61 protein-coding genes, 1 tRNA gene and 1 other RNA gene (2 of these 63 cut by a window edge) are annotated in these 54,734 nt (G+C 60.9%); 32 read left to right on the forward strand and 31 right to left on the reverse strand.

The window, feature by feature from the left end; all coding sequences use genetic code 11:
* On the reverse strand, positions 1-292 hold the start of the coding sequence (locus FHT76_RS22900) for a D-glycerate dehydrogenase (protein WP_114710473.1). 710 nt of this gene lie to the left of the window's left edge; 292 of the gene's 1,002 nt are visible here — the first part of the coding sequence; its start codon is at positions 290-292; the stop codon falls past the left edge of the window.
* A 181-nt stretch (positions 293-473) separates the two neighbouring features.
* On the opposite strand from FHT76_RS22900, the gene FHT76_RS22905 reads away from it, so the two are divergent.
* On the forward strand, positions 474-1,013 hold the full coding sequence (locus tag FHT76_RS22905; RefSeq protein WP_016552194.1) for an SH3 domain-containing protein: 540 nt from the start codon (positions 474-476) through the stop codon (positions 1,011-1,013).
* On the opposite strand, the gene FHT76_RS22910 is transcribed toward FHT76_RS22905, so the two are convergent.
* The 4 genes from FHT76_RS22910 to FHT76_RS22925 all read right to left on the reverse strand — a co-directional run bounded on the left by FHT76_RS22910 (position 1,006) and on the right by FHT76_RS22925 (position 3,629).
* Positions 1,006-1,998 carry an adenosine kinase gene (locus FHT76_RS22910; protein WP_183863206.1) on the reverse strand — a complete coding sequence of 331 codons (993 nt, stop codon included), beginning with the start codon at positions 1,996-1,998 and terminating at the stop codon, positions 1,006-1,008. The two genes, FHT76_RS22905 and FHT76_RS22910, sit on opposite strands and share 8 nt — an antisense overlap.
* Before the next feature lie 168 nt (positions 1,999-2,166).
* Positions 2,167-2,406, reverse strand: a complete 240-nt coding sequence (locus tag FHT76_RS22915) for a hypothetical protein (protein ID WP_183863208.1) — start codon at positions 2,404-2,406, stop codon at positions 2,167-2,169.
* 423 nt (positions 2,407-2,829) lie between these two features.
* Positions 2,830-3,369, reverse strand: coding sequence for a hypothetical protein (locus tag FHT76_RS22920; RefSeq protein ID WP_183863210.1), 540 nt, complete (start codon positions 3,367-3,369; stop codon positions 2,830-2,832).
* 50 nt (positions 3,370-3,419) lie between these two features.
* On the reverse strand, positions 3,420-3,629 hold the full coding sequence (locus FHT76_RS22925; protein WP_016552198.1) for a cold-shock protein: 210 nt from the start codon (positions 3,627-3,629) through the stop codon (positions 3,420-3,422).
* Between the two features lie 295 nt (positions 3,630-3,924).
* On the opposite strand from FHT76_RS22925, the gene FHT76_RS22930 reads away from it, so the two are divergent.
* Together FHT76_RS22930 and FHT76_RS22935 are read left to right on the forward strand one after the other, a co-directional pair.
* Positions 3,925-4,215 (forward strand): hypothetical protein, encoded by a 291-nt coding sequence (locus FHT76_RS22930; protein ID WP_183863212.1) that lies wholly within the window; start codon positions 3,925-3,927, stop codon positions 4,213-4,215.
* A complete protein-coding gene (locus FHT76_RS22935; RefSeq protein ID WP_183863214.1) occupies positions 4,118-5,065 on the forward strand; it encodes an AEC family transporter in 948 nt (315 codons plus the stop codon). The genes FHT76_RS22930 and FHT76_RS22935 overlap by 98 nt, the downstream gene beginning before the upstream one ends.
* 64 nt (positions 5,066-5,129) lie before the next feature.
* Here the strand turns inward: FHT76_RS22935 and FHT76_RS22940 are convergent, their stop codons facing one another.
* The gene (locus tag FHT76_RS22940) at positions 5,130-5,705 is read right to left on the reverse strand and encodes a cytochrome c family protein (protein ID WP_016552200.1); all 576 of its coding nucleotides are present in this window, start codon (positions 5,703-5,705) and stop codon (positions 5,130-5,132) included.
* Between the two features lie 154 nt (positions 5,706-5,859).
* On the opposite strand from FHT76_RS22940, the gene FHT76_RS22945 reads away from it, so the two are divergent.
* Positions 5,860-6,615: a 3-deoxy-manno-octulosonate cytidylyltransferase gene (locus FHT76_RS22945; protein WP_183863216.1), complete on the forward strand. Its 756-nt coding sequence runs from the start codon at positions 5,860-5,862 to the stop codon at positions 6,613-6,615.
* Between the two features lie 10 nt (positions 6,616-6,625).
* Positions 6,626-7,486, forward strand: coding sequence for a prephenate dehydratase (locus tag FHT76_RS22950; RefSeq protein ID WP_016552202.1), 861 nt, complete (start codon positions 6,626-6,628; stop codon positions 7,484-7,486).
* A 36-nt stretch (positions 7,487-7,522) separates the two neighbouring features.
* Here the strand turns inward: FHT76_RS22950 and FHT76_RS22955 are convergent, their stop codons facing one another.
* From FHT76_RS22955 to FHT76_RS22975, 5 genes are all read right to left on the reverse strand, one after another.
* Entirely contained in the window at positions 7,523-7,891 is a 369-nt protein-coding gene (locus FHT76_RS22955) for a VOC family protein (RefSeq protein ID WP_183863218.1), read from the reverse strand.
* 101 nt (positions 7,892-7,992) lie between these two features.
* Positions 7,993-8,220 carry a hypothetical protein gene (locus FHT76_RS22960; RefSeq protein ID WP_183753788.1) on the reverse strand — a complete coding sequence of 76 codons (228 nt, stop codon included), beginning with the start codon at positions 8,218-8,220 and terminating at the stop codon, positions 7,993-7,995.
* A gap of 69 nt (positions 8,221-8,289) precedes the next feature.
* Positions 8,290-8,973 (reverse strand): YafY family protein, encoded by a 684-nt coding sequence (locus FHT76_RS22965; protein ID WP_183863220.1) that lies wholly within the window; start codon positions 8,971-8,973, stop codon positions 8,290-8,292.
* A 24-nt stretch (positions 8,974-8,997) separates the two neighbouring features.
* Positions 8,998-9,960 carry an NAD(+) diphosphatase gene (gene nudC / locus FHT76_RS22970; protein WP_183863222.1) on the reverse strand — a complete coding sequence of 321 codons (963 nt, stop codon included), beginning with the start codon at positions 9,958-9,960 and terminating at the stop codon, positions 8,998-9,000.
* A complete protein-coding gene (locus FHT76_RS22975; protein ID WP_183753784.1) occupies positions 9,957-10,367 on the reverse strand; it encodes an HIT domain-containing protein in 411 nt (136 codons plus the stop codon). The genes nudC and FHT76_RS22975 overlap by 4 nt, the downstream gene beginning before the upstream one ends.
* 88 nt (positions 10,368-10,455) lie before the next feature.
* Between FHT76_RS22975 and ffs the strand changes: the two genes are divergently transcribed.
* The 4 genes from ffs to FHT76_RS22995 all read left to right on the forward strand — a co-directional run bounded on the left by ffs (position 10,456) and on the right by FHT76_RS22995 (position 13,499).
* An RNA gene (gene ffs / locus FHT76_RS22980) (signal recognition particle sRNA small type) lies at positions 10,456-10,552 on the forward strand.
* Between the two features lie 46 nt (positions 10,553-10,598).
* Positions 10,599-12,467, forward strand: a complete 1,869-nt coding sequence (locus FHT76_RS22985) for a DNA polymerase III subunit gamma/tau (protein ID WP_259185897.1) — start codon at positions 10,599-10,601, stop codon at positions 12,465-12,467.
* Positions 12,468-12,489: 22 nt separating this feature from the next.
* Complete coding sequence (locus tag FHT76_RS22990) at positions 12,490-12,813, forward strand: YbaB/EbfC family nucleoid-associated protein (RefSeq protein ID WP_007799011.1); 324 nt, start codon at positions 12,490-12,492, stop codon at positions 12,811-12,813.
* Positions 12,814-12,887: 74 nt separating this feature from the next.
* Positions 12,888-13,499 carry a LysE family translocator gene (locus FHT76_RS22995; RefSeq protein ID WP_183863226.1) on the forward strand — a complete coding sequence of 204 codons (612 nt, stop codon included), beginning with the start codon at positions 12,888-12,890 and terminating at the stop codon, positions 13,497-13,499.
* A gap of 1 nt (position 13,500) precedes the next feature.
* Here the strand turns inward: FHT76_RS22995 and FHT76_RS23000 are convergent, their stop codons facing one another.
* Positions 13,501-14,028 (reverse strand): DUF992 domain-containing protein, encoded by a 528-nt coding sequence (locus FHT76_RS23000; protein ID WP_016552210.1) that lies wholly within the window; start codon positions 14,026-14,028, stop codon positions 13,501-13,503.
* 84 nt (positions 14,029-14,112) lie between these two features.
* Entirely contained in the window at positions 14,113-14,595 is a 483-nt protein-coding gene (locus tag FHT76_RS23005; protein WP_259185898.1) for an Lrp/AsnC family transcriptional regulator, read from the reverse strand.
* A 110-nt stretch (positions 14,596-14,705) separates the two neighbouring features.
* Here FHT76_RS23005 and FHT76_RS23010 point away from each other — a divergent pair, with 110 nt between their 5' ends.
* Complete coding sequence (locus FHT76_RS23010) at positions 14,706-15,242, forward strand: alpha/beta hydrolase (RefSeq protein ID WP_259185900.1); 537 nt, start codon at positions 14,706-14,708, stop codon at positions 15,240-15,242.
* Here the strand turns inward: FHT76_RS23010 and FHT76_RS23015 are convergent.
* Complete coding sequence (locus FHT76_RS23015; RefSeq protein WP_259185902.1) at positions 15,239-15,862, reverse strand: MOSC domain-containing protein; 624 nt, start codon at positions 15,860-15,862, stop codon at positions 15,239-15,241. The genes FHT76_RS23010 and FHT76_RS23015 overlap by 4 nt on opposite strands.
* A gap of 57 nt (positions 15,863-15,919) precedes the next feature.
* Between FHT76_RS23015 and recR the strand changes: the two genes are divergently transcribed.
* Positions 15,920-16,525 carry a recombination mediator RecR gene (gene recR, locus FHT76_RS23020; RefSeq protein WP_016552214.1) on the forward strand — a complete coding sequence of 202 codons (606 nt, stop codon included), beginning with the start codon at positions 15,920-15,922 and terminating at the stop codon, positions 16,523-16,525.
* 8 nt (positions 16,526-16,533) lie between these two features.
* The gene (locus tag FHT76_RS23025) at positions 16,534-17,787 is read left to right on the forward strand and encodes a lytic murein transglycosylase (protein WP_259185903.1); all 1,254 of its coding nucleotides are present in this window, start codon (positions 16,534-16,536) and stop codon (positions 17,785-17,787) included.
* Between the two features lie 2 nt (positions 17,788-17,789).
* On the opposite strand, the gene FHT76_RS23030 is transcribed toward FHT76_RS23025, so the two are convergent.
* Both FHT76_RS23030 and FHT76_RS23035 read right to left on the reverse strand, forming a co-directional pair.
* A complete protein-coding gene (locus FHT76_RS23030; RefSeq protein ID WP_259185904.1) occupies positions 17,790-18,245 on the reverse strand; it encodes a GNAT family N-acetyltransferase in 456 nt (151 codons plus the stop codon).
* Between the two features lie 8 nt (positions 18,246-18,253).
* Entirely contained in the window at positions 18,254-19,885 is a 1,632-nt protein-coding gene (locus FHT76_RS23035; protein WP_259185905.1) for an MFS transporter, read from the reverse strand.
* Between the two features lie 227 nt (positions 19,886-20,112).
* Here FHT76_RS23035 and rimP point away from each other — a divergent pair, with 227 nt between their 5' ends.
* The 11 genes from rimP to FHT76_RS23090 all read left to right on the forward strand — a co-directional run bounded on the left by rimP (position 20,113) and on the right by FHT76_RS23090 (position 32,808).
* Positions 20,113-20,718 carry a ribosome maturation factor RimP gene (rimP, locus tag FHT76_RS23040; protein ID WP_037131128.1) on the forward strand — a complete coding sequence of 202 codons (606 nt, stop codon included), beginning with the start codon at positions 20,113-20,115 and terminating at the stop codon, positions 20,716-20,718.
* Between the two features lie 62 nt (positions 20,719-20,780).
* Entirely contained in the window at positions 20,781-22,385 is a 1,605-nt protein-coding gene (gene nusA, locus FHT76_RS23045; protein ID WP_114710517.1) for a transcription termination factor NusA, read from the forward strand.
* A complete protein-coding gene (locus FHT76_RS23050) occupies positions 22,385-23,074 on the forward strand; it encodes an RNA-binding protein (protein WP_183753773.1) in 690 nt (229 codons plus the stop codon). Before nusA ends, FHT76_RS23050 begins: the two co-directional genes overlap by 1 nt.
* 100 nt (positions 23,075-23,174) lie before the next feature.
* The gene (infB, locus tag FHT76_RS23055) at positions 23,175-25,931 is read left to right on the forward strand and encodes a translation initiation factor IF-2 (RefSeq protein WP_183863240.1); all 2,757 of its coding nucleotides are present in this window, start codon (positions 23,175-23,177) and stop codon (positions 25,929-25,931) included.
* A 75-nt stretch (positions 25,932-26,006) separates the two neighbouring features.
* On the forward strand, positions 26,007-26,417 hold the full coding sequence (gene rbfA, locus FHT76_RS23060; RefSeq protein WP_183863242.1) for a 30S ribosome-binding factor RbfA: 411 nt from the start codon (positions 26,007-26,009) through the stop codon (positions 26,415-26,417).
* A gap of 12 nt (positions 26,418-26,429) precedes the next feature.
* Complete coding sequence (gene truB / locus FHT76_RS23065) at positions 26,430-27,362, forward strand: tRNA pseudouridine(55) synthase TruB (RefSeq protein WP_259185906.1); 933 nt, start codon at positions 26,430-26,432, stop codon at positions 27,360-27,362.
* Between the two features lie 130 nt (positions 27,363-27,492).
* A complete protein-coding gene (locus FHT76_RS23070) occupies positions 27,493-28,344 on the forward strand; it encodes an alpha/beta fold hydrolase (RefSeq protein WP_183863247.1) in 852 nt (283 codons plus the stop codon).
* A gap of 157 nt (positions 28,345-28,501) precedes the next feature.
* A complete protein-coding gene (rpsO, locus tag FHT76_RS23075; protein WP_016552226.1) occupies positions 28,502-28,771 on the forward strand; it encodes a 30S ribosomal protein S15 in 270 nt (89 codons plus the stop codon).
* Positions 28,772-29,088: 317 nt separating this feature from the next.
* Complete coding sequence (gene pnp, locus FHT76_RS23080) at positions 29,089-31,239, forward strand: polyribonucleotide nucleotidyltransferase (RefSeq protein WP_183863249.1); 2,151 nt, start codon at positions 29,089-29,091, stop codon at positions 31,237-31,239.
* 72 nt (positions 31,240-31,311) lie between these two features.
* Positions 31,312-32,328: a class I SAM-dependent methyltransferase gene (locus FHT76_RS23085; protein ID WP_183753766.1), complete on the forward strand. Its 1,017-nt coding sequence runs from the start codon at positions 31,312-31,314 to the stop codon at positions 32,326-32,328.
* A gap of 72 nt (positions 32,329-32,400) precedes the next feature.
* The gene (locus FHT76_RS23090; RefSeq protein ID WP_183863251.1) at positions 32,401-32,808 is read left to right on the forward strand and encodes an ester cyclase; all 408 of its coding nucleotides are present in this window, start codon (positions 32,401-32,403) and stop codon (positions 32,806-32,808) included.
* Positions 32,809-32,854: 46 nt separating this feature from the next.
* Here the strand turns inward: FHT76_RS23090 and fabI are convergent, their stop codons facing one another.
* The 3 genes from fabI to fabA are packed head-to-tail and all read right to left on the reverse strand — an operon-like array spanning position 32,855 to position 35,463.
* The gene (gene fabI, locus FHT76_RS23095) at positions 32,855-33,661 is read right to left on the reverse strand and encodes an enoyl-ACP reductase FabI (RefSeq protein WP_183753764.1); all 807 of its coding nucleotides are present in this window, start codon (positions 33,659-33,661) and stop codon (positions 32,855-32,857) included.
* Positions 33,662-33,665: 4 nt separating this feature from the next.
* The gene (gene fabB, locus FHT76_RS23100; protein ID WP_183863253.1) at positions 33,666-34,889 is read right to left on the reverse strand and encodes a beta-ketoacyl-ACP synthase I; all 1,224 of its coding nucleotides are present in this window, start codon (positions 34,887-34,889) and stop codon (positions 33,666-33,668) included.
* A gap of 58 nt (positions 34,890-34,947) precedes the next feature.
* Positions 34,948-35,463, reverse strand: coding sequence for a 3-hydroxyacyl-[acyl-carrier-protein] dehydratase FabA (gene fabA / locus FHT76_RS23105; protein WP_016552232.1), 516 nt, complete (start codon positions 35,461-35,463; stop codon positions 34,948-34,950).
* Positions 35,464-35,766: 303 nt separating this feature from the next.
* On the opposite strand from fabA, the gene irrA reads away from it, so the two are divergent.
* Positions 35,767-36,186 (forward strand): iron response transcriptional regulator IrrA, encoded by a 420-nt coding sequence (irrA, locus tag FHT76_RS23110; protein WP_016552233.1) that lies wholly within the window; start codon positions 35,767-35,769, stop codon positions 36,184-36,186.
* Between the two features lie 2 nt (positions 36,187-36,188).
* On the opposite strand, the gene FHT76_RS23115 is transcribed toward irrA, so the two are convergent.
* On the reverse strand, positions 36,189-36,824 hold the full coding sequence (locus FHT76_RS23115; protein WP_259185907.1) for a trimeric intracellular cation channel family protein: 636 nt from the start codon (positions 36,822-36,824) through the stop codon (positions 36,189-36,191).
* 123 nt (positions 36,825-36,947) lie between these two features.
* Between FHT76_RS23115 and FHT76_RS23120 the strand changes: the two genes are divergently transcribed.
* Positions 36,948-37,430 carry a hypothetical protein gene (locus FHT76_RS23120; protein ID WP_183863255.1) on the forward strand — a complete coding sequence of 161 codons (483 nt, stop codon included), beginning with the start codon at positions 36,948-36,950 and terminating at the stop codon, positions 37,428-37,430.
* Positions 37,431-37,435: 5 nt separating this feature from the next.
* Here FHT76_RS23120 and FHT76_RS23125 read toward each other — a convergent pair whose 3' ends face one another.
* The 5 genes from FHT76_RS23125 to FHT76_RS23145 form a co-directional block, all read right to left on the reverse strand.
* Complete coding sequence (locus FHT76_RS23125) at positions 37,436-38,221, reverse strand: YdcF family protein (protein ID WP_183863257.1); 786 nt, start codon at positions 38,219-38,221, stop codon at positions 37,436-37,438.
* 53 nt (positions 38,222-38,274) lie between these two features.
* Positions 38,275-38,997 carry a YoaK family protein gene (locus FHT76_RS23130; protein ID WP_183753761.1) on the reverse strand — a complete coding sequence of 241 codons (723 nt, stop codon included), beginning with the start codon at positions 38,995-38,997 and terminating at the stop codon, positions 38,275-38,277.
* Positions 38,998-39,100: 103 nt separating this feature from the next.
* Positions 39,101-39,394, reverse strand: coding sequence for a hypothetical protein (locus FHT76_RS23135; protein WP_183863259.1), 294 nt, complete (start codon positions 39,392-39,394; stop codon positions 39,101-39,103).
* 261 nt (positions 39,395-39,655) lie between these two features.
* Positions 39,656-39,731: transfer RNA gene (locus tag FHT76_RS23140), tRNA-Ala, on the reverse strand.
* Positions 39,732-39,880: 149 nt separating this feature from the next.
* Entirely contained in the window at positions 39,881-40,267 is a 387-nt protein-coding gene (locus tag FHT76_RS23145; RefSeq protein ID WP_007798949.1) for a TIGR02300 family protein, read from the reverse strand.
* A gap of 238 nt (positions 40,268-40,505) precedes the next feature.
* Here FHT76_RS23145 and FHT76_RS23150 point away from each other — a divergent pair, with 238 nt between their 5' ends.
* From FHT76_RS23150 to rpsA, 3 genes are all read left to right on the forward strand, one after another.
* Positions 40,506-41,147 (forward strand): FMN-binding negative transcriptional regulator, encoded by a 642-nt coding sequence (locus FHT76_RS23150; protein WP_183863261.1) that lies wholly within the window; start codon positions 40,506-40,508, stop codon positions 41,145-41,147.
* Positions 41,148-41,155: 8 nt separating this feature from the next.
* Complete coding sequence (gene cmk, locus FHT76_RS23155; RefSeq protein WP_183863263.1) at positions 41,156-41,803, forward strand: (d)CMP kinase; 648 nt, start codon at positions 41,156-41,158, stop codon at positions 41,801-41,803.
* Positions 41,804-41,970: 167 nt separating this feature from the next.
* Positions 41,971-43,674, forward strand: coding sequence for a 30S ribosomal protein S1 (gene rpsA / locus FHT76_RS23160; protein ID WP_114710594.1), 1,704 nt, complete (start codon positions 41,971-41,973; stop codon positions 43,672-43,674).
* Positions 43,675-43,763: 89 nt separating this feature from the next.
* On the opposite strand, the gene FHT76_RS23165 is transcribed toward rpsA, so the two are convergent.
* The 3 genes from FHT76_RS23165 to FHT76_RS23175 form a co-directional block, all read right to left on the reverse strand.
* On the reverse strand, positions 43,764-45,248 hold the full coding sequence (locus FHT76_RS23165) for a hypothetical protein (protein ID WP_259126345.1): 1,485 nt from the start codon (positions 45,246-45,248) through the stop codon (positions 43,764-43,766).
* Between the two features lie 294 nt (positions 45,249-45,542).
* On the reverse strand, positions 45,543-46,169 hold the full coding sequence (locus tag FHT76_RS23170; RefSeq protein ID WP_183863267.1) for a ribonuclease D: 627 nt from the start codon (positions 46,167-46,169) through the stop codon (positions 45,543-45,545).
* Between the two features lie 74 nt (positions 46,170-46,243).
* On the reverse strand, positions 46,244-47,050 hold the full coding sequence (locus FHT76_RS23175) for a MerR family transcriptional regulator (protein WP_183753750.1): 807 nt from the start codon (positions 47,048-47,050) through the stop codon (positions 46,244-46,246).
* 204 nt (positions 47,051-47,254) lie between these two features.
* On the opposite strand from FHT76_RS23175, the gene FHT76_RS23180 reads away from it, so the two are divergent.
* Both FHT76_RS23180 and FHT76_RS23185 read left to right on the forward strand, forming a co-directional pair.
* The gene (locus FHT76_RS23180) at positions 47,255-48,532 is read left to right on the forward strand and encodes a 4-aminobutyrate--2-oxoglutarate transaminase (RefSeq protein WP_183863269.1); all 1,278 of its coding nucleotides are present in this window, start codon (positions 47,255-47,257) and stop codon (positions 48,530-48,532) included.
* Positions 48,533-48,564: 32 nt separating this feature from the next.
* A complete protein-coding gene (locus tag FHT76_RS23185; RefSeq protein WP_259126347.1) occupies positions 48,565-50,046 on the forward strand; it encodes an NAD-dependent succinate-semialdehyde dehydrogenase in 1,482 nt (493 codons plus the stop codon).
* Between the two features lie 81 nt (positions 50,047-50,127).
* On the opposite strand, the gene FHT76_RS23190 is transcribed toward FHT76_RS23185, so the two are convergent.
* Entirely contained in the window at positions 50,128-50,565 is a 438-nt protein-coding gene (locus tag FHT76_RS23190) for a PACE efflux transporter (RefSeq protein WP_259126348.1), read from the reverse strand.
* Between the two features lie 118 nt (positions 50,566-50,683).
* Entirely contained in the window at positions 50,684-50,893 is a 210-nt protein-coding gene (locus FHT76_RS23195) for a SlyX family protein (RefSeq protein WP_183753742.1), read from the reverse strand.
* A gap of 181 nt (positions 50,894-51,074) precedes the next feature.
* Here FHT76_RS23195 and uxaC point away from each other — a divergent pair, with 181 nt between their 5' ends.
* Both uxaC and FHT76_RS23205 read left to right on the forward strand, forming a co-directional pair.
* Positions 51,075-52,490, forward strand: a complete 1,416-nt coding sequence (gene uxaC, locus FHT76_RS23200; protein WP_259126349.1) for a glucuronate isomerase — start codon at positions 51,075-51,077, stop codon at positions 52,488-52,490.
* A complete protein-coding gene (locus tag FHT76_RS23205; RefSeq protein ID WP_259126350.1) occupies positions 52,487-53,941 on the forward strand; it encodes a mannitol dehydrogenase family protein in 1,455 nt (484 codons plus the stop codon). Before uxaC ends, FHT76_RS23205 begins: the two co-directional genes overlap by 4 nt.
* Before the next feature lie 253 nt (positions 53,942-54,194).
* Here the strand turns inward: FHT76_RS23205 and FHT76_RS23210 are convergent, their stop codons facing one another.
* On the reverse strand, positions 54,195-54,734 hold the end of the coding sequence (locus tag FHT76_RS23210; protein ID WP_259126351.1) for an FAD-dependent oxidoreductase. The gene runs 1,911 nt beyond the window's last position; only the last 540 of its 2,451 coding nucleotides appear in the window; its start codon lies off the right edge, out of view; the stop codon is at positions 54,195-54,197.

The raw sequence follows: 54,734 nt of genomic DNA on the forward strand, positions 1-54,734 counted from the left end.
CGGTGATGCCCTTGCGGGCCGCCGCCTCGACGTCGATGTGGTCCGTGCCGTTCGAGAAGCTGGCGATCAACTTCAACTGCGGTCCGGCTTCCTCGATCACCGTAGCGTCGATTCGGTCAGTCACGGTTGGAACCAGCACGTCGGCGCTCTGGACTGCGGCGATCAGCTCGGCTTTGGAGCGCGGCGCATCGTCGATATTGAGTTCCGCGTCGAAGAGTTCGCGCATGCGCGTTTCGACCGCATCGGGCAGCTTCCGCGTGATGTAGACCTTCGGTTTTTTCTTCGTCGTCATGTGCGCCGGCGCTAACTTGTAAAGAGGTCCTTAACCAAGACGCGGGATAATTTTCCCGTTCCGGGCAATTTCTACCAGACCCGCACGCGAAGACAAACAAAACTCGCTGAGCGTGCGCAGGAATGTCGAATTCCCGGAATCAGGCAGCAGTCCTGCCCTCCTCTGAGCAAACGGAAATCCCATGCATAGCAAAGTCCTGAAATCTTGCCTCGCCCTTGCGATCGGTTTCGTGCTTTCGGCGGGAACGGCTGAAATGGCCTCCGCACAGGCGGCAAAGGGACCGAGCGGCCTGCCGCTGCCGCGCTTCGTCACGCTCAAGTCCAAGCGCGTCAACCTGCGCATCGGCCCCGGCACGGATTATGCAGCTTCCTGGATGTACCTGAAGGCCGGCCTGCCGGTCGAGATCATTCAGGAATACGACAACTGGCGCCAGATCCGCGATGCCGACGGCACCGAAGGCTGGGTCAACCAATCGTTGCTGTCGGGTTCACGGGCGGCGATTGCCGCTCCATGGATGAAGGGCAAGGGCAAGTCTGTCTATGTCAACATGCGCCGCGACGCCCTGTCGTCGGCAACCGTCGTCGCCAAGCTCGAACCCGGCGTCATGATGAACATCGGCGAATGCAATGGCGACTGGTGCTTTGCCAAGATCGACGGCGCCGAAGGCTGGGTGGCGCAGTCGGAGATCTGGGGCGCTTATCCCGGCGAAGCCTTTAAATAAGGCTCGCCTGCTTGCCCGCTTCGGCCAGCGACTTCATCGGCCGCGGACCGATCTGCTGGATCACGATGCCGGCGGCGAGGCAGCCGAGCTTGCCGCAATCTTCCAGCGTCCGGCCCTGCGTGTAGCCGTAGAGGAAGCCGGATGCGAAGAGATCGCCAGCGCCCGTCGTATCGACCAGTTCCCTGATCTTGATCGCATCGACATAGAAGCGCTCGCTACCCTTGAGGATGACGGCGCCATCCTCGCTCATCGTCACCGCCGCGATCTTGCAGTCCTTGGCGATGCTGTTCAGTGCTTCCTCAAAGTCGTCGGTTTCATAGAGCGCGAGGGCTTCCTGGCGATTGGCGAAGACGATGTCGACGGTGCCGGAGCGCATCAGGTCGAGGAATTCGCCACGGTAGCGGTCGACGCAGAAGCTGTCGGAAAGCGTCATCGACATCTCGCGGCCGTTCTCGTGGGCGATACGGGCGCATTCGCGGATCGCCTCCTTGGCGCGCGGCGGATCCCAGAGGTAACCCTCGAAGTAGGTCACCTTGGACTGGGCAACCACTTCGGATTCGACGTCCTCAGGCCCAAGTTCGACGCAGGCGCCAAGGTAGGTGTTCATCGAACGCTCGCCGTCGTCAGTCACAAAGATCATCGAGCGTGCGGTCGGCGGGAACGTACCCTTCGGCTGCGTCTGGTAGTGAACGCCCTGCGCGCGAATGTCGTGGGCGAAGATCTCGCCAAGTTGGTCTTCTGCGACCTTGCCGAAATAGGCGGCCTTGCCGCCAAAGCTTGCGACTCCCGCCGCCGTGTTGCCGGCGCTGCCGCCGGAGGCTTCCACCGCTGGTCCCATGCGCGCATAGAGAAGCTCGGCGCGCTCGGCATCGATCAGGTTCATCGCTGCCTTGGTGATCTTGTTGTCAATGAGGAACTGGTCGTCGCAACGCGCGATGATATCGACGATGGCATTGCCGACAGTCAGAACATCGAATTTGGTCATGAAAGGGTAAGGTCCCGGTGTTTGGTGATAGCCGGTGATCGGTCTTAGCGAATTTTAGCCGCATGGGAAGCGGAAATGCCGTGAGAACCTATCGATGCCTTCGTAAAAGTTCGCCGTTGGGGATCAAACACCACGAGCCGGTCGCCGTGAAGTCCCACAGGTCGCGGTTCAAGCAACGGCCGCATAGATCAGGTCGGGTGCGACCGGCCACTCATTCCTCCGCAGCGCGGATACATCGAGCCGGCCACGCGGGTCGCGGCGGGCGAGGCCCACGAAGCGATAGCGGCTGCCTCGCGTGTCGATGATGCGTGCAGGAATGGGGCGGCCGTCGATGTGGCCGATAACCGGTCCGTCGGATTGCGAACCATTGAGGAAGAAATATTCGTGAGGGAGGTGTCTGCTCACCATCCTATTGCCTTTCGTCGTTCGGTGCGGCGCTCGCAGCAGACCCGCTACGGAGATGCCTTTCGTGTTCGGAACTGGCCTTCTCCAAAGGAACATTGCTTTTTGATGGCACTCTTGAAGAACGACGGCGTGTTCTCTTGATCTCCACGACGAATGGCTTCTTTTGGGGACGCATGCGGATTCCTGATTATGGATGAGGTGGCCAGCTGAACGAGCCGAAGTCGACCACCATGCGTTGCCCAGCGGCGATATGAAGAGCGGTCGAGCAAGAGCCAGTTATGTTGAAGTCACTCGGGTAGCCGTCGGCTCACGGCGCTTCATCACTAAGATGGGGGAAGTGGCCGTATGCTTTCCATTCGGCCGCGAGGCTTCCTGTATTAAAATCTCATAGTGAAGTGGAGGATCACCGTCGCGGGTAAGTCGATCTCAGTGTTCGATCTGCTGCTCTGCGACCGTACTGGCGATGATTTGATCGGAGCCTTTTGCATAGAGCGGAAGCGTCAGGGTGATTGCTTCGCTGCGTCCGTTGATGGTGGCTGTATATCGCTTGTAGATGCGGTCCTGCCCTTGTTCCTCGCCTGCCGAAACGGCGTTTGCCTTCTCGACCAAGGCGCTCTCGAAGACAGTTGCGTCGACGTCGCTCAATGCCACCGTGCAGCCTTCGACAATCTTGCCGCCAACGTCCGCGCGGGAGACCACCAGTGCACGAAAGCTCTCGCTCTCGCCGCCGCTGACAATCCATCCCTGGAGCGCTTCCGGGTTTTCCATCGGCGTGAAGGTGAGCGCCAGGTCCTGTGCCATCGAAGGCCATGCATCGACTTTCGCGCGCTCGGACGTACGCTCGAAGTCGGGACCTGAGGAAACGCAACTGTCGTAGAAGAACGCGAGCTTGGCGGTGGCGTCGTCGGCGAGGGACGGTCCGGTGGCGAGAAGCATGAAGAGGCAGACAGCAAAGCGACGCTTCATTTTGTCTCCGAGCATCAAGTCGGTGCGGCCTTTCAGCCGCACCGATCATTTCAAACCTGTCGGACGTTGTCGGCAGACGTTCTGCCGGTTCGACGGTCCTGTGCGACTTCGAACGCGACGCCCATGCCTTCCTTCACATTGTCGATTCCGCCCCGTTGAGCGGCCGTGACATGCAAAAAGATATCGGTGCCTCCGTCATCCGGCGTGATGAACCCAAAGCCCTTGTCCTGGTTGAACCACTTGACTTTACCTGTTGGCAAAATTTACCCCCATGTTGGTCTCCCCAGCCAAAATGGGACATCGCACGATTTTGCCGGAGGGCACAAGTCCCGTTTTGACCGGATGGAGCAATGGCGCTGGCAGTACGAACGCCGATCGGCGGTCTAGACCTTCGCGCCGGGGGCGTCGACACAGTACAATCTATCGTCGCGGTTTGCCTCAATGTTTCGCAAAAATGCCACCCTGACGTCATCCCTCTGTCATTTGCCGCCTCTATAAGTCCCCTTAACGAGATTGGCATGAGCATCCGAAAGGCTGCAGCCATTCGAGAAGGGAATGATGCCCTTCGACGTTACCGGAGCGACGCTGACCACGGATGAACTGGCAGCATGGCAGACCGGCTATCCGGCAGGACCGGATGCGGAAAAGCGGGCAGAGCCCGCTTTTTTTGCTTTTGTGCTCCGCGCGTTTGTCATTGCGGTCATTTTGCTGCTAGGCATGCTTATCCCTCGCAAGGCAGCCGTACTCAATGTCAGCCATCATCTTCGACGTCCTTCCCATCTTCATCATGATCCTGATTGGCTGGCTGACGGTGAAGCTGCGGTTGATGAAAGCGGAGATCGGTGATGCGCTGAGCGAGTTCGTCTTCAAGATCGCCGTTCCGCTACTGTTGTTCCGGACGATCGCCAAGGCCGATTTTCATGGTGCTTCGCCGTTCCGTCTCTGGATCGCCTACTTTTCCGGCGTTGCTGTGACTTGGATCGCGGCGCATATCGCCGCGACGCGCTTCTTCGGCCGCGATGACCGCATTGGCGTGCTTGCCGGTGTTTCGTCAGCCTTCGCCAACACCATCTTCATCGGCTTGCCGCTCGTCCAGCGCACGGTCGGGGACAAGGGGCTCGTGCCACTCTCCATTCTGATCGCGGTCCATCTGCCTGTGATGATGATCATAGGGACCATCATGATGGAGCGCGCCGAGCACAAGATCGCCGGCAAGAAGGAGCGCAGCATCGCCAAGGTCGTGCGCCAGATCGCCCAAAATCTCATTAAGAACCCGCTGGTGATCGGCTTGGCCGGCGGCGCTGCCATGCATCTCTTAGGGCTCACCATGCCCGGGCCGGTGGGCGCCATCGTCGATCAGATTGCCGGTGTGGCCGGGCCGGTTGCGCTGATCTCACTCGGCATGGCGCTCGAGAAGTACGGAATTTCGGGCAACGCCGGCATCGCCAGCGTCACCTCCGCCTTCAAGCTCCTGCTGTTGCCCGCCTGCGTCTGGGCGGCGAGCCATCTGGTCGGGCTTGCCAGCGATTGGACGGCTGCCCTTGTGCTGATTTCGTCCGTCCCAACAGGCGTCAACGCCTGGCTGATCGCCAATCGCTTCGGTGTCGGCCACAGCCTCGCAGCGTCGACGATCACGCTGACGACGGCGCTTGGGGCCATCTCCGTTTCGTTCTGGGCCTTTCTGCTCGGGGGCTAATGCAAAAAAGAAAAAGCCCGGCGTCAGGCCGGGCTTAGGTTTTCTTATGGAATCGAGCAGCGTCTTACTGCGTGGCGCTATCCGGCGCGTTCGGATCGGGAAGCGCAACCGGCGAATCGGCCAGCGTGTGCAGGTAAAGAATGACGTTGGCGCGATCCGTATCCTTCGGGAGACCGGCAAAGCCCATCGCCGTACCGGCAACGTACTTCTTCGGCGCTGCCAGGAAGTGGTTCAGATGGTCGAAGGTCCACTTCTCGCTGCCACCTTTGGAGAAATCCTTCATCGCCGACGAGTAGGCAAACGCCTCGTGCGTGCCGATCGGACGATCGACGAGACCATAGAGGTTCGGACCGACTTTGTTCGGCCCCCCCTTAGTCGCGTCATGACAGGCCTGACACTTCTTGAACACGGCTTCGCCAGCCTTGGCGTCCGCCTTTGCAAGCAGCTGTGCGATCGGAACGGCTGCAGCCGGTGCGGCCTCGCCGCCACCGGAGGCGGGTGCCTCATCAGCGACGATCGCGAAACCTTCCTTCTCCGGCGCTTCCGAATGAAAGATCCCCTCCGACGCGATGGAGACGGACATCAGAACGAAAACCGTCCCGAGCAGCGCCCCCACAGCCGTATTCACGTATGAATTCATCTGCAATGCTCCCCTTGCAGCCGGCAGACATAAAACCGGACCATCTTGAAATCGCGCGGAACCTATGTCTTTTGGCTATCCGTTGCAACAGTCTAAATGGGCTGCTGCGTGAGACTTTTTGACACCTTTCCGCCCGGATTAGAAGGCCCGAACAATGACCAGTCCAAATTTAGATGACGTGCTTGTGCTGATCCCGGCGCGCATGGCATCGACCCGTCTTCCGGGCAAGCCGCTTGCCGATATTTGCGGACTGCCGATGATTGTCCAAGTGGCATTGCGGGCGAAGGAAGCCGAGATTGGCCGTGTCGTCGTCGCTGTCGATGACCAGCAGGTCTATGACGTCGTTGCTGAGGCGGGCTTCGAAGTCGTCATGACCAGCAAGGATCATCAATCCGGTTCGGACCGCATTTACGAAGCGCTGGGGAAGGTTGACCCGGAGGCCCGCGCCAAGGTCATTGTCAATGTGCAGGGCGACCTGCCGACGATCGAGCCGGAAACCGTCCGCGCCGCGTTGCGCCCGCTGGAGGACCCCAACGTCGATATCGCGACGCTGACGATCGCGATCGATAACGAGGCAGACAAGACGGCGCCCCATGTTGTCAAGGTGGTCGGCGCGCCACTGTCCGCAAGCCGACTGAAAGCGCTTTATTTCACGCGGGCCACTGCGCCTTATGGCGAAGGGCCGCTCTATCATCACATCGGCCTCTATGCTTATCGCCGGTCCGCCTTGGAGCGTTTCGTGACGCTTGGGCCATCGGTCCTGGAAAGGCGCGAGTCGCTGGAGCAGCTGCGCGCGCTGGAAGCCGGCATGCGCATCGACGTCGAGCTCGTTGACACGGTTCCGCTCGGTGTTGATACTCCTGCCGACCTTGAAAAGGCGCGGCGCATTCTCTCCGCAAGAACGAAGTGACGGATTTTCCATGAACATCAAAACCAACAGGATCGCCTTCCAGGGCGAGTTCGGTGCGAACTCCGATATGGCGTGCCGCGACATGTTTCCGACCATGGAGCCGTTGCCGTGCCAGACGTTCGAGGATGCCTTTGTGGCCGTCGAGAACGGCGATGCCGATATCGGAATGATCCCGATCGAAAACACGATCGCCGGTCGCGTCGCCGATATTCATCACCTGTTGCCGGAGTCCCGCCTGCACATCATCGGCGAGTATTTCATGCCGATCCGCTTTCAGCTGATGGTGCTTCCCGGCGTCACCAAGGATGAGATCCGCACGGTTCACAGCCATATCCACGCGCTCGGGCAGTGCCGCAAGATCGTCCGCTCACATGGCTGGAAGCCGGTGATCGCCGGCGATACCGCAGGTGCTGCAAAACTCGTCCAGGAGACCGGAGATCGGTCGATGGCCGCACTTGCCCCGCGCCTTGCTGCGGAGCTCTATGGCCTCGACATCGTGGCCGAGAACGTCGAGGACACTGAGGACAACGTCACCCGCTTTGTTGTCCTTGCTCGCGACGAAGAATGGGCGCATCGCAGCTCGGCCGAGGAAAAGCTCGTCACGACGTTCGTCTTCAACGTCCGAAACATCCCCGCCGCGCTCTACAAGGCGCTCGGCGGCTTTGCGACGAATACCATCAACATGACCAAGCTTGAGAGCTATCAGCTCGGCGGCAAGTTTGTCGCCACGCAGTTCTACGCCGACATCGAAGGTCACCCGAACGATCCTAATGTCCGGCGCGCGCTGGAGGAATTGCGCTTCTTTTCCGAGAAGGTGCGTATTCTCGGGGTCTACAAGGGCCACCCAATGCGGGGCCAGCTGCAGAAATAAAAAGGGCGCCTCGGGGGCGCCCTTTCTTTTTGCGACTCACTTGTCCGGCTCGCACACACGCAAGCGATGGCCGTCCGGATCAAGAACGACGAAGGTCGGCCCGAAATCCATGTCCGTGAGGTCCTGCGCGATGGGGAGTTGGCGCTTGCGCCAGTCCTCATAGAGCGTCGAGACGCCGTTCTCCCCGGGCACCATGAAGGCGATTTCGGCGCGGCTGCCGGTCGCTGACGGCTGCGGCGTTACCTTGCTGAGCCGCCAGAGGCCGAGTGTGAAGCCGCCGTCGAGCGCGAAGGCAACGAAGTTCGGGGCTTCGGCCACCGGCTCGCGGCCGAGCAACGACCGGTAGAAACCGGCGCTCGTGGATGGGTCCTTGACGTATAAGATGATGAGGTTCGGGCTGTTCATCGGGTTGTCCTCGTTGTGGCAGGGTGGCAGGCGAAGAAACGCCGCTGCACTCATTGGCAGCGGCGGCGGTCGGTCAGTGCGTCTTGGGAGTTGCTTTGCGTCTAACCTTCTTGGCAGGGGCAGCCCCAGTCCACCAAGCCGAGATCACGTTTCATCGGCTCGGGCATGGTCTCCAGATCGAGGCGCGAATACCTCCTCAGCACCATCTGGCGCGAAGCGTTCAACATCATGCGCAGAAGTGTGGATTGCGGATATCCTGCATCGCAAGGGGTCTCGTCGACCGGATGGTTGCCACGCGTCGATCGGGTAAGGTTCAAGCTCGTCATCATCGGTCCTCCTGTTGGATTGGTACCGATAATAGCGCTGACCACTGTCAGTTTATGGCAGTAGCGTCGCGCTCAATGAGCAATATCCTGCTGGTCCCGCCACTCCTTGAGAAGCACGGCGCGCCGGCGCGGATAACGTCCGTCCTGCGGGATCATTTCGACGATCCGGTCGGTGCGGAAATGACGATAATCTTTACGCAATTCACACCAGGCGACGATGACGCGAACCTGCTCGAAGTAACTCAACGCGAAGGGCCAGATATTGCGGACGGAGACGGTTCCACCCTCATCAGAATAGGTCAGCTTGAGGATCCGCTCCGTACGAATCGCCTTGCGAATGGCGCCGAGGTCCGCCTTGTCGGCAACGGGCGGCTTTAGGTGGACGAGCAGCGTCGACGTCTCGATCTCGTCGCGCATGTCCTGCGGCAGCACGTCGGCGATCTTGGCGAGCGCGTCGGCGCCGGCGGCGGCGAGCCGCGGATCGGCCGCCCGCGCGACCCAACGCGAGCCGAGAACGAGCGCCTCGATTTCGTCCTGCGAAAACATCATCGGTGGCAGCATAAAGCCCGGTTTCAGTACGTAACCCAGTCCGGGCTCGCCTTCAATCAAGGCCCCTTGCGCCTGCAGGCTCGAAATGTCGCGGTAAAGCGTGCGGATGCTGACGCCGGTCTCGGTCGCCAGCACGGAACCGCTGACCGGCCGGCGATAGCGCCGCAGGGTCTGCAGCAGAGTCAGAAGGCGTTCGGAGCGTGCCATCTTAGGGGCCTCGTTCTACAGGCCTTATTGCTTTTTCCATTCCACCCAGTCGCGCATCAGCCGATGGGCGATGGCTCCCTTGGGCGGCGGCGCCTTGCCAGTAAGTCCGGGCCGCTCGAGCATCTCGAGCGTTTCCTCGCGCGTGAACCAGCGGCAGTCTTCCAGTTCCTGGCTGTCGAATTTGACGGTTTCGGATTTGGCCTCCGCATAGCAGCCGATCATCAGCGAATGCGGCATCGGCCATGGTTGCGAGGCGTGATAGCGGATCCGTCCCGTATGGATTCCGGATTCCTCCAGCGTCTCGCGGCGCACGGCGTTCTCGATCGTCTCACCCGGTTCAACGAAACCGGCAAGACAGGAATACATGCCCGGAGCGAAGTGCGGGCTGCGCCCAAGAAGGCAATGATCGCGTTCCTCGTCGATCGTTAGCATGATGACGACGGGGTCGGTGCGTGGGAAGATCGTGTGCTCGCACGCGGTGCAGACACGCTTATAGCCACCGATATGGATGCTCATCGTCGATCCGCAGCGGCCACAGAACTTGTTGTCACCGTTCCAGCGGATAAGGCTGGCGCCCTGGGCAAATTCGCCAAGCAGAACCTCGTCGAGCAGCATCTCGCGAAACAGCGACCGTCCGTCTGCGGGTTTGTACTGGCTGGCAAGCTCGTCCTCGGACACGCCGACCGGAACCGCCAGTCGCGGCTCGCCGGTCTTGCGGTAGCCGAGCAGCACCGTCTCGTCCCAGTTTGGCTGCAGGTCCTTCAGTTCGTAGCGGGCAAACAGCGGGTCAAGCACTTGGCCGTCATGCTTCAGAACCAGCTTGTCGCCGGCGAAAGCGAAGATATGGGTTCCTTCCTTGGCCAATGCCTTGTCGACCGACGTCTCGTCGCGATGTTCGGAATCGCGGATCAGGTCATTGGCGGCGAAGGCAGTCAGGCTGCTGGGTTCCGGATGCGGAACATCCGAATCGAAAAGCGAACGGCTCATGATGAAAGGGCTTCCCGCAACTTCTCTATAAGGTCATTTCTCTTTTCCGCAGCGTAAGGCTCTGCCTTGCCGAAACCCCAAACCGGATTTGGCCAATTGGCATCGCCTTCGAAGCGGGCAATGACATGAACATGAAGCTGACGGACGATGTTGCCAAGGGCCCCGATGTTGATTTTTGTGGCGCCGGTTGTCTTCTTCAGCGCAGCGGCGACCATCTCGGTCTCGAATGTCAGCATCACCTGATCGAGAGGTGTCAGCTCGAAGACTTCGCTGATATCCGTCCTGCGCGGTATGAGGATCAGCCACGGCCAACGGGCGTCCTTCGACAACCGCAGATCACACAGCCCCGTCTGCATGACACTGTCGCTATCGCTTTCCAGCCGACGGTCGAGCTTGAATTCGTCCAACAGGCATTCCTCCATGTTTTCCTGAGGCTAGCAGTTTTTTTTGAGCTTGGCTTGCTTTTGATGGCGATATTGCCGATATGTGCATCCGGGAGGTTGGTGGTGGACGAGCCACTCGCCAACCGGGTCAGGTCCGGAAGGAAGCAGCCCTAACGAGCCCGGCACGGGTCATCGTGCCAGCCTCCCACCTTTCTCTCCATTCTTGCTCGGGCAGTCCGGGTGATAAGCAGGGCGATGAGCGACACCGAGCGACAGTCAAAAGATGCCGCCTCGACGGGCACCGGATACCGGGTGCTGGCACGCAAATACCGCCCCAAGGATTTCACAGATCTGATGGTCGGCCAGGAGCCGATGGTCCAGACCCTGACCAACGCCTTCGAGACCGGTCGTATCGCGCAGGCCTATATGCTGACCGGCGTTCGCGGTGTCGGCAAGACGACGACCGCCCGCATCCTCGCCCGTGCGCTGAACTACAAGACGGCAGAGATCGACAAGCCGACGATCGATCTGCGGATCCCCGGTGAGCATTGCCAGGCGATCATGGAAGGCCGGCATGTCGACGTCATCGAGATGGACGCCGCCTCCCACACGGGTATCGACGACATCAGAGAGATCATCGAGCAGGTACGCTACCGCCCGGTCTCGGCGCGCTACAAGGTCTACATCATCGACGAAGTGCACATGCTCTCGACGCAGGCCTTCAACGGTCTGCTGAAGACGCTCGAAGAGCCGCCGGAGCATGTGAAGTTCATCTTCGCGACGACCGAAATCCGCAAGGTCCCGATCACGGTCCTGTCGCGCTGCCAGCGCTTCGACCTGCGCCGCATCAGCGCGTCTGATCTTGTCGGCCTTTTCACCACGATTGCATCGAAGGAAGGCATCGAGGCCGAACCCGATGCGCTGGCGATGATTGCGCGTGCCGCCGAAGGCTCCGCACGCGATGGTCTTTCGCTGCTTGACCAGGCGATCGCCCATGGCGGCGGCGCGGTTCTGGCTGAAATGGTGCGCGGCATGCTCGGCCTCGCCGACCGCGCCCGCATCGTCGATCTCTTTCATCACATCGTCAAAGGCGATGTCGCAGCGGCGCTCGGCGAATTCGAAAGCCAATACGAAGCGGGTGCCAATCCCGTTGCCGTGCTGACCGATCTTGCTGACTTCACGCATCTGGTCACGCGCCTGAAATATGTGCCTGATGCGGCAAACGACCCTTCGCTCAGCGAAGTCGAACGCACGAAGGCTGCTGAATTCGCTAAGGGCGTGGCGGTGACGACGTTGTCACGCATCTGGCAGATGTTGCTGAAGGGCATTCCGGAGGCCGAGGGCTCCTCGCGTCCGGCCGGCGCCGCAGAGATGGTGTTGATCCGGCTGGCGCATGCCGCGCATCTGCCGGCACCCGAAGACGCCGCCCGTCGCCTGGCGGAGTTTTCCGAGACGAACGGTGGCGGTCGCCCGTCTGCGCCATCTGGCAACGGCGGTGGCGGCGCAACGGTGAACTACCAGGGCAATCTGGCGGCTCGATCGACCGAGTCGATCCCGCGTCCACACCCCGCCGGTCCGACCGCGATGCTGCGCGCCGTCCCCAATCCCGATCCGCACAACGTGCCGGTCGGCCGCGTCGAGACGAAGCCGACCGAGGCGCCGAAGCCGCTGGTGTCGGTCAATTCCATTGGCGATATCGCCAATCTGGCCGGCGACAAGCGCGATGTGAAGATCAAGGCGCTGGTGCGCAACTTCGTGCGCCCGGTGCGCATCGAGCCCGGTCGCCTCGACGTCAATCTGACGGAAGGTGCCCCCGGCACGCTGCTGAACGAACTGGCAGTCAAGCTCAAGGACTGGACCGGCATCCATTGGATCGTCAGCCTCAGTCGCGAGGAAGGCCAGCCGACCATGGTCGAGGCCGAAGCGAATGCCAAGGCGCAGCAGGTGAGCGACGCCCGGCAGGATCCGGATGTGGCGGCGATCCTCGCACAGTTTCCGGGCGCCAAGATCATCGACGTTCGCGTACGGGCGCCGGAACTGGATGAGGAAGAAGAGGTCAAGGCGCCTGCCGCTGCCGAATCCGACGAAGGCGACATCCTGCCTGGCGACGACATAATTTTCTAAAGTATCGAGAAGGAGCGAGACGATGCGCGACATCATGGGCATGATGGGCAAAGTCAAGGAAATGCAGGCCAAGATGGAGAAGATGCAGGCGGAAATCGCCGAACTCCACGCGGAAGGCAAGTCGGGTGGCGGCCTCGTCACCGTGATCCTCAACGGCAAGGGCGAGATGCAGAGCCTGAAGATCGACCCGTCCCTCTTCAAGGAAGATGACGTCGAAATCCTCGAAGACCTGATCGTTGCCGCGCACAAGGATGCCAAGGACAAGGCGGAAGCCGCTGCTGCCGAAAAGACCAAGGCGTTGACCGCCGGCCTGCCGATTCCTCCAGGCTTCAAGATGCCGTTCTGATTAGTAGGTAGACTAAGGGTGCGGTGTCGGCTGCGCTGGCATCGCCTTCCGTCACGCAACAGGGAGGATTGCCGATGACGTTGACCAGTCTGTTTGTCTTTGCCTGCGCGTTGTTTGTCGCGGCTGGCTCCCCGGGTCCAAGCGTTGCTGCGCTCGTCGCCCGCGTGATTTCCAAGGGTGCGCGCGACGTTCTGCCGTTCCTTGCGGCCATGTGGCTCGGCGAAGCAATCTGGCTGACCTGCGCCGTCGCCGGCTTGGCGGCGATTGCCGAAACCTTCCACTATGCTTTCATTGCCATCAAGTGGCTGGGTGTCTGCTATCTGTTGTATCTCGCTTGGAAGATGTGGTTCGCATCGCCTGATAGTGACGGCGAGGCGCTGCCTGATGCGCAGTCGCCGTTGAAGCTTTTCCTCGCCGGCATGACGGTCACGCTCGGCAATCCCAAGATCATGATGTTCTACATGGCGCTGCTGCCCTCGATCATCGACATTCAGTCGGTGACCATAGTCGGCTGGGCCGAACTGGTTGTGACCATGCTTCTGGTGTTGATCGTGATCGATATCAGTTGGGCGCTGCTCGCCGCCAAGGCGAGAAGCTTCCTGAAGAGCCGGCGTGCTGTGCGCATGGCCAACCGCGCGAGTGCCGGCACGATGGCCGGCGCCGCGGTGGCAATCGCGATCCGTTAGGCTACCTCTGCGAGATGTGACGCTTGGGCGGCAAAGGCGGTGGTGCCGGCGGCACCCAAGTCAGGACCATACTCGCAACGCCTGCTGCGATATTGAGGCCGGACGTGCCCTCAGCCGATACCGGTTGCAAAGCAATCGAGCCTTCGAAGCCGCCGATCAGGACATTAGCCCCGACGCCAAGGCCGACCGTAGCATTGGCTGCGACGCCCGCGTAACTGCCCTGCAGCGCTCCGTCGAGCCGATTGGTCGGCGCATAGACGAGCCAGATCATGCCGCCGCCAGCGAGCGTCCCGATATCGACGCCGAATTTGGTGATCGTGCCGGTGTATCGTTCGCTTGGCCGATCAGGGGAAGACGGTGTAAAAATGCAGTTGAGCGTCCGTTTGGAGCCGATGATGACACCGAATCCCGGAGATATGTCACAGCCCAACGAGCCGACCTTGACGCGGGCTGCTGCCGGCGTTGCTGATAGGAAGGTAGTGGCTGTTGCGGCGATGACGGCCGCCGCGATAAGTCTTGCGATGGACATGCGAGCCTCCTTCGATTTACACCCCGTGCGTGAAAATCTAGGAGTGTTCTTCGCCTCAGCAAGTGGCGGCGATCGAAATCCGCCTCATGAGTGATTGCGCGCCAGTTTCATCAGTTCGCGACCGATCGGCTTTGGGGGTTCGCTACGCAACACGAGGGATGTTGTTACCGCACCATAGCGAGCGATGCTGTCGACGATGATTTCAAGCTCAGACGGCGACGGAACCAGCACCTTCAGGACGAAGCAGTCCTCCCCGGTCAACCTCAGAACCTCGATGATCTCAGGTGTTTCAGAGAATTGTTTGAGGCAGGCGCGGATATGTTCGTGAATGGTGCGCAGCCGGATGACGGCCACCATGCCCAGGCCGAGTGCCGCGGTATTGATGCGGGCACCGTAGCCCTCGATGATGCCTCGCTCCTCCAGGCGTTTTAGCCGCTCGGACGCGGCCGGCTGCGACAGGCCGACTTTTCGCCCCAGTTCGGAAACGGTGATACGCCCGTCGGCCTGCATGATCTCGACAATCAGCATGTCGGTAGGGTCAAGTTGCCGGCTTGCGAAATCAGCCATTTTTGTATCGCCTTTAATTCATCGGCTTGAGGACGGTTTTCCCGATGATTTCCCATGTCGGTAGCTGACTATCTCACGCAGCTTATCCTGTGAGCAACAGGAAGGAATCGATGCGAGATATCATCACTTTGCCCGGCATTGGCGGGTCCGGCGAAACACATTGGCAATCTCGATGGGAGGCGAGCGACGCCCGCATGCAGCGCTTTTCGCCTTCGAGTTGGGATCGACCCGAACTCGACGATTGGATTGCGGCATTGGACCATGCCGTCGCGCAGTCAAGGGCCGAACCGCTTCTCGTCGCTCATAGCCTCTCTTGCCTGCTTGTTGCCCATTGGGCGGCGCGGAGTAGGTATCGTGCCGGTGGCGCCCTGCTGGTAGCGCCACCAAATCCGACCTCGCCGGCCTTTCCCTGCGAGGCCGCCGGCTTTGCCAATCCGCCCGACACGGCGCTCCCATTCCCGTCTCTGGTCATCGCGAGCAGCGACGATCCCTTCGGCTCGCTCAACTATGCGCGCACCATGGCGAATGGTTGGGGTAGCGAGTTCATGGAAATCGGCGCCCGTGGCCACATCAACGGGGAAAGTGGGCTTGGGGTTTGGCCGCAGGGACGCGCCGCTCTGGCCTCCCTTGAAGCGTGCTTGCGCTAGGCGCCCGCCTGCTCTTCGAGGATATCGCGAAGCTTGTAGTGGATCGGAGCCGCGAGATAGCGGTCGCGATCCCGCGGTGCGAGAACCTTGCCGAAAGTGGCGATAATTTCCGGTATGGTCACTTTTTCACCGCCGTAGCGGAGATGCTCGACCGGCATTCCGGCGGCAATCGCCCCGCCGTTGAGCACACGGCAATAGATGCCCGGTCGGGCGGCCTTGGTGTAGCGCTTGACGAAGCCAGGGTCGCCCATTCGCGCGGCGAACGTCGCGCAAGGGATACGCGCGCTGGTAACCTCCAAAACAAGATCGTCGGCTATGAATCGATCCCCGACGCAAACGATGCGGTTGTCGAGACCGTCGATTACAATGTTCTCCCCGAATGTGCCTGGTTCGACCGGTCTCCCCAGCTCCGTCGACCACCAGTCGAGCGTCAGTGATCCCTCGAGATAGACCGCCTGGTCGACGCCGCCATGGTGCTTCCGGTTGCAGATGGCGTCACCGACCAGCCCCTCGGCATCGACAAGCACGCTGCCGCTGATCGGATGCTTGTAGATTCCCGTCTTGTAGCTCTTGCCGGGCAGACGCTCGGCACTTCCGATGCAGACGGCAAGGATTTTCATTCGTTCGGCTCGTCCAACCTGTTTCCGTTTTTCCACCATATGGGCTAATAACCGCTCATGGCAAAGCGAGTCACCGGCCCCGAAATCGAAAAACTGATCCAGCTTCTGGCGAAGGTGCCGGGCCTCGGCCCGCGCTCCGCACGCCGCGCCGCGCTGCATCTGATAAAGAAGAAGGACCAGCTGCTTGGCCCTTTGTCGAATGCGATGGGTGAGGCCTACGACAAAGTGAAGATTTGCTCACGTTGCGGCAATGTCGATACCGTCGATCCCTGCACCGTCTGCACGGACGACCGGCGCGACCAGTCCGTCATCATCGTTGTCGAGGATGTATCTGACCTTTGGGCGCTGGAACGTGCCGCCGCCCTAAATGCGGCCTACCATGTTCTCGGCGGCACCCTCTCGCCTTTGGATGGCGTCGGGCCCGACGATCTCAATATTCGCGGCCTGATCGAGCGCGTCACGGCGGGCGGCATTCGCGAGCTCATCATCGCCGTCAATGCAACGGTCGAGGGGCAAACGACAGCACACTATATAACCGACCAGCTGACTGGCCTGGACGTCAAGATAACGCGTCTTGCCCACGGCGTCCCCGTCGGCGGCGAACTCGACTATCTCGACGAGGGAACGCTTCAGGCGGCGCTCAGGGCACGCACGGCAATCTAGGGGGAAGCATGAGCAAGCGCATTTTCGGCCGCCTTTTGACCGCGACGGCGGCGCTTCTGGCTCTGTCATGCACGCCGGTGCTTTCCGCGTCGAAGGCCGATGTCGAAGCGCAGTTCGAGAAATGGGTGCAGAACGATCTCTGGCCGGAAGCGCAGAAGAACGGCATTTCCGAGCGAGCGTTCCGTGCGTCGTTCGCCGGTGTCGAACTCAATTGGAGCCTGACGGATCTCGCCCCTCCCGGCTTTCCGCCGCCGAAGGAGCAGAAGCAGACGCAGGCCGAATTTTCCTCTCCGGCACCCTATTTCAATGATGATCGGCTGAAGCGACTGGCGGCCACCGGCCGCGGTTTTGCCTCGCAACATGCCTCGGCGTTGAAGAAGATCGAGAAAACTTACGGGGTTCCCGGGTCGATCGTGCTGGCTGTCTGGGGCCGTGAAACGGGGTTCGGTGCGGCCAAGATCCCGAACTCGGCAATCGAGGTGCTCGCGACCAAGGCTTTCATGTCGACGCGCAAGGAGATGTTCCGCACGGAACTGCTCGCAGCTCTCCACATCATTGATCGTGGCGACGCAACGCCGGCCGAATTCAAGGGGTCATCCGCCGGGGCACTCGGCCAGCCGCAATTCATGCCGACCAGCTATCTGAAATATGCGGTCGATTTCGATGGCGACGGCCATCCGAATATCTGGACGTCGGTCCCCGATACCCTTGCTTCTATCGCCAACTTCCTGGCGCAGAAAGGTTGGCAGCGCGGCCGCGGCTGGGGCTACGAGGTGACTATCCCGGCGCAGGTCTCATGCGCGCAGGAGGGACCGGATCTCGCAAAGCCGGTGTCGCATTGGGCATCGCTCGGCATTGTCAGGATATCGGGCAAGGCCTTCCCTTCCGATGAAGGCAAAGCATCAGGGATGATGCTCGTCCCGGCCGGCCGCGATGGGCCGGAATTCGTCGTCACACCGAATTTCTACGTGATCAAGGAGTACAACAACTCCGATCTTTACGCCCTTTATATCGGCAACCTCGCGGATCGGATTGCCTATGGTTCCGGCGCCTTCCAGGGGCCGTGGGGCGATGTCGGCAAGATGTTGCGCTCCGACGTCGCAGCCATGCAGAAGGCACTGGAGAAGAAGGGCTACGATGTCGGCGGCTCCGATGGCTTGCCAGGCTACAAGACGCGCCGGTCCATCGGCCAGTGGCAAGAAAAGAATGGCATGAAGCCCACCTGTTATCCCGAGGCATCGATGATCGGCAGGTTGAAGTAAACCTAGAGGCTACGCTTCAGCCCTTCGTGGCTCGCGACGAACCCCATCTTCTCGTAGAACCGGATCGACTCCGTCCGCGATTTGTCGGAGGTCAATTGCACCAGGCCGCAACCGCGCTCGGCGCAGCGCCCAACAGCCCATTCGATGAAATCGGAGCCGAGGCCCGAGCCGCGGGCGTCTCTGGCGACACGCACGCTTTCGATCTGCCCGCGCCACATCCCAGTCCGCGACAAACCAGGGATGAACGTCAGCTGCAGGCAGCCGACGATGCGATCGCGCTCATCGACGGCGACGGCCAGCAACTGGTTGGCATCGGCCTCGATCGCCGCGAATGCTGCAATATACCTGGTATCTGGTGGATCGGAGACGACCTCGCGCGTGGCGCCGAGATCGTCATCGGAAAGTAGGCCGATGATATCGGTCAGATCGGAACGACGGGCAGGGCGGAAGGAATGCATGTCTTGTCTCAATGGTGGAGGTCGATCGGCGCCTTGTAGAAGACGTCGTCATTGGGTGGAATCGCCTGACGCTCGATCAGCCGGTGCACCTGCGGTAGTTGTTCACCGCGGTGCAGGTCGCGCAGCCGTTCGATGTTTTCGGCATCGGCCTGGGTGCGGCGTTGATTGTGCCTGATGTATTCGACCCAGGTCGGCGTATGGTAGGTCTCCGTCCACCGCCCGGGCTTTTCGAGGTCGCGCATCAGCGCCCAATTGCGGGCGCCGTCGCGAATGCGGATGCGCCGGCGGTCGCCCATCAGCGCCAGAAACTCCGGCACGTCAGCATCTGCGATTTCGTAATCGATCTGGACGACGATCGGGCCGCTGCGCGGGGTGATATCAAGACTGAGCGCCGGCTCGGTGAAGCGGTTCAGCGGGTCGAGGTTGAGCGAGGCAAACGCCGGCATGGCAAAGCGTAGCCCGACGACGATGCCGAAGAGCATGACGACCGCGGAGATCAACAGGGCGTTTGAGACACCGTAGCGGTCGGCGGCCACGCCCCAGATCCAGCTGCCACCGGCAATGCCGCCGAAGGTCACGGTCTGATAGAGTGACAGCGCGCGACCGACGACCCAGCGCGGCGTCGACAGCTGCACGATCGTATTGAACAGTGATAGCGCCAGCACCCAGCAGGCGCCGGATACCACCAGTCCGGCACAGGTCAGCGCCGCAATCGGGCTGAAGGCGGCGACGACGGCGCTCAAGGCAAAGCCCGCGAACGAAATCCGTATGATCGTTTCGCTCGAGAAGCGGTCACGCAGCCGGTCATTCAACATCGCACCGCCGATCGCGCCGATGCCGAAGGAACCGAGCATCAGGCCGTAGGTCAGCGGGCCGCCGACAACCAGGTTGATCGCCACGATCGGCAGCAGCGCCAGAATGGAGCTGGCGCTGATTCCGAAAATGAGGCCACGCAGCAGTACCTTTTGCAGGTTGGGCGACATCGACACATAGCGAAGCCCGGCAAAGACCGCCCTGCCCAGCGTTTCCCGTGGAAGGGTGGAAGTCGGCAGGCTCGGTTTCCAACGGATTAGCGCATAAATCAGTGCGAAGTAGCTGAACGTGTTGGCGGCAAAGGCTGCCGCCGCCCCACCGGCGGCGACAATGACGCCACCAATCGCCGGACCGACGCTGCGGGTGATGTTGAAGCCGACGCTATTGAGCGTCACGGCTGCAGGCAGGTCCGCACGTGGCACCATGTCGCCGACGGACGCCTGCCATGATGGGTTGTTCAATGCCGTGCCGCAGCCAATCAGAAACGTGAAGAACAGCAGAAGCCACGGCGAAAGCCAGCCGAAATAAGCCGAAATGCTGAGCAGTGCGGAGACGCCCAGCATGAAGTATTGCGCCGTCAGCATCACCCGGCGACGATCGAAGCTGTCGGCGAGTGCACCTGATACGAGCGAGAAGAGCATGATCGGCAGTGCCGTCGAAGTTTGCACGAGTGCGACCATGTTCTCTGAGGAGGTGATGGTGGTCATCAGCCAGGCGGCGCCGACCGCCTGGATCAGGCCGCCGAAATTCGAAGCGAGGCTTGCAAGCCAGATTGTTCGGTAGGTTTCGTGCCGTAGCGGCGCCAGTGTCGACGAGTTGTAAGGCACGATCCCTCCCGATGACGGTCCCCCGACCAATATATGCCGAAAGATGCCGCTGGCTACCTTGGGCGACCGCCAAGCCGAAGGTTGGCGACGGACCTTGCAATTTCGTAAAAACCGGCCTATATGGCTCTCAAATCTTGATCGTTTTGATGAAGAGTGGGCCGCAAGGACCCGCTCTTTTTTATTACCGCGATCATCCGAAATGCAGAAAATTGCGAGGAGCGCATCGCTTGTCGGATCCGACGAACGCCAACAATGAACTTGAGCCGCGGCTGATCACCGAGACCGGTCTCGATCAGCGCCTTGCGGACATAATCGAGCCCGTGCTTGTTGACCTGGGCTACCGTCTGGTCCGCGTACGCATGCTCAACCAGAACGGCGCCACCATGCAGATCATGGCCGAGCGCAACGATGGAACGATGGACGTCGAAGGCTGTGAAGAGGTCTCGATGGCCGTTTCTCCGGTTCTCGATGTGGAAGATCCGATCGATAGAGAGTATCATCTGGAAGTGTCTTCGCCGGGTATCGACCGCCCGATGGTGCGGAAGTCCGATTTTGTGCGCTGGCAGGGACACCTTCTGAAGTGCGAAACGTCGATCATGGTCGGCAACCGTAAGCGCTTCCGGGGCAAGATCGTTGCAACCGACGCAAACGGTTTCACGCTCGAGCGTGATCAGGTTTCCGAGGGTGAGGAACAGAATATCGTCATTCCTTTCACGGCCCTCGCCGATGCGAAGCTCATTCTGACCGACGATCTGATCCGCGATGCACTGCGCGCCGACAAGCTGGCGAAGGCAGAGGCCGCGAACCAGAACGAAGCGGAAGACGAAGAATAAACCGATCAACTTGTGGCGCCGGGGAAAGGGAACCCTGAACGCCTAGACGGAGAGAAAAGACAATGGCAGTCAGTGCGAACCGGCTCGAACTTCTGCAGATCGCAGATGCAGTGGCGCGCGAAAAGGTGATCGACCGCGAGATCGTGCTTGCCGCGATGGCAGATGCGATCCAGAAGGCCGCGCGCTCCCGCTACGGCACCGAGTCCAATATCCGCGCCGACATCAATCCGAAGACCGGTGAAATCCGTCTTCAGCGTCTGCTCGAAGTTGTCGACAAGGCCGAGGATTATTCGACCCAGATCCCGCTCGAACTGGCCCGCGACCGCAACCCGGACGCAGCCCTTGGCGATTTCATCGCCGATCCGCTGCCGCCGATGGATTTTGGCCGCATTGCCGCCCAGTCCGCCAAGCAGGTTATCGTCCAGAAGGTTCGGGAAGCCGAGCGTGACCGCCAGTTCGACGAGTTCAAGGATCGCGTCGGCGAAATCGTCAACGGCACCGTCAAGCGCGTCGAATACGGCAACGTCATCGTCGACCTCGGCCGTGGCGAAGGCATCATCCGCCGCGACGAAATGATCCCGCGCGAAAACGTCCGCTATGGCGATCGCGTCCGTGCATACGTATATGACGTTCGTCGTGAACAGCGCGGCCCGCAGATCTTCCTGTCGCGCACGCATCCGCAGTTCATGGTCAAGCTCTTCACCATGGAAGTGCCGGAAATCTACGACGGCATCATCCAGGTGAAGTCCGTTGCCCGTGATCCGGGTTCGCGCGCCAAGATCGCCGTGATCTCGAACGACTCGTCGATCGATCCGGTCGGCGCCTGCGTCGGTATGCGTGGTTCGCGCGTTCAGGCCGTTGTCGGCGAGCTTCAGGGCGAAAAGATCGACATCATTCCGTGGTCGCAGGACCCGGCGACCTTCGTCGTCAACGCCCTGCAGCCAGCTGAAGTCGCCAAGGTCGTTCTCGATGAAGATGCCGAGCGCATCGAAGTCGTCGTTCCCGACGAGCAGCTGTCGCTGGCCATCGGCCGTCGCGGCCAGAACGTTCGCCTGGCCTCGCAGCTGACCGGCTGGGACATCGACATCATGACGGAAGCCGAAGAATCCGAGCGCCGTCAGAAGGAATTCAACGAGCGCACCAACCTGTTCATGGATTCGCTCGACGTTGACGAAATGGTCGGCCAGGTTCTGGCCTCCGAAGGCTTCGCGGCTGTTGAAGAACTGGCCTACGTCGATCTCGACGAAATCGCCTCGATCGACGGTTTCGACGAAGACACGGCACAGGAAATCCAGACCCGTGCTCGCGAATATCTCGAAAAGCTCGAAGCCGAAATGGACGAAAAGCGCAAGGCGCTCGGCGTTTCCGACGAACTGCGCCAGATCGACGGCATGACCGCCCAGATGATGGTCGCACTCGGCGAAGACAGCATCAAGACGATCGAGGACTTTGCCGGCTGTGCCGCTGACGATCTCGTTGGCTGGAGCGAACGCAAGAACGGCGAGACCAAGAAGTTCGAGGGCCTGTTCTCCAAATTCGACGTTTCGCGCGTCGAGGCCGAGCAGATGGTCGTTCAGGCTCGCCTCGCGGCTGGCTGGATCACCGAGGAAGACCTCGCCAAGGACGCGGAAGCTGAAGAAGCTCCCGAGGCCGAGCAGGAAGTATAATGTCCGCGCGTGAGCCGACCGTTTCTCCTGAGGACGAGGATCTTGCAGGATATGACGTGAATGGTCGCATGTGCATCGTGACGCGCGAAAGCGGATCGCCGGATGAGCTGATCCGCTTCGTTGCCGCTCCGGATGGGACAGTCATCGCCGACCTGAAGCGCCAGCTTCCGGGACGCGGCTGTTGGGTGAAGATCGACCGCTCGCTGGTCGACAAGGCCGTGGCGAAGAAGCTCTTCGCCCGTGCGTTGAAAGCGGATGTGAAGGCGGACGCCGCTCTCGGCGAAACCGTCGGGATGCTGCTAGCGCAGCAGTTGATGCAGATGATGAACATGGCCCGCAAGGCGGGGCAGTTCGTTACCGGCTCCGCGAAAGTGGATGCCGCAGTCAGGAGTGGGGCCGCGATTGCGGTGTTCCACGCAACGAATGCCGCCGAAGACGGCGTGAGAAAAATCGACCAGGCCCGCAAGGCCTGGCACCTCGGAATGGAGACCGAGGAGGAAATACCTTCCTACCGTCTCTTCTCGGAGAGCGAAATGGAAGGCCTGATGGGCCAGAACGCTTTTATCCATGCTGCAGTGCTTGCAGGGCAGGCGGGTGAGGGTGTAGTGAAGCGCGCAAAGATGCTCGAACAGTACCGCAACGGCGGTCAGTCCCGGGCAGCGGGCGGCGCTGGCCGGCAAAAACAATGATGCGGTCACCGGCTTGTCCGGCCCCGATATCATTGATCGACATATTTGATTGACAGGGTTTGATGACGTCATCGCTCCCTGTCCGAAGGAACGGGAACGAATGACCGATAGCAATGACGACAAGACACTGAACGGCCCGGGCAAGAAGACTCTGACCCTGAAGCCGTCGGGAATGAGCCAGGGCACCGTGCGCCAGGACATGGGCCGCGGGCGCACCAAGGCGGTCGTTGTCGAGACCCGCAAGCGGCGTCCGATGCGTCCGGAAGACGAACGCCCGATCACCCCCGTAAGCTCCGCCGCCGCCCCGGTACGCACCGAAGCCGCTCCGAGCGCGCATCAGCCGCGTGCACCGCAGGCTCCGCAGCCGCGCATCCAGCCGGCCGGCGGCCAGCAGTCGCGTCCGCAACAGCCATCTTCTCAGCCTCCGCGCCAGCAGGATCGCCCCCGTCCGGTGGTTCTGAATCATCTGTCGCCTGAGGAAATGGATGCACGCCGCCGCGCGCTCGCCATGGCGCAGGTTCGCGATGCTGAAGATGCGGTTCGCCGCGCCGAAGAAGAAAAGCGTCGTGCCGCTGAAGAAGCTGCGCGCCAGGCTGCCGAGGCTGAAGAAGCCAAGCGCCGCGCTGCAGAGGAAGCTGCTGCTAGTGTCGCGGAAGCTGCCGCCGCTGCTGCGGCTCCGGCTCCGGCTGAAGTTGCAGCGTCCGCTGCTGCCGCGCCTCGCGCCGAAGCCCCACGCGTTCAGCCGTCGGCTCCCGCCGCACGGCGTCCCGATGGCGCGCCGTCGCCGGCCCAGGCGCGTCCGGCGCCGGGAGCCGCTGCACCTGGACCTGCCGGTCGCGGTCGCCGCGAATCCGACGAAGACGATCGCGCAGCACCGCGTGGCGGCGCTCCGGCGCGTGGCCGTATCGTGCGTCCGGAACCGGCAAAGCCCGTTACCGCGCGCCCGAAGGGCGACGAAGGCCGCCGTCAGGGCAAGCTGACAATCACCGCTGCGAGCACCGACGACGACGGCAACGCCCGTGGCCGCTCGATGGCCGCCATGCGCCGCCGCCAGGAGAAGTTCCGCCGCAGCCAGATGCAGGAAACCCGCGAAAAGGTTGTCCGCGAAGTCATCCTGCCGGAGACCATCACGATTCAGGAACTGTCGCAGCGCATGTCTGAACGCGCCGTTGATGTTATCAAGTACCTGATGAAGGAAGGTCAGATGATGAAGCCGGGCGACGTCATCGACGCCGACCTCGCGGAGCTCATCGCCGGCGAATTCGGCCATACGGTCAAGCGCGTTTCGGAATCTGACGTTGAAGAAGGCATCTTCAACATTGCCGACGCCGAAGGCGATCGCGTTTCCCGTCCGCCTGTTGTGACCATCATGGGTCACGTCGACCACGGCAAGACCTCGCTGCTCGACGCCATCCGCCATGCCAACGTGGTTGCCGGCGAAGCCGGCGGCATCACCCAGCATATCGGTGCTTATCAGGTCGAGCAGAACGGTCAGAAGATCACCTTCATCGACACCCCTGGCCACGCCGCCTTCACGGCCATGCGTGCCCGTGGTGCACAGGCGACGGACATTGCGATCCTGGTCGTTGCGGCCGACGACAGCGTCATGCCGCAGACCATCGAATCGATCAACCACGCCAAGGCCGCTGGTGTTCCGATCATCGTGGCGATCAACAAGGTCGACAAGCCGAGTGCCGATCCGCAGAAGGTGCGCACGCAGCTCCTGCAGCACGAAGTCTTCGTGGAATCGATGGGCGGTGAAGTTCTCGACGTCGAAGTTTCGGCCAAGACCGGCTTGAACCTCGACAAGCTGCTGGAAGCCATCCTGCTGCAGGCCGAAATCCTGGACCTCAAGGCCAACCCGAACCGCACGGCGGAAGGAACGGTCATCGAAGCTCAGCTCGACCGCGGCCGCGGTTCGGTTGCCACGGTTCTCGTCCAGAACGGTACGCTGAAGCCTGGCCAGATCATCGTCGCCGGTGATGTCTGGGGTCGTGTCCGCGCCCTCGTCACCGACAAGGGCGATCATGTCAAGGAAGCCCCGCCGGCCATGCCGGTCGAGGTGCTTGGCCTTTCCGGTACGCCGCAGGCCGGTGACAGGTTCGCCGTCGTCGAAAACGAAAGCCGTGCCCGCGAGATCTCGGAATACCGCCAGCGTCTCGCTCGCGACAAGGCCGCCGCCCGCCATTCTGGCCAGCGCGGCTCGCTGGAACAGATGATGACGCAGCTGCAGTCCGCTGGCGTCAAGGAGTTCCCGCTGGTCATCAAGGGCGACGTGCAGGGTTCGATCGAAGCGATCGCAGGCGCGCTCGAAAAGCTCGGTACCGACGAAGTCCGTGCCCGCATCGTTCACTCGGCCGTCGGCGGTGTGACGGAATCGGATATCTCGCTTGCCGAGGCATCTGGCGCCGCGATCATCGGCTTCAACGTCCGTGCGAATGCGCAGGCTCGTACGCTGGCTGAGCGCCAGGGCATCGAAATCCGCTACTACAACATCATCTACGATCTGGTGGATGACGTTAAGGCGGCGATGTCGGGCCTGCTTTCGCCGGAGCGTCGCGAAACCTTCCTCGGCAATGCCGAGATCCTCGAGGTGTTCAACATCACGAAGGTCGGCAAGGTCGCGGGTTGCCGCGTTACCGAAGGCAAGGTCGAGCGTGGCGTCGGCGTTCGCCTCGTCCGCGACCACGTCGTCATCCACGAAGGCAAGCTCAAGACGCTCAAGCGCTTCAAGGATGAAGTCTCGGAAGTGCATTCCGGCCAGGAATGCGGTATGGCTTTCGAGAATTACGAAGACATCCGCGCCGGCGACACGATCGAGTGCTTCCGCGTCGAGCACATCACGCGTACGCTCTGATCGTGTGAAACTGGAAATTTGGACGGGCGCCGGATCAACTGAGGCCGGCGCCCGAACCTTTTGAGGCAAAGAAAAATGGCAACAAGACCAACAACCTCCGCACCTTCGCAGCGTATGCTGCGCGTCGGCGAGCAGGTTCGCGCCGCGATCACGCAGGTTCTGCAGCGCGGCGAAGTGCGCGATGACGTGATCGAGAAGACTGTCATTTCCATCTCCGAAGTCCGCATGTCACCCGATCTGAAGATCGCGACGGCCTACGTGACACCGCTCGGTGTGACGGATCATGATGCGGTGATTGGTGCGCTAAACCGCAATGCAAAATACATTCGCGGCCGCCTCGGGTCCCAGCTACGGCAGATGAAGTACATGCCGGAGGTCCGCTTCCGCGACGATACGAGCTTCGACAATTACAAGAAGATCGACGAGTTGCTGCGCTCGCCCGAGGTCCAGCGCGATCTCGATCACGGCGATACCGAAGAAGAATAGTAGAAGAGACTGATGTCCAAACCACGCAAACCGAAAGGCCGCCCGATCTCGGGCTGGCTGATCCTTGATAAGCCGGTCGATTTCGGCTCCACTGAAGCCGTTTCCAAGATAAAGTGGCTGTTCAAGGCGCAGAAGTGCGGTCACGCCGGCACGCTCGACCCGCTGGCGTCGGGGATGTTGCCGATCGCCCTTGGCGATGCGACCAAGACCGTCCCCTACGTGATGGACGGCCCCAAGATTTACGAATTCACCGTGACTTGGGGCGAGGAGCGTGCAACGGACGATCTCGAGGGCGATGTGACGCAGAGCTCCGACAAGCGCCCGAGCGAACAGCAGATCCGCGACCTCCTGCCGAAATACACCGGCGTGATCAGTCAGGTGCCGCCGCAATTTTCCGCCATCAAGATATCGGGCGAGCGCGCCTATGATCTGGCGCGTGAAGGTGAAGCCGTCGAGATTCCGTCGCGCGAGGTCGAGATTTTCCGTCTGACGCTCCTGTCTTGCCAGGATGCCAATACGGCGCATTTCGAGGTCGAATGCGGCAAGGGCACCTATGTGCGGGCGCTTGCGCGCGATTTCGGCCGCGAGCTTGGCTGTTATGGCCATATCTCCGGCCTGCGTCGCAGCTTTGTCGCTCCATTTGCCGAAGAGACGATGATACCGCTTGCCGATCTCGTTGCGCTTGAGACAGTCGAAGACGCGGACGAACGGCTTGCAGCTCTGGATGCCCTGCTGATCGAGACCAGCGAAGCGCTCTCCTCGCTGCCGCATCTGGTCGTCAACGACGACCAGGCGCACAGGCTGAAGATGGGCAATCCGATCCTCGTGCGCGGTCGCGATGCACCGGTTGCCGAAAGCGAAGCCTATGCCACGTCCCGCGGCAAACTGGTCGCGATCGGCGAGATCGGCCAGGGTGAGTTCCGCCCGAAGCGCGTGTTCGGCTGAGGCTCGATAAACCTCCGGTTTCGGCCCGTTGCAGGCCGAACGAAACCTCAGATGGCAGTTGTCAGCCTTTGCCATTGAGATATGTTTCCCTGATCCGGGCCGCGGAGCCCTTCGGATCAGGGAGACAGTCATGCGCAGACTTGCAGCCGGCATCCTGATGTTCTTCTCGGCGGTTTTGATAGCCGCCGACGCGTGCTCGGCAGAGCGCTGGGCGATGTTGCCAGCCTTCCCGCCGATGCCGGCCCCTAAGACAAGCGGCATGGCCCCCGTCAACGACATCGAGATGTACTACGCCGAATACGGCGAGGGTGAGCCGATGCTGTTCATCCACGGCGGACTCGGCAGCGCGGATGTCTGGGGCTATCAGGTGGCTGAGTTCGCCAGGGACCACCGGGTAATCGTCGCCGATAGCCGGGGACATGGCCGCTCGACGCGCAGCCAGCAGCCGTTCGGCTATGACCTGATGACCTCGGACTACGTCGCATTGCTGGATTATCTGAAGCTCGACAAGGTGACGCTGGTCGGATGGTCGGATGGCGGCATCATCGGCATCGACATGGCGATGAAGAACCCTGAGAAGCTGACGCGCGTGGTCGCGCAGGCGGCAAACGTCACGACCGACGGCGTCAAGGCCGACGTCATGAACAACAAGACCTTCAGCGACTATATCAACGCGGCCGGCGAGACCTACAAGAGACTGTCGCCGACGCCGAACGAATATGATGCCTTCGTCACCCAGATCTCTGGTATGTGGGGAAGCCAGCCTGCCTGGACAGCCGACGACCTCAGCAAGATCAAGGTGCCCGTTACTCTGGCGATCGGCGATCACGACGAGGCCGTCAAGGTTGACCATACCGAGATGATGGCCAAGCAGATTCCGGGGTCGAAGCTGGTGATCCTGAAGGACGCAAGCCATTTCGCCATGCTGCAGGACCCAGAGGGTTACAACGCCATGATCCGCGATGCCATGGCTGGAAAGTGACCAATCGGCCATCTGTGGCATGCCTCTTTCCATTGCAACGCATTTGGTTTATAGGCAGCGCCAGCAATCGGGCTTTGTCCGGATGCATTCGCGGCCAAAGCTGGACGACATCCCGGCTTTTGGCGACCTAATCTCCTCTCATAGAAAGGAACATCCGATGTCGATTACTGCTGAGCGCAAGACGGCTCTCATCAAGGAATACGCAACGTTCGAAGGCGACACCGGTTCTCCGGAAGTTCAGGTTGCCATCCTGACCGAGCGTATCAACAACCTGACCGGCCACTTCAAGGACCACAAGAAGGATAATCATTCCCGCCGTGGTCTGCTGACGATGGTTTCCAGCCGCCGCTCGCTTCTTGACTACCTCAAGAAGAAGGACGAAGGCCGCTACACCAAGCTGATCGGCAGCCTGGGTATCCGCCGCTAATGATTTCTCGGCGGGCGCTCCCCCTTGGGACGCCCGCCGGATTTTTTTCGGGGAACCTTTCCCCACCCGCCACCCGTGGCGGATTGCCCGGCAGACCCGGATGGGCCGGTTCTGCCAAACCAACCGTTGACCTGTCATGGGGCAGGATTGCCGGATGCTTTCGGCCAGGGCTCGATGAGCTTTGGCCCGGTCTCTTCCGGGACCGTTGATGCAAAGCCTCCCGTTGTCTTGCCCATGATGTGTCACACCGATTGCGGTTGACCGTGTGCCGTGCCTTGGAGGGCAGGCGCGCGTTCCCGCATTGAAGGACAAGACATATGTTCGATACTCATAGTGTGGAAATCGAGTGGGCAGGCCGCCCGCTGAAGCTGGAAACCGGCAAGATCGCCCGTCAAGCTGACGGTGCCGTTCTCGCGACCTACGGCGAAACCGTGGTTCTCGCCACCGTCGTTTCCGCCAAGGCGCCGAAGCCGGGCCAGGACTTCTTCCCGCTGACCGTCAATTACCAGGAAAAGACCTACGCAGCTGGCAAGATCCCCGGCGGCTACTTCAAGCGCGAAGGCCGTCCTTCGGAAAACGAAACCCTCGTTTCCCGCCTGATCGACCGCCCGATCCGCCCGCTCTTCCCGGAAGGCTACAAGAACGACACCCAGGTCGTTGTCACCGTCATCCAGCATGACCTGGAAAACAACCCCGACATCCTGTCGATGGTTGCGACCTCGGCGGCACTCACCCTCTCGGGCGTTCCCTTCATGGGCCCGGTCGGTGGCGCGCGCGTCGGTTACATCAACGGCGAATACGTTCTGAACCCGCATCTCGACGAGATGGAAGAGTCGGTTCTCGACCTCGTCGTCGCCGGTACGCACGACGCCGTGCTGATGGTTGAATCCGAAGCCAAGGAACTCAACGAGGAAGTCATGCTCGGCGCCGTCATGTTCGGCCACCGTGGCTTCCAGCCGGTTCTTGATGCGATCATCAAGCTCGCCGAAGTGGCTGCCAAGGAGCCGCGCGACTTCCAGCCGGAAGACTATTCGGAACTCGAAGGCGAGATGCTGAAGCATTTCGAAGCCGAGCTTCGCACTGCCTACAAGAACACACAGAAGGCTGAACGCTACGCTGCCGTCGACGCCGTCAAGGCGAAGGTCAAGGCGCACTTCCTTCCGGAAGAAGGCGAAACCAAGTACACGGCCGAAGAAGTTGGCGCGATCTTCAAGCACCTGCAGGCAAAGATCGTTCGCTGGAACATTCTCGACACCAAGAGCCGCATCGACGGCCGCGACCTCGAAACCGTTCGTCCGATCGTTTCGGAAGTCGGCCTGCTGCCGCGCACCCACGGTTCGGCACTCTTCACTCGCGGTGAAACCCAGGCGATCGTCGTTGCCACGCTCGGCACCGGCGAAGACGAGCAGTATGTCGACAGCCTGACGGGCATGTACAAGGAGCGCTTCCTGCTCCACTACAACTTCCCTCCCTACTCCGTTGGCGAAACCGGCCGCATGGGCTCCCCGGGCCGCCGCGAAATCGGTCACGGCAAGCTCGCATGGCGCGCCATCCGCCCGATGCTGCCGTCTGCCGAGCAGTTCCCCTACACGCTGCGCGTCGTCTCCGAAATCACCGAGTCCAATGGCTCGTCCTCGATGGCAACCGTCTGCGGCACCTCGCTCGCTCTCATGGACGCCGGCGTTCCTTTGGCTAAGCCGGTTGCCGGTATCGCCATGGGCCTGATCCTCGAGGGTGACCGCTTCGCCGTTCTCTCCGACATCCTCGGCGACGAAGACCACCTCGGCGACATGGACTTCAAGGTTGCGGGCACGGCCGACGGCATCACCTCGCTGCAGATGGACATCAAGATCGCGGGTATCACCGAAGAGATCATGAAGGTCGCTCTCGGCCAGGCTCAGGGCGGTCGCACCCACATCCTCGGCGAAATGGCCAAGGCCATCACCGAGAGCCGCGGCCAGCTCGGTGAATTCGCGCCGCGCATCGAAGTCATGAACATCCCGGTCGACAAGATCCGCGAAGTCATCGGCTCCGGCGGCAAGATCATCCGCGAGATCGTTGAAAAGACCGGCGCCAAGATCAACATCGAAGACGACGGTACGGTGAAGATCGCTTCCTCGTCTGGCAAGGAAATCGAAGCGGCCCGCAAGTGGATTCACTCGATCGTTGCCGAGCCTGAAGTTGGCCAGATCTACGAAGGCACGGTCGTCAAGACCGCCGACTTCGGCGCCTTCGTCAACTTCTTCGGTGCCCGCGACGGCCTCGTCCACATCTCGCAGCTCGCTTCCGAGCGCGTTGCCAAGACCCAGGACGTCGTCAAGGAAGGGCAGAAGGTCTGGGTCAAGCTGCTCGGCTTCGACGAGCGCGGCAAGGTCCGCCTGTCGATGAAGGTTGTCGACCAGGCAACCGGCCAGGAACTTCCGGCTGCTGAGAAGGCTGAGAAGAAGAAGGAAGATGCGGCTGAGTAAGCCGCGCCTTTCAAACCGTTTGAGGGCGTGGGAGTTTTCCCGCGCCCTTTTTGCATCCGAAGAGAAGAGACCATGAGCCGCGAGACACTGAAGACACTGTTCCATCCTTTTGCCAGCGGCACCGTCGACGCGCCGGGCGAGGGCGAACGCGTACTCTTCCTTGGCGCTGAGGCAGGCTTCGCTGTGCCAGAGGGCTTTGCCGCCTCGCTGAGCGCCGTACAGGGCTTCCGGCCGCTGTACCGACAGCTACTCTCCCAGCGCATCGAAACCACGCCTGAGATCGAAGGCGAGGACTACGATGCCGCGCTGGTTCTCTGCAACAAGCACAAGGGCGAGAACGAGGCCAACATCGCCACTGCGCTTCAGCGCTTGAAGGCGGGCGGCTTGATTGTCATCGCCGGCGGCAAGGAGGATGGCATCCAGTCGCTTCGCAAGCGCATGGAGGGGTTCGGCCTTGAGATCGAACACATGCCCAAATATCACGGCGTGGCGCTGTGGTTCGCACGGCCGGCCGACGTCAGCGAGGTCGTCAGCAAGCTTTCCAAGCCGTCCGTGCGCGTGGATGGCCGTTTCCTGGCTGCAGCTGGCATGTTCTCGCACGACCGTGTCGATGATGGCTCGGAATTGCTCGCCTCGCGTCTGCCCGCCGATTTTACCGGTGACGTCGCCGATTTCGGCGCTGGTTGGGGGTATCTCTCCGTCGAATTGGCAGAGCGGTCTCCCGGCGTCAGCCGTCTTGACCTCTACGAAGCCAACTACGCCGCTCTGGAAGCGGCAAAGGCCAATCTGGAGGAGAACTGCCCCGACGTGCCTGCGCGCTTCTTTTGGCACGATCTGGCCGGCGAACCGGTCAAGGACAAGTACGATCTCGTCATCATGAATCCGCCCTTCCACGAAGGCCATGCGGCGGAGCCATCGCTCGGCCAGGCGATGATCAAGACAGCCGCCTCGGCGCTGCGTGGCGGTGGTCGCCTGCTGCTGGTCGCCAATCGCGGACTGCCTTACGAGCCTGTGCTGGCCGCGAACTTCAAGGAAAGCGGCGAAACCTGCAGGAACGCCCGTTTCAAGGTCTTGTGGGCAAAGAAGTAGTCACCTCGCATAGCCGGCCTTCGCGGATCTGTTAGAGTTGCCCCCACGAGCTTACAAGCGGGAGGGGAAGCCATGGAAACGGAAGCCAACAAGGACATCGTCAGAGCCTATGTCGAGGCGTTCAATCGCTTCGACATGGTGGCGTTGCGCGACTTGTTTACCGCGGACGCGCGGATCTACGGCGTTCTGGGATATGGTGGCCTCGATGATGTCGAGCCGATCTGGCACGAGCTTCACGACGGCATGAACATAAACCTTGAGATCCTCGATATCGCTGCCGAGGGGCAGAATGTCGTCGTCCGGTACAGGGAGACCGGGCGCTATTCCGGCTTCTTTCGCGGCCTCGTGGGTCACGATCCGACCGGTAAGAGCTATGACGTCACCGCGATGGAATGGTTCGTCATCGAAAACGGAAAGATTACGACGCGTTGGGGCGCCAGGGACTCAGCCGCCATCCTTCGGCAGGTCGTGCATCACTAGCCGATGCGCAGAAAGGAAAAGCCGGGCTCGAGCCCGGCTTTTTGTCTTACTCCACGTCTGCCTTGCGTAGCGCCTCAAGCGCCGGCATCGAGGTGATGTTGAAGCCGGCATCGACGAAGTGGATTTCACCGGTGACGCCTGCTGCCATATCGGAGAGCAGGTAGAGGGCCGAATTACCGACGTGGTCGATAGTCACGGTCTTGCGCAGCGGCGAGTTCTGCTGGTTCCACGACAGGATGGCGCGGGCATCCGAGATACCGGCGCCAGCCAGCGTGCGGATCGGGCCGGCTGAGATCGCGTTGACGCGAATACCACGCGGACCGTAGTCGGCGGCCAGATAACGCACGGAGGCCTCGAGAGCGGCCTTGGCAACGCCCATGACGTTGTAGTTCGGGATGACGCGCGTCGAGCCGTTATAGGTCAGCGTCAACATCGATCCGCCTTCGTTCATCAGCGGCGCCAGGCGCTTGGCGATCTCGGTGAACGAGAAACAGGAAATGACCATCGTGCGGCTGAAATTGTCGCGCGTGGTGTCGGCGTAAAGGCCCTTCAGCTCATTCTTGTCGGAGAAGCCGATGGCATGTACGACGAAATCCAGCGTGCCCCAGCGCTCCTTGATAGCTTCAACCGTGGCGTCGACCGAAGCGATGTCCTCGACGTCGCACGGCAGAACAAATTCGGATCCGACTTCAGCTGCGAGCGGCTTGACCCGCTTGCCGAGTGCATCACCCTGATAGGTAAAGGCAAGCTCTGCACCCTGTGCTGCCAGCGCCTTCGAAATTCCCCAGGCGATCGAATGGTTGTTCGCAACGCCCATGATAAGCCCGCGCTTACCCTGCATAATTCCCGTCATATTATTATCCGTTATAGCGCTGGAAGACGAGCGTGGCGTTGGTGCCGCCGAAGCCGAAGGAGTTGGAAAGCGCGATGTCGATCTTGGCATTGTCGATGCGCTTGCGCACGATCGGCACGCCATCGAATTCGGGGTCGAGCTCGGTGATATGGGCGCTTTCGCCGATGAAGCCGGCCTGCATCATCAAGAGTGAGTAAATCGATTCCTGCACGCCGGCAGCGCCGAGCGAGTGGCCGGTCAGCGACTTGGTCGACTGGATGTGCGGCATCTTGGAGCCGAACACTTCGCGGATCGCACCGATTTCCTTGCTGTCGCCGACAGGCGTCGAGGTGCCGTGGGTGTTGACGTAGTCTACATCGCCCTTCACCGTCGAAAGCGCCTGACGCATGCAGCGGATCGCGCCTTCGCCCGACGGAGCGACCATGTCGTAACCGTCGGAGGTCGCGCCGTAGCCGACGATTTCAGCGTAGATCTTGGCGCCGCGGGCCTTGGCGTGCTCCAGCTCTTCGAGAACCAGAACGCCAGCGCCGCCGGCGATGACGAAGCCGTCACGGCTGACGTCATAGGCACGCGAAGCCGTTGCCGGCGTGTCGTTGTACTTGGAGGACATGGCGCCCATGGCGTCGAAGAGGTTCGACATCGTCCAGTCGAGGTCTTCGTGACCGCCGGCAAACATCACGTCCTGCTTGCCCCACTGGATCATTTCGGCAGCGTTGCCAATGCAGTGCGCCGAGGTCGAGCAGGCCGACGAGATCGAATAGTTGACGCCGTGGATCTTGAACCAAGTGGCGAGCGTGGCGGACGCCGTCGAAGACATCGCCTTCGGCACGGCAAACGGGCCGATGCGCTTCGGGCTGTTGTTCTTGATGGTGATCTCAGCGGCTTCGATCAGCGTGCGGGTCGAAGGGCCACCCGAGCCCATGATGATGCCGGTGCGCTCGTTCTCGCTGTAGTCCTTTTCCTCAAGACCGGAATCGGCGAGCGCCTGCTTCATCGCGACGTGGTTCCAGGCGCCGCCCTGGGAAAGGAAGCGCATGGCGCGGCGATCGACCAGATCGGTCGGATCCAGCGAGGGGCGGCCCCACACCTGGCACTTGAAGCCGTGTTCGGCAAAATCGTTGGAGAAGGAAATGCCGGACTTGGCATCGCGCAGCGACGCAGTGACCTCGGCGGCATCATTGCCGATCGAGGAGACAACACCCAGACCCGTAACAACTACCCGTCTCATGTGTTTCGACCTTTTCGTTTTTTCTAACTTGGAAACCGGGCAACTATGCCCGGTGCAATCAGGCTTCTTTGTCCTTGGACAGGCCGACGCGCAGGTCGGTGGCCTGGTAGATGGTTTCGCCGTCAGCCTTCAACCAGCCGTCGGCAGTGCCGAGCACCAGGCGGCCGCGCATGACGCGCTTGAAATCGATGCCGTACTCGAGCAGTTTCGTGGTCGGGCGGATCATGCCCTTGAACTTCACTTCGCCGGTCGAGAGCGCCATGCCGCGACCGGGCTCGCCCAGCCAGCCGAGGAAGAAGCCGGTCAGCTGCCACATGCCGTCGAGGCCGAGGCATCCCGGCATGATCGGGTTGCCCTGGAAGTGGCAGGGGAAATACCAGTCGTCCGGCTTCACGTCGTACTCGGCGCGGATATAGCCCTTGTCGAAGGCCCCGCCGGTTTCGGAAATGTCGGTAATGCGATGAACCATCAACATCGGCGGGAGGGGAAGCTGTGCGTTACCCGGACCGAACAGTTCGCCGCGGCCGCAGGCCAGAATTTCCTCGTAGTTGAAGCTGGATTGTTTCGTCGCCATGAAAACTCTTATTCCCCCCGCAACTATGCCGATGGATGTGAACGTTTAGTCCAAGTTCAGCGGAAAATGAAGCATAAGCATGACTGAGCTTCACCCACCTTCGGAGGACCGGCTGCGCGCCTTATTTGGTGGTCGCATACAGGAAGGCCAAGCCCCCGGCCAGCACTAATTGCGCCAAAAGCCCGATTTTGCGGCGCTTTCACTCGCTTTGTCCCCATTGAAACTATTGAAACGCTTTTGCGCAAAAGTTATATGGCTAATGAAACCTGATTGCTTGACGCTAGATTAACTGGAGTTCGTTGGATGGTGGCAGAGGCCCCGCTTACCATTGAGGCACGGCTGAGACACGCCGGCCTTCGTCCGACGCGCCAGCGCGTCGCGCTCGGTGACCTCCTCTTTGCCAAGGGCGATCGACATCTGACGGTCGAAGAACTCCACGAGGAAGCCGTGCACGCGGGCGTACCGGTGTCATTGGCGACAGTCTACAATACGCTGCACCAGTTCACCGAGGCCGGGATGATCCGTGTTCTCGCGGTCGAAAGCGCCAAGACCTATTTCGACACAAACGTCTCAGACCATCACCACTTCTTCATCGAAGGCGAAAACGATGTGCTCGATATTCCGGTCAGCAACCTGACGATCGGCAATCTGCCGGAGCCGCCGCCAGGCCTCGAAATCTCCCATGTCGACGTGGTGATCCGCCTTCGCCCCAAACAGCGCTGATCTCACATCACGTCATCAGGGTGACGACCAGGCCTTGCCTTGTAGGTTGGAAAGGTCCAGCCGAAATACAGCGCGCCGCCACGCACCAGGAATGCAGCGCTGACACCAACTGCGGAAGCCGCATAAAGCGGCAGATCAAGTGCATTCGCGCCCGTGAATATGCCGCCGCCCACAAGCGCTGCGGTGATATAGATTTCTGGCCGTAACAGAACCGATGGCTCATTTGCGAGAAGATCGCGCAGGATGCCGCCAAACGTTGCCGTCAGTGTGCCCGTGACGATGCCGATCGTTGGTGAGCCGGTAGCAGCAAGGCCCTTCGCGGCACCCATGACGCAATAGGCGGAGAGCCCGACGGCATCCAGCCAGATCAGCAGCCGATAGCGCGACTCGACAAGGTGGGCGGTAAAGAACACCAGGAGGCCGACGGCGCAGCAGACAAGGACATAGGTCGGGTTCAGAACCCAGAATACCGGCACGCGGCCGAGCACAATGTCGCGCACCGTGCCGCCGCCGGTGCCGGTGACGATCGCAAAAAAGAGAAAACCGATCAGGTCGAGCTGCTTGCGCGAGGCTGCGAGCGCGCCCGTTGCCGCAAAGAGCGCAACGCCGGCATAATCCAGGTAGACGAACAGCGGCATGCAGTCCTCCAGGGCCGACGCGTATCTCTCCGAAATGAATCACGGCCGCAAGGGCGGCGCAAGGCGGATCAAGCAAACTGCGTGGCCAACAGCGCCCTTATCCGACCAAAAGAGAAACCCTTCGTGAAAACGCTCCTGATCGCTTTGAACATTGCTGTGCTGCTCGTTACCCCGGTTGTGGCGTTTGCCCAGCAATCGCTTATCTCGGACCCCGAGATCTACGAGAAGAAGCACTTCCAGGAACAGTGTACCAAAGCCGACTTTTCGGAAGGCTTCGTCATCCGCCAGGATATCAACAATGACGGCCTGATCGACGCTGTGGTCAATGAGGGCGAGTTGACGTGCGACGGCGAGAAGGGTCCGCAGTGCAACGACGACGGCTGCACCTACAATTTCTATCTACAGGTCGCAGAGGGCGGCTATTTCATGATCGCGACCGCCCAAGTCTACGGATACGACTTCGTGAAGCGCTTCGGCAACATGGTGCTGGCGATGAAAATGCACCCGCGCTTCTGTGATCGCCCGGATGCCGACAAGACAAAGGAGCCCTGTGTCGTCACGGCCCGTGTGCGCGGGACCAAGTTCGTGACGATCTCGAAGAAATAGCTGGTTCAGCCCGGATAGAGCTCTGAAGTGCGGCCGGCGAGATAGTAGCCGACCAGCCCGAACCACTCGCGGATTGCTGTTGCCAGGTTCTGGGAATTCCGGCTCGGCTGCGTGAAGTCGAGGCCAAGGCTTTCTCGCCCGTCGGTGCGGTAGTCCGTCGGCCACGGCACGACGTCGATCCCAAGCTTGCGGAAGATGCCGACCGATCGCGGCATATGGTAGCCGGAGGTGATCAGCAGACAGTTCGAAAGACCTTGGCTCGCCAGAAGCTCCTTGGTGTTCACTGCGTTTTCGAAGGTCGTGCGTGACGTCGTTTCTTCGACCAGCCGGTCTCTGCTGATGCCGAACATTGGGAAGAAGCGCGCCGATATCGCCGCGTCGCCTTCATAGATACCGGAGATCGATCCATCGCCGCCTGAAATCAGGATGCGGGCCTGCGGATATTTCTGTGCCAGGCGCATCGCCTCGACGAAGCGATCGGCGCCGGCATTGAGTTCGATGCCGTGGCGGGCGGTATTGACCTCATTCTCGAACGCGCCGCCGAGTACGATCATGCACTGCAGGCTTGCCGGATCCTGCGGCTTCAGAAACCGATCCTCGAGGCCCTGTAGCAGGTAGTTGCCGACGGTCGTGTAGAGGGTGATGAACAGGATGAGGCCCGCAATCGCTGTTGAAATGAAGCTTGTCGCGCGCCAGCGGACAACACCCGCCACCAAGGCAAGCGCGACGAAGAGAAAAGCGAGCGACAAGGGTTGGCCGAACACCCAGACGAGCTTCGAAAAGAGAAACAAGGATGACTTCCTCTAGCGGTTTCCTGGTGCTCTCTATCTGATTCGGTGGAGCTTTATTGCGACCGCGATTTCGTCTGCTTTGACGAGCGCGACGCAGCGTTGAACCGGCGTTGGGTGCGTTTCGGAATCAAAAGGGTAGCAAGCGCAACCAACATCGCAAAAACGGCTATCAGCCACAACGCCGCTGCCCCGGCGATTTGCGCCAACAGCGCTCCAACAATAGCCCCGCCCAGCATGCCGACCCATGGCACGATCTGGATGGTCCAATCCATTCTGTCGTCGCCGACGATCCAGCGTCCAAGGCCGCGTCCGAAGCGCGAGAGGGCTCCGGTGACATAGGTGAGACCGATCGGCAGCCCTTCGATCTGCTCGACCGCCGCGTTCACCATCCCCATGGAGGCAACGATGAGATAGAAGCGCGGCATCGCCAGGCTATCTCCTGCCATCAACGAAGCCGTTGCCAGCGCGATGCTGACGCATGACAAGACGGCAAACGTACGACGGTCTGCAAAGTGTGCGATCACGATGCCGACGGCGTTTCCAAGCACAAAGACCATGATCGCCGAGAGAAGGACAATTGCATGTCGCAAATTGCCGTCGCCAAGCGACAAGGCAGCCCGCGTCGTGTTCCCCGTCATGAACGACACGAAGTCTCCCGTCAGCGCGAGGCCGGTGGCATCCGTCATGCCTGCCAAAAACGAGATCGCGCCGGCAAGCGTCAGGCCCGTTGCCGTTCTACGCGCATGGATCAGCCGCCGCCGTCTTTCTCGTGTCATTGAACCAAGGCTCCAGTCCGCCGGGGAAGTCGGCATGGAAACCATAGTCGCCGTTGCTAAAAATTTGGCAAAGCCTCGGCGTGCAAAGCAAGTCGGCAAACTGTCAGTTGATCGTGACTGCGGCGAAGTCCGGCGTGCTCACCGCGTAACGCTGGCCTATCAGATCCTGATGGTGCGTCGGCCAGCTCAAGCCGGTGAGAGCTGCGAGGTAGGCGTCAGGAGGGGAATCGTCTTCGCTCCCCCGACGGTTCAGCATCCCTACCAATTCGCGGCCCTCGTCGATGCTCACCATATCCATGAAAAACCCGTCGAGCGCGGCCTTTTTCCCGGTCATGTCGTCAAACACCGTCCAGTAGATGTTGAGGTTCTTGTGCAGGCTGTACCTCGGGGCTTCCATGGCAAAATCCTCCAGCTTGCCAACATCGCTAGGCTTCTGTGCGAAATTCGGTGGTGGCGCAGGGACCTTCGAACACCCGGTTAGAAGACCATGGTCGCTCTGCGAAATGAATCCCACGTGCGTATGGACAGCCTATCCATTCAGATAGGATGCTGAGTGCCGGGAACCGAGAGGGATTTGCCGCGGCCCTTTGTAGGCAGAACGTTGGAGCGTAAGCATTTCAATGCAATAAGACGGTGAGCACGATCTGCGAGGAAGATTTGGTGGAGCTAAGCGGGATCGAACCGCTGACCTCTTGCATGCCATGCAAGCGCTCTCCCAGCTGAGCTATAGCCCCATCAAGGCAGTCCGGCGAGCCGGCCCTGGGATGCTTCGCGAAGCGCTTGCCTCGCGGAGTGGCGGCTTCTTACTTCCGGTTTTTGGAGATAGCAAGCCAAAAAAATCGGCCCGGCGAAATTTTCTCGTCCGGGCCGACACTTAATCAGATCAGACTTCGTCTTCGTCGCCGGTGACGCCGATGATGTCGCTCATGTCGTCATCGTCGTCATCTTCGTCAGCTTCGAGGAAGGTGTCGTCGTCGTCGCCTTCGATTTCGACGTCGTCGTCGCCCATGTCTGGGATGTCGTCGCCGGATGCGCCTTCATCGGCGTCCTCGAGCGAAACCAGTTCGACTTCCGTGCTTTCGGTATCGACTTCCGCGACCTCTTCTTCATCCTGGGCTTCGGCAGCCGCTGCAGCGGAGGTTTCCTCGAAGAAGGAGAGGGGATAGGACTTGCCCGTATAGGGGGAAACAATCGGATCCCGGTTCAGGTCGTAGAACTTCTTGCCGGTTTCCGGATCGGTACGCTTCGTTCCAAGTTCAGCTTTCGCCACTGTTAGCCTCGTGAGAATGGCCGAATCAAGATTCGGCAAATGCCGTGAAAACCGGCGTTCTATTCGGAATTTATAAGCCGGTCCCCATAATCGTTGCAGCTCGGCATGTCAAAGCCTAACTTCAAGCATCGCTGATGCAAGCCGGATGACCGGTGCCGCCAGTTGTGGTACTGAGCCGGCGATTGTTCATTTTCGGGGCAGATCGGCTTGTCGCCGGCTGCTGAATGGGTGCCAAGGAATGTACCAGCCACCGCATTTTCGCGAGGAAGACCTGGGCGTCCAGCACGCCCTGATCCGGGCGCATCCGCTCGGCATGCTGATTACGGCAGGCGCGTCGGGTTTGATGGCGAATTCGGTGCCTTTCCTTCTCGATTCCGCAGCCTCCGAAAAGGGGACGCTGCGTCTCCACCTCGCCAAGGCCAATACGCAGTGGCGCGATATCGAGGCAGGCGCCGATGTGCTCGCCGTCTTCCAGGGTGCTGATGCGTACATTACGCCGTCCTGGTACCAGGCCAAGCAGGAGACCGGCAAAGTCGTGCCGACCTGGAACTACACGATCGTACAAGCGAGGGGCAAGGCGCGCGTCATCGACGATGCGGATTGGCTGCTCCGGCAGATCAACGCGATCACCACGCAACAGGAAGGGCCGCGCGACAGGCCCTGGGCAGTGGGCGATGCGCCGGATGATTTCATCCGCGCGCAGATGAAAGGCATCATCGGCGTCGAAATCGAGATTGCCGCGATCGAAGGCAAGTGGAAGGTCAGCCAGAATCGGCCCGTTGCCGATCGCGAAGGTGTTGTTGCCGGTCTCGGCGAAAAGTCCGGTCAGGAAGACATGGTCGATCTCGTCCGTCGCTACGGCGGATTGACAGAGAAATGAACGGACAGATGACCATCAAACAGTTCACGATCGCCATCGATGGACCCGCAGCCGCCGGCAAGGGGACACTTTCGCGCAAGATCGCCGAGACCTACGGCTTTCACCATCTCGACACGGGGCTGACTTACCGCGCGACGGCAAAGGCCCTGCTCGATGCCGGCCTCACACTCGACGACGAGGCGGTGGCAGAAAAGATGGCCCGCGATGTTGAACTGGCGGGTCTCGATCGCGATATACTCTCGAAACACGAGATCGGCGAGGCCGCCTCGAAGATCGCGGTGATGCCTGGCGTGCGGCGTGCACTGGTGGATGCGCAGCGGCGGTTTTCGGAAAAGGCGCCTGGTACGGTGCTCGACGGCCGTGACATTGGCACCGTCGTTTGCCCGGCAGCGCCGGTGAAGCTTTATGTAACTGCAAGTCCCGAGGTTCGGGCCAAGCGCCGCTACGACGAAATAAAAGGCAAGGGAGGAATTGCCGATTTCGATGCCATTTTCGACGACGTCAAGCGCCGCGACGAACGCGACATGGGACGGGCTGATAGCCCTTTGAAACCAGCCGACGACGCGCACTTGCTTGATACGTCGGAAATGAGTATAGAGGCCGCGTTTCAAGCTGCGAAATCGATCATCGATGCAGCTTTGAGCCGAAATATCTGAATTCGAGCGATTTGCCCGGGCCGTGTCTGGGTCGCTTTTGAAGACTAAGCCTGAAATTCCGTCCAAGCGCCGGATTGCTTCCCGAGAGGAGGCGGACTGGGTTCAGGCCCGTTCAACACGAACCAACCGGCGCACACGTATCCGGATCCGGATATGCAGGAGATTTCATGTCAGTAGCTACTCCCTCTCGCGAAGATTTCGCGGCCCTTCTCGAAGAGTCCTTTGCCAAGCACGACCTGGCCGAAGGCTATGTCACCAAGGGCATCGTAACGGCAATCGAGAAGGACTCCGCGGTTGTCGACGTCGGCCTCAAGGTCGAAGGTCGCATCCTCCTCAAGGAATTCGGCGCCAAGGCCAAGGACGGCACTCTCAAGGTCGGCGACGAAGTCGAAGTTTACGTTGAGCGTATCGAAAACGCGCTCGGCGAAGCTGTTCTGTCGCGCGAAAAGGCTCGCCGCGAAGAAAGCTGGGTCAAGCTCGAAGCCAAGTTCGAAGCTGGTGAGCGCGTTGAAGGCGTTATCTTCAACCAGGTCAAGGGCGGCTTCACGGTTGACCTCGACGGCGCGATTGCCTTCCTGCCGCGTTCGCAGGTCGACATCCGTCCGATCCGCGACGTTACCCCGCTGATGCACAACCCGCAGCCCTTCGAAATCCTCAAGATGGACAAGCGTCGCGGCAACATCGTCGTATCGCGTCGTACGGTTCTGGAAGAATCCCGTGCCGAGCAGCGTTCTGAAATCGTTCAGAACCTCGAAGAAGGCCAGGTTGTTGACGGCGTCGTCAAGAACATCACCGATTACGGTGCGTTCGTTGACCTCGGCGGCATCGACGGCCTGCTGCACGTCACCGACATGGCATGGCGCCGTGTGAACCATCCGTCGGAAATCCTGTCCATTGGCCAGCAGGTCAAGGTACAGATCATCCGCATCAACCAGGAAACCCACCGCATCTCGCTCGGCATGAAGCAGCTCGAGTCGGATCCGTGGGATGGCATCCAGGCCAAGTATCCGGAAGGCAAGAAGATCTCCGGTACCGTCACGAACATCACCGACTACGGTGCGTTCGTCGAACTGGAGCCGGGCATCGAAGGCCTGATCCACATCTCGGAAATGTCCTGGACCAAGAAGAACGTACACCCCGGCAAGATCCTGTCCACGAGCCAGGAAGTCGAAGTCGTCGTTCTCGAAGTCGATCCGTCCAAGCGTCGTATTTCGCTCGGCCTGAAGCAGACCCTGGAAAATCCGTGGGCAGCATTCGCTCGCAACCATCCGGCTGGCACTGAAGTCGAAGGCGAAGTCAAGAACAAGACCGAGTTCGGCCTGTTCATCGGCCTCGACGGCGATGTTGACGGCATGGTGCACCTCTCCGACCTCGACTGGAACCGTCCGGGCGAACAGGTCATCGAAGAGTTCAACAAGGGTGACGTCGTCAAGGCTGTCGTTCTCGATGTTGACGTCGAAAAGGAGCGCATCTCGCTCGGCATCAAGCAGCTCGGCAAGGACGCTGTCGGCGAAGCAGCAGCTTCGGGCGACCTGCGCAAGAATGCAGTCGTTTCCTGCGAAGTCATCGCAGTCAACGATGGCGGCATCGAAGTGAAGCTCGTCGACCACGAAGACATCACCTCGTTCATCCGCCGTGCAGACCTGTCGCGCGACCGCGACGAGCAGCGTCCGGAACGCTTCTCGGTTGGCCAGGTTGTTGACGCCCGCGTCACCAACTTCTCCAAGAAGGACCGCAAGATCATGCTGTCCATCAAGGCTCTGGAAATCGCGGAAGAGAAGGAAGCTGTTGCTCAGTTCGGTTCGTCCGACAGCGGCGCTTCGCTCGGCGACATCCTCGGCGCGGCTCTGAAGAACCGCGGCGGCGAATAATCGCCAGCCTCAGGCTTGAAGAATAAAAGAACCCGCCGGAGCGATCCGGCGGGTTCTTTGCATTTGCGCTGCCCATGCAAGTGTGCGCGCTATTCCCAGTCGACCTTGCGCCGGTAGAGCATATAGGCGTCGTCCGCGTTTGCCGCTGCCATCGGCAGCGGCGGTGCCGGCCGGTGCGGCGGTGTCCCGGCCTTGATCGCGCTTTCTCGGGCGGCCAAGGCAGCGGCGGCCTCGTCGTCGATCACAACACCCGTCGGCTCCTCGTTCGACGGCTCGCCTTGCTTCTCCGCATCCTCCTCCTCCGACGACTCGCCGCCATTGTGATCCTGGCGATGCATCTCGCGGGCGCCGCTATCGTCGGCCTCGTCCTTTGAGAAATCGTAGGGCTGCATCGCGTAGGGCACGCCTTCGACGATTTTCATCAGTACCGGCGCATAGGTTTCGTCGATGGCCTGCTGTACGATCAAGGGCGGTGAGATTTCCGGAGCAGGATGCTTTTTCGCAGTTGTGGCAGCTGCTTCGCTAACCGGCTGTTCGGGGACAAGCGGCGATTGGCGCGCCACGCCTTCCGGTAGGGACGGGGCGCGATCATGCAGCGCAATCAACTCTTCCGGCAGATCGGCAAGGATCGTCTCATCGAGGATGATGTCGATTTCGACTGCAGGATCAGGATCGGCGACCTCGAGCAAAGCTTCGGCTTCCTGGTCCCGAATGATTGTCACGATCAGCTTTGTCGTATCATCCGAGAGCGACGCGGGTATCGCCGCCCAACTCTTCGGAATGATGGGATCGCCTTTGGATACGGGGTCGTGCGTGCCTGCCTGTGCGGCTTCCTGCGCCGGCTCGACTTTCTCCCCGGATGCGATGCTTTCATCCAAGACTTCGCCGATCTCGGGCAACGCTTCTTCGACCGTCGCCTCGACAGCCGGTTTGGTGATCGGTTTGTCCGCGGAATGTTCAATGGGTTGAACCGGCGCGCTGTCTGCATCGAGGTAGGCGGCGGCAACGAGCGCCGTCTGTCGCGGAGCCTCTGGCTCCCGCTTCGTCGTGACAGGAGCTCCCGGCGCTACAGTGAGATTGTCCCGATGGATGCTGATTTCGCCTCGCTGCTCCTGACGCGGCGGCGACGCATCGTTCTGGCCGTATGAGCGAACGACGGCGCGGGTCGCCAGATCGCGATCCTTGTACCGAATGGTTTCGAGATAGGTGGCGATGCGGGCGGCTTCCGGTCCGGCCGGGTTCCGCAGTGCCTCGGCCAACAACCGAAGCGGGACTGCGTGGCCTTGCATTGCAAGCTGACGCTCGAGCTGTTCGATTTTTGCGGGCGGCAACTTCTGAATCGCGGCCGCCAGGCGGGACGCAAAGGCCAGATCGGGTTCATCTTCCTCCCGCGGGATTGAAACCGCCTCGCTGGTCGCATTCAGCACATCAAGGAGGGCATCGACCATGCGGGCACGCACGGCCAGCAGGAGGATGTTGAGTTTGCCGGCAACAGACGAATTGAGATCCGCGCTCTGAACCTGGTGGACCGGCGCAACAGCGCTCGAAGCGCGCACCAGGACGTCGCCGCTCACGGCGGCCGTCTGGCCTTGGGAGGATAAACTCGTATTTGACGCTGAACGAACCGGAGTCAACATGTCATGCTCCTTCTTTCGTAAAGTGCGGTGAAAGCAGGTTACAAGAAGGCCGCGCTCATCCGGCCCGTCGCATTCCCCGGCAGTCCTATCTGCGCGACGTGGCGCTCCATCGCGCCGTCGAATGCATAAAAAGTGGTAAAGAATTTAACGACGCGGCGGTTAACGAATCGCTAATGATCGGTGCACGGCTGGGCCGCGCCGGTCCCATCTGTCAAAAAAGCCAGAAATATCTTAGCTGTGCGCGAAGATGTCAGCTTCTTCCCAGCCGAGCAGATCAAGCTTGGCGCGGGTAGGGAGGAATTCGAAGCAGGCTTTGGCGTGATCCATGCGGCCATCACGCACGAGCCGTTCGGTCAGCTTGTCACGCAGGGCATGCAGGTAAAGCACATCGGAGGCGGCATATTCCAACTGCGCCTGCGACAAGGTCGCGGCGGCCCAGTCGGAAGACTGCTGTGCCTTGGAAATATCAACCTCAAGCATTTCCTTGAGATTGTCCTTCAGGCCATGCCGGTCGGTATAGGTGCGGCTGAGGCGCGAGGCGATCTTCGTGCAAAAGACCGGCTGCGTAGTGACGCCGAATGTATGGAACAGAACGGCGATGTCGAAGCGGCCATAGTGGAAGATCTTTTGGCGGGAAGGATCCGCCAGCATCGCAATCAGGTTCGGTGCGTCCTTCTGGCCGGCAGCGATGCGGATTACGTCAGCCGAACCGTCGCCCGGCGAGAGCTGCACAAGGCATAGCCGGTCGCGGCGCGGCACGAGGCCGAGAGTTTCTGTATCGATCGCAATAGCTCCGGTGTAGCGCGCGGCATCCGCTGCAGAGATATCACCCTCATGGAAACGTATGGTGGCTGCCATCGATCTCGTCTCTCACTCAAACTGTCACTTCTGGCGCTATAGCGCAAAGCCATCGTGGACGATACCGCCAAGGCTTAGAATGTCGGCGGCGTGTTGATCCATATAAGAATGGTTTCGCCGTCGTGACGGTTCCGCCAGGAATGGTAGCGGCGGCTTTCGAAGTAGAGCGAGTCGCCGGGTCCGAGATCGAAGAACTGATCGGAATCGAGCACCAGTTCCAGCCGCCCCGAGAGCACGTGCATAAACTCCTCGCCTTCGTGCCGATAGGCGCCTTCACTTGCCGCGCCGGGCGCGAGCACAAAACGGTGGCAATCCATCATCGTACGGCCCTCGGCGAGAAGCTGAACCGTGACGCCAGGTGTCGTTTCGGGCCACGTGTGCCAGGCGCCTGCGCGAACCACCTCGGGCATGTCGTCTCGTTCCTCGCCGGAGAGACGGGAAACTGTGGTGCCGTAATATTCGGCAAGGTCGTGCAGCGTTTTGAAGCTCACGCCCTGCGATGTGCGCTCGAGGGTCGACAGCGTCGATGCAGCAATGCCGACGTCGCCTGCGACCTGATCCAATGTCTTCCCCGCGCCATGCCGCAGGCTCCGCAGCCGGCGCCCAAGATCAGACGTGTCCGCCGAATCGGAGCTTTCCGATGGCTCTTCGCTTTCCAGCGCTTCGCGGATGGCGGCCGGGTTGAGCCCGCGTTCAGTTCGATACCAGGCTATCTTTTTTATCCGCGCGACGTCTTCAGTGGTGTATTGCCTGTGCCCGGTCTCCGACCGATCCGGAACGACAAGCCCCTGGCTTTCCCAAAGGCGCAGTGTGGACGCGGAAACGCCCGCTGATTTTGCCGCCTCCGCTACCTTGTAGCGCACCGACGTCCCGTTGCTCATAAGCCAATTATTCCCGGTTCGTTTTGTTTTCTTGAGGCCGTCTCCGGCTCTTCTTTTCTTGCGCGACCATCGCCGAAAACGACGTCGGTTTGAAGCACAAAATGCCGCTTGATTTCTTGCAGGAAAAATGTAGGAATTTTTTACATGTCTTGCAGAAGTTATGCAAGATCGTTTCCCAACATTCCAGAGCGCAGGAACACACCGATGACCGCGACCACTCTTACAGACCGGAAGAATGCTGCCATTTCGCGCGGCGTTGGCATGACCACGCAGATCTATGCCGACCGCGCAGAGAATGCCGAGATCTGGGACAAGGAAGGTCGCCGCTATATCGACTTCGCGGCAGGTATCGCCGTTCTCAACACCGGTCATCGCCACCCGCGAGTGATCGCTGCCGTCAAGGAACAGCTCGATCACTTCACCCACACCTGCCACCAGGTCGTTCCCTACGAAAACTACGTGCACCTCGCCGAGCGCTTGAATGCGCTGACGCCCGGCAATTTCGAGAAGAAGACGATCTTCGTCACGACGGGCGCAGAAGCGGTTGAGAATGCCGTGAAGATCGCTCGCGCTGCCACCGGCCGCTCCGCCGTCATCGCTTTCGGCGGCGGCTTCCACGGCCGCACCTTCATGGGCATGGCGCTGACAGGCAAGGTCGTGCCCTACAAGGTTGGCTTCGGTGCGATGCCGGGCGATGTGTTCCACGTGCCGTTCCCGGTCGAGCTTCATGGCGTGACGCCGGATCAGTCGCTGGCCGCGCTGAAGAAGCTGTTTGCCGCCGATGTCGATCCGCAGCGCGTCGCCGCGATCATCATCGAGCCGGTTCAGGGCGAGGGCGGTTTCTACTCAGTACCGGTTTCCTTTATGAAGGCACTGCGCGAACTCTGTGACCAGCACGGCATCCTGCTCATCGCCGATGAAGTCCAGACCGGCTTTGCCCGCACAGGCAAGCTGTTCGCGATGGATCACCATGAGGTCGCCCCCGACCTGATGACGATGGCCAAGAGCCTTGCCGGCGGCTTCCCCCTCGCAGCCGTCACCGGCCGCGCGGAGATCATGGATGCACCGGGACCGGGCGGTCTTGGCGGCACCTATGGCGGCAATCCGCTTGGCATCGCGGCCGCCCATGCGGTTCTTGACGTCATCAAGGACGAAGATCTTTGCAACCGCGCCAACCAGCTTGGCAGCCGGCTCAAACAGCGCCTTGAATCGCTCCGCGAGAAGGCACCCGAGATCGTCGACATCCGTGGCCCCGGCTTCATGAACGCCGTCGAGTTCAACGACAGGACGACGAATCTGCCGAGCGCCGAATTTGCCAACAAGGTTCGCCTGATCGCGCTGGAAAAGGGACTGATCCTTTTGACCTGCGGCGTCCACGGAAACGTCATTCGCTTTCTCGCGCCGATCACCATTCAGGACAATGTCTTCGGCGAAGCGCTCGACATTCTGGAAGCCTCGATCCTCGAAGCAAGCGGCAAGTAAGGCGAAGGCCTCTTTGCCTGGAGTTACATGACATGGCATTCACGACTGCACTGACAAAACACGTTCCGTTTTCCTCGCCTTTCCTGCGCGACGCCGGTTACATCAACGGTGTCTGGACAGCTGGTGGCGCCACGAAGATTTTCGACGTCCTTAATCCGGCAACTGGCGAGGTTCTCGCCTCGCTACCAGATATGGGGGCAGACGAAACGCGGGAAGCAATCGATGCCGCCTATGCCGCGCAGCCGGCCTGGGCCGCGCGTCCGGCCAAGGAGCGCGCCGGGATCCTGCGCAAGTGGTTCGACCTGATGGTCGCCCATGCCGATGAGCTGGCGGCGATCCTGACGGCCGAAATGGGCAAGCCCTTCGCGGAAGCCCGCGGCGAGATCCTTTATGCCGCGGCCTATGTCGAATGGTATGCGGAAGAAGCCAAGCGCATCTACGGCGAGACGATCCCCGCGCCGTCGAACGACAAGCGAATGATCGTCATCAAGCAGCCCGTCGGCGTCGTCGGCACCATCACGCCCTGGAATTTCCCTGCCGCGATGATCACCCGTAAGATCGCTCCGGCGCTCGCCGTTGGCTGCACGGTCGTGTCCAAGCCGGCCGAGCAGACGCCGCTGTCGGCCTTAGCGCTCGCCGTCCTTGCCGAGCAGGCCGGCATTCCGGCCGGCGTCTTCAACGTTATCGTCGGTGAAGACGGCCCTACGATCGGCAAGGAACTCTGCGGCAACGCCAAGGTGCGCAAGATCAGCTTCACCGGCTCGACCGAGGTTGGTCGTATCCTGATGCGTCAGTGCTCCGACCAGATCAAGAAGGTCAGCCTCGAGCTTGGCGGCAATGCCCCCTTCATCGTCTTCGATGACGCCGATCTCGATGCGGCAGTCGAAGGCGCTCTGGCGTCTAAGTACCGCAATGCCGGCCAGACCTGCGTCTGCGCCAATCGTCTCTACGTGCAGTCGGGCGTCTACGATGCCTTCGCCGCCAAGCTTGCCGCGAAAGTGGAAGAAATGTCCGTCGGCGACGGCTTTAAGGCCGGCGTGACGATTGGCCCGCTGATCGATGAGCAGGGACTGGCGAAGGTCGAAAGTCACGTTGCGGACGCGGTGTCGAAGGGCGCCAGGATCGTCACGGGCGGCAAGCGCGTCGAAGGTGCCGGCACGTTCTTCACGCCGACCGTGCTGACAGGTGTCACCCGCGAAATGAAGGTCGCTCGCGAAGAGACCTTCGGTCCCGTCGCCCCACTTTTCCGCTTCGATACCGTCGAGGATGTGATCGCGCAGGCCAACGACACCGAATTCGGCCTCGCCGCCTACTTCTTCGCCGGCGAACTCAAGAAGGTCTGGCGTGTCGCCGAGGCGCTCGAATACGGCATGGTCGGTATCAACACCGGCCTGATGTCAAGCGAAACGGCGCCCTTCGGTGGTATCAAGCAATCCGGCTTGGGGCGCGAAGGCTCACGCCACGGTGCGGAGGACTATCTGGAAATGAAGTATCTCTGCATGGGCAATGTCTGATCACTTGATCGGTCACGCCTTGAAAATCAACGGGATCGCCGGCAAAGGCGGTCCCGTTTTCTTTTCATCGGTAGACCTGCTTTATGATTGCTGCGCGACCGGCTGCCAATCCGGCAGCGGGAAGACACGGTCGTATGCCCAGTTGAAGACGAAGGCGTAGACCATGTAGAAAAGTGCGAAGGACACGTCCATCATCAGCGCTTGAACGACGCTGATGTCGAGGTACCAGGCGATCATCGGTAGCAGCGCCAAAAGCAGTCCCACCTCGAACATGACGGCGTGCAACACGCGGATCGCGACACTCTTCCGCGTCCCGCCGGTCAGACGCTGCATCAGGTGGTCGAAGCCGAGATTGTAGATGTAGTTCCACAGCGTCGCCAGCGTCGCGCCGGCAACGCCGATCACGCCGATGTCGGCCATGGGCATGCCAAATGCCAGTGCCCCGAGCGGGGTGACGAGTGCTAATCCGACAAGTTCGAAGCTGATGGCGTGACGGATACGATCTGCGGTTTTCCGCATGACTACCCCCAATGGGAATGTTCGGGTCGTCCCGAGTTGATGCCCATAGAGGGGGAGGTCGTCCTCACGCCCCTTTTAATAGGTATTCCGGCGGTCAAAAACAAGGGCTGCCGGCAACTCAGTAGTGCGGAGGTCGTGTGATGGCAGGGGCGTCGAGAGACTGCTCCTCAAGCGATAGGAACCGCTCCGTCAATCTATCGAGTTTGGCGCGCGTCTGCTCCACGACCTTCCATTGCTCGGCCAGCTGGTCGGATAGCTCCTCGATCGTCTTCGCCTGGTGAGCAACAATTTCCTCGAGCTTTATCACGCGGCTTGTCTCGTCGGACATGGAACCTCCTTGCCGCAAGCGGCCAATTTCGTCCGCATCTGAAAAGCGGAAATAGTCCGTGCGGTCAATCATTTCGAGGGGCGGGCAGGGCGATTTGCAAAACTGAACCGTTTGGTTACTAAAAGCCCTTGCCGCATTCCGACTTGTGGGATAGGCCGGTAGCCCTCAGGGAGGAATTCTTATGGATGTTGGAAACGGCTTTCTTCATCCGGACCGGCTCTTTCCAGCCGATCCGGCAACCCGAACGGTCGCGCGCGATCTCTACGAGACGGTTCGCGCACTGCCGATCGTAAGCCCTCACGGGCATACAGAGCCGTCGTGGTTTGCCGACGACAAGCCGTTCGAGGATGCGTCTTCGCTCCTCGTCATCCCCGATCATTATCTCTTCCGCATGCTGCACAGCGTCGGCGTCCAGCTCGATGATCTTGGCGTTCCGCGCCTCGACGGCAAGCCGGTCGCCAAGGGCCGCGACATCTGGCGCGCCTTTGCCGCGCAGTATCATCTCTTCCGCGGCACGCCGTCTAGCCTGTGGGTCGACCATGCCATGTCGGCCGTGCTCGGTTGCGAAGAGCCGCTGACGCCTGAAAATGCAGATGCGCTCTACGACCATATCAACGCGCAGCTGGCGCTGCCGGAATTCCGGCCGCGCACCCTGCACAAGCGTTTCGGCATCGAGACGATCGCTACGACCGAAGGTGCGCTCGACCCGCTGGTGCATCACCAGACGATGGCCAAGGACGGCTGGATCGGCCGCGTCCGTACCACCTACCGGCCGGATAGCGTCACCGACCCGGATGCCGTCGGCTTCCGCGAAAACCTCGTCCGGCTTGGCGAACTCACCGATTGCGATGTGACGAAGTGGGATGGGTTGATCGACGCCCATCGCAAGCGCCGCGCCTATTTCCGCCAATATGGCGCGACCGCCACCGACCATGGCGTACCGACGGCCTTCACCGCGGACCTGCCGCTTGCCGATAAGCAGCGCCTGCTCGACAAGGCGCACAAGGGCACGCTGAGCGCCGAGGACGCGGAACTCTTCCGCGGCCAAATGCTGACCGAAATGGCGGGGCTTTCGGCCGAAGACGGCATGACGATGCAGATCCACGCCGGCTCGCGCCGCAACACGGATCGCGAACTGTTCCAGACCCGTGGTCCGAACATGGGCGCGGACATCCCGACACCGACCGACTGGGTCGGCGGTCTCTCTGCCATGCTCGCAAAGTACGGCCATGCGCCGGGTCTTCGCGTGCTGCTGTTCACGCTCGACGAGACGACTTATGCCCGCGAGTTGGCGCCGATGGCCGGCCATTGGCCGTGCCTGATGATCGGCCCGCCATGGTGGTTCCACGACAGCCCGAACGGTATTCGCCGCTATCTCGATCAGGTGGTGGAGACGGCAGGCTTCGCCAATCTGGCGGGTTTCAATGACGATACACGGGCGCTTCTGTCGATCCCGGCCCGCCACGATGTCTGGCGCCGCGAGGTCTGCCGCTTCCTGGCGCAGTTCGTGACTGAACACCGGATGTCCCGCAAGGAAGCCGAGATTGTTGCCGGCGATCTCTCCTACGGAAACGCGAAGAAGGCATACAAGCTGTGACCGAACGTCTGACAAGCCTTTCCGGCCTCGCGCCGACCGCAAAGCTTCCGGGCTATGATCGCAAGGCATTGAAGCCGGGTATCCTGCATCTCGGTCCCGGCGCGTTCTTTCGCGCTCACTTCGCGCCGTTCACCGACGCTGCGATTGCCGCCGCCGGCGGCGATTGGGGCATCGAGGTCGCGAGCCTGCGCACAGCCGATGTTGCCGATCACCTGAACGAGCAGAACGGGCTCTACACGATGCTCGTGCGCGATACGTCCGGCACGACCGCGCATGTTATCGGCCCGATCCTGCGCGCCCATGTCGCAACCCGCAATCCCGGCGATCTGCTTGCAAGACTGGAAGACCCGGCCATCCGCATCGTCAGCCTGACGGTAACGGAAAAGGCCTATGGCTTCGATTCCGCCACGGGCGGGCTCGACCTGAAACACCCCGACATTGCCGCCGACCTTGCCAACCGCCATGCGCCGCGCGGCGTCATCGGCTATCTCGTCGAAGGTCTTGCGCGCCGTCGCGATAAGGGCATAGCGCCATTCACGCCGCTCAGCTGCGACAACCTGCCGAGCAACGGCGCCGTATTGAAGCGGCTCGTGCTCGAGTTTGCCGGTCGCATCGATCCGGAGCTTCGCCAGTGGATCGAAACAAACGTACCCTTCCCATCGACCATGGTCGATCGCATCACGCCCGCAAGCACGGACGCCACCTATCGCGATGCCGAAAGGCTGACCGGCAGGCAGGATCTCGCGGCGATCGAGACCGAACCCTTCACGCAATGGGTGATCGAGGATCACTTCGCCAATGGCCGCCCGGAATGGGAGAAGGCCGGCGCGTTGATGGTCGAGGAAGTCTCGGCTTACGAAAAGATGAAGCTGCGGATGCTCAACGGGGCGCATTCGCTGCTCGCCTATCTCGGATATATAGGTGGCTATGAATTCATCCGCGACGTCATGGATGACGCCGGCCTGGCGGCCCTGGCACGCCGTCACATGAACGCAGCCGCCGCCACGCTCGATCCTGTACCCGGTATCGACCTAGAGGCCTATGCGGATGAGTTGATCGCACGCTTTGCAAACAAAGCGATCGCCCACCGCACCTATCAGATCGCCATGGACGGGACGCAGAAACTGCCGCAGCGTCTGCTGGAGCCCGCGACCGAGGCGTTGGAAAATGGCAGCAAGGCGGAAACCTATGCGATCGCAGTAGCTGCCTGGATGCGCTACGCCCTTGGTGTCGACAGGAACGGCGAACGCTACGAATTGCGTGATCCTCGCGCGACGGAAATTGCCGCTTTGCTGGCCGACGTGCCGCGCAATGGCGGTTCCGTGTCGAAAGCCTTGTTCGGTTTGCCGGGCCTCTTTCCGGCGGCGCTGACGGGCAATATCGGCTGGACCGAGGATGTGGCGAACAAGCTGGAGATCCTGATCCAGGACAACAGGCTCCCGCTGTTTTGAGGAAGAGCCTGCGACAGATTTCGTCGTCGCAGGGGATTTTCATAGACAGGTGATCGCCGCACTTTTATCACCCTTGGCGGCTGTTCTTGCCGGCTTACTTGCGCCCAGCCCGTCATCCCTGTGCTGTCATAGGGATTCGGTGTGCCCCATCCTTGGGGTGTAGGAGGCACGGCTTATGGTCATTCACCGCGCCGACGCTCGACGCCTGGTTTCCGGTGACAAGCAAAGGAATGACCGCCTCTCAGCTCAGTGCCTATCCCTTCACCCTCACCATTTCCGGATCGTACAACGGTTTCAGCGAAACTTGGCAGGGCACCCGCTCACGGGCCACGTCGAGTTCGTAGCTGCCGGACAGCACGAAGTCTTCGCTCACGCCTTCGGGGTTGCGGACATAGCCGTACCCGATCGGCTTGCCAATTGTGTAGCCGAAGCCGCCGCTGGAGAGCCAGCCGACGCGCTTGCCGTCACGGTAGACCGTCTCGCGGCCGAGCAGCACGATATCGGGATCCTCAGGCACGAAGCAGGCAAGCATCTTCTTGACGCCTGTCGCGAGCTGCCGTTCGATTGCCTCGCGGCCCCGAAACGGCGTGTTCTTCCTCGTCTTCAGGGCCCAGCCGAGTCCGGCTTCAACAGGTGTGTGATCCGGGCCGATATCCGAACCCCAGGCGCGATAACCCTTTTCGAGGCGGCAGCTTTCGATGGCGCGATAGCCGGCATTACCAAGTTGCAGCGGAGCGCCCGCCGCCATCAGCGCGTCATAAACCGTTGTTGCGTATTCGACCGGCACATGCAG

The organism is Rhizobium sp. BK176 (assembly GCF_024808055.1).

What these genes read in the sequence shown, in the direction of transcription:
- FHT76_RS23185 (WP_259126347.1), top strand. Translation starts at nt 48,565, where the DNA reads ATGGCATTCACGACTGCACTGACAAAACACGTTCCGTTTTCCTCGCCT.
- FHT76_RS22910 (WP_183863206.1), bottom strand. Translation starts at nt 1,998, where the DNA reads ATGACCAAATTCGATGTTCTGACTGTCGGCAATGCCATCGTCGATATC.
- rpsO (WP_016552226.1), top strand. Translation starts at nt 28,502, where the DNA reads ATGTCGATTACTGCTGAGCGCAAGACGGCTCTCATCAAGGAATACGCA.
- FHT76_RS23005 (WP_259185898.1), bottom strand. Translation starts at nt 14,595, where the DNA reads ATGGCTGATTTCGCAAGCCGGCAACTTGACCCTACCGACATGCTGATT.
- FHT76_RS22945 (WP_183863216.1), top strand. Translation starts at nt 5,860, where the DNA reads ATGACCAGTCCAAATTTAGATGACGTGCTTGTGCTGATCCCGGCGCGC.
- FHT76_RS23030 (WP_259185904.1), bottom strand. Translation starts at nt 18,245, where the DNA reads ATGCATTCCTTCCGCCCTGCCCGTCGTTCCGATCTGACCGATATCATC.
- FHT76_RS23000 (WP_016552210.1), bottom strand. Translation starts at nt 14,028, where the DNA reads ATGTCCATCGCAAGACTTATCGCGGCGGCCGTCATCGCCGCAACAGCC.
- FHT76_RS22935 (WP_183863214.1), top strand. Translation starts at nt 4,118, where the DNA reads ATGTCAGCCATCATCTTCGACGTCCTTCCCATCTTCATCATGATCCTG.
- uxaC (WP_259126349.1), top strand. Translation starts at nt 51,075, where the DNA reads ATGGATGTTGGAAACGGCTTTCTTCATCCGGACCGGCTCTTTCCAGCC.
- fabB (WP_183863253.1), bottom strand. Translation starts at nt 34,889, where the DNA reads ATGAGACGGGTAGTTGTTACGGGTCTGGGTGTTGTCTCCTCGATCGGC.
- FHT76_RS23175 (WP_183753750.1), bottom strand. Translation starts at nt 47,050, where the DNA reads ATGAGCAACGGGACGTCGGTGCGCTACAAGGTAGCGGAGGCGGCAAAA.
- FHT76_RS23130 (WP_183753761.1), bottom strand. Translation starts at nt 38,997, where the DNA reads ATGACACGAGAAAGACGGCGGCGGCTGATCCATGCGCGTAGAACGGCA.
- FHT76_RS23115 (WP_259185907.1), bottom strand. Translation starts at nt 36,824, where the DNA reads ATGCCGCTGTTCGTCTACCTGGATTATGCCGGCGTTGCGCTCTTTGCG.
- FHT76_RS23150 (WP_183863261.1), top strand. Translation starts at nt 40,506, where the DNA reads ATGTACCAGCCACCGCATTTTCGCGAGGAAGACCTGGGCGTCCAGCAC.
- FHT76_RS22930 (WP_183863212.1), top strand. Translation starts at nt 3,925, where the DNA reads ATGATGCCCTTCGACGTTACCGGAGCGACGCTGACCACGGATGAACTG.
- FHT76_RS22905 (WP_016552194.1), top strand. Translation starts at nt 474, where the DNA reads ATGCATAGCAAAGTCCTGAAATCTTGCCTCGCCCTTGCGATCGGTTTC.
- rbfA (WP_183863242.1), top strand. Translation starts at nt 26,007, where the DNA reads ATGGCAACAAGACCAACAACCTCCGCACCTTCGCAGCGTATGCTGCGC.
- FHT76_RS22965 (WP_183863220.1), bottom strand. Translation starts at nt 8,973, where the DNA reads ATGGCACGCTCCGAACGCCTTCTGACTCTGCTGCAGACCCTGCGGCGC.
- FHT76_RS22960 (WP_183753788.1), bottom strand. Translation starts at nt 8,220, where the DNA reads ATGATGACGAGCTTGAACCTTACCCGATCGACGCGTGGCAACCATCCG.
- fabI (WP_183753764.1), bottom strand. Translation starts at nt 33,661, where the DNA reads ATGACGGGAATTATGCAGGGTAAGCGCGGGCTTATCATGGGCGTTGCG.
- irrA (WP_016552233.1), top strand. Translation starts at nt 35,767, where the DNA reads ATGGTGGCAGAGGCCCCGCTTACCATTGAGGCACGGCTGAGACACGCC.
- FHT76_RS22915 (WP_183863208.1), bottom strand. Translation starts at nt 2,406, where the DNA reads ATGGTGAGCAGACACCTCCCTCACGAATATTTCTTCCTCAATGGTTCG.
- FHT76_RS23180 (WP_183863269.1), top strand. Translation starts at nt 47,255, where the DNA reads ATGACCGCGACCACTCTTACAGACCGGAAGAATGCTGCCATTTCGCGC.
- truB (WP_259185906.1), top strand. Translation starts at nt 26,430, where the DNA reads ATGTCCAAACCACGCAAACCGAAAGGCCGCCCGATCTCGGGCTGGCTG.
- FHT76_RS22955 (WP_183863218.1), bottom strand. Translation starts at nt 7,891, where the DNA reads ATGAACAGCCCGAACCTCATCATCTTATACGTCAAGGACCCATCCACG.
- FHT76_RS23090 (WP_183863251.1), top strand. Translation starts at nt 32,401, where the DNA reads ATGGAAACGGAAGCCAACAAGGACATCGTCAGAGCCTATGTCGAGGCG.
- FHT76_RS23015 (WP_259185902.1), bottom strand. Translation starts at nt 15,862, where the DNA reads ATGAAAATCCTTGCCGTCTGCATCGGAAGTGCCGAGCGTCTGCCCGGC.
- FHT76_RS23010 (WP_259185900.1), top strand. Translation starts at nt 14,706, where the DNA reads ATGCGAGATATCATCACTTTGCCCGGCATTGGCGGGTCCGGCGAAACA.
- recR (WP_016552214.1), top strand. Translation starts at nt 15,920, where the DNA reads ATGGCAAAGCGAGTCACCGGCCCCGAAATCGAAAAACTGATCCAGCTT.
- FHT76_RS22995 (WP_183863226.1), top strand. Translation starts at nt 12,888, where the DNA reads ATGACGTTGACCAGTCTGTTTGTCTTTGCCTGCGCGTTGTTTGTCGCG.
- FHT76_RS22920 (WP_183863210.1), bottom strand. Translation starts at nt 3,369, where the DNA reads ATGAAGCGTCGCTTTGCTGTCTGCCTCTTCATGCTTCTCGCCACCGGA.
- FHT76_RS23070 (WP_183863247.1), top strand. Translation starts at nt 27,493, where the DNA reads ATGCGCAGACTTGCAGCCGGCATCCTGATGTTCTTCTCGGCGGTTTTG.
- pnp (WP_183863249.1), top strand. Translation starts at nt 29,089, where the DNA reads ATGTTCGATACTCATAGTGTGGAAATCGAGTGGGCAGGCCGCCCGCTG.
- FHT76_RS23025 (WP_259185903.1), top strand. Translation starts at nt 16,534, where the DNA reads ATGAGCAAGCGCATTTTCGGCCGCCTTTTGACCGCGACGGCGGCGCTT.
- fabA (WP_016552232.1), bottom strand. Translation starts at nt 35,463, where the DNA reads ATGGCGACGAAACAATCCAGCTTCAACTACGAGGAAATTCTGGCCTGC.
- nudC (WP_183863222.1), bottom strand. Translation starts at nt 9,960, where the DNA reads ATGAGCCGTTCGCTTTTCGATTCGGATGTTCCGCATCCGGAACCCAGC.
- cmk (WP_183863263.1), top strand. Translation starts at nt 41,156, where the DNA reads ATGACCATCAAACAGTTCACGATCGCCATCGATGGACCCGCAGCCGCC.
- FHT76_RS22985 (WP_259185897.1), top strand. Translation starts at nt 10,599, where the DNA reads ATGAGCGACACCGAGCGACAGTCAAAAGATGCCGCCTCGACGGGCACC.
- FHT76_RS23190 (WP_259126348.1), bottom strand. Translation starts at nt 50,565, where the DNA reads ATGCGGAAAACCGCAGATCGTATCCGTCACGCCATCAGCTTCGAACTT.
- FHT76_RS23135 (WP_183863259.1), bottom strand. Translation starts at nt 39,394, where the DNA reads ATGGAAGCCCCGAGGTACAGCCTGCACAAGAACCTCAACATCTACTGG.
- FHT76_RS22990 (WP_007799011.1), top strand. Translation starts at nt 12,490, where the DNA reads ATGCGCGACATCATGGGCATGATGGGCAAAGTCAAGGAAATGCAGGCC.
- FHT76_RS22950 (WP_016552202.1), top strand. Translation starts at nt 6,626, where the DNA reads ATGAACATCAAAACCAACAGGATCGCCTTCCAGGGCGAGTTCGGTGCG.
- FHT76_RS22940 (WP_016552200.1), bottom strand. Translation starts at nt 5,705, where the DNA reads ATGAATTCATACGTGAATACGGCTGTGGGGGCGCTGCTCGGGACGGTT.
- FHT76_RS23195 (WP_183753742.1), bottom strand. Translation starts at nt 50,893, where the DNA reads ATGTCCGACGAGACAAGCCGCGTGATAAAGCTCGAGGAAATTGTTGCT.
- FHT76_RS23050 (WP_183753773.1), top strand. Translation starts at nt 22,385, where the DNA reads ATGTCCGCGCGTGAGCCGACCGTTTCTCCTGAGGACGAGGATCTTGCA.
- nusA (WP_114710517.1), top strand. Translation starts at nt 20,781, where the DNA reads ATGGCAGTCAGTGCGAACCGGCTCGAACTTCTGCAGATCGCAGATGCA.
- FHT76_RS23170 (WP_183863267.1), bottom strand. Translation starts at nt 46,169, where the DNA reads ATGGCAGCCACCATACGTTTCCATGAGGGTGATATCTCTGCAGCGGAT.
- infB (WP_183863240.1), top strand. Translation starts at nt 23,175, where the DNA reads ATGACCGATAGCAATGACGACAAGACACTGAACGGCCCGGGCAAGAAG.
- FHT76_RS23085 (WP_183753766.1), top strand. Translation starts at nt 31,312, where the DNA reads ATGAGCCGCGAGACACTGAAGACACTGTTCCATCCTTTTGCCAGCGGC.
- rpsA (WP_114710594.1), top strand. Translation starts at nt 41,971, where the DNA reads ATGTCAGTAGCTACTCCCTCTCGCGAAGATTTCGCGGCCCTTCTCGAA.